General features: G+C 60.3%; 52 protein-coding genes and 2 pseudogenes (2 of these 54 cut by a window edge). 25 read left to right on the forward strand and 29 right to left on the reverse strand.

Annotation, left to right across the window (positions count from 1 at the left end):
- Positions 1-1,037 carry the 3' portion of a cyclic di-GMP phosphodiesterase gene (locus AC1RMF_RS03995; protein ID WP_342617376.1) on the forward strand. Its footprint begins 193 nt before the window's first position, so the window shows 1,037 of its 1,230 coding nt (coding positions 194-1,230); its start codon lies off the left edge, out of view; its stop codon occupies positions 1,035-1,037.
- Here the strand turns inward: AC1RMF_RS03995 and AC1RMF_RS04000 are convergent.
- Together AC1RMF_RS04000 and AC1RMF_RS04005 are read right to left on the reverse strand one after the other, a co-directional pair.
- Positions 1,034-2,116: a phosphotransferase gene (locus AC1RMF_RS04000; protein WP_493139712.1), complete on the reverse strand. Its 1,083-nt coding sequence runs from the start codon at positions 2,114-2,116 to the stop codon at positions 1,034-1,036. The genes AC1RMF_RS03995 and AC1RMF_RS04000 overlap by 4 nt on opposite strands.
- A gap of 17 nt (positions 2,117-2,133) precedes the next feature.
- A complete protein-coding gene (locus tag AC1RMF_RS04005; RefSeq protein WP_342617378.1) occupies positions 2,134-2,853 on the reverse strand; it encodes a Crp/Fnr family transcriptional regulator in 720 nt (239 codons plus the stop codon).
- A gap of 139 nt (positions 2,854-2,992) precedes the next feature.
- Between AC1RMF_RS04005 and AC1RMF_RS04010 the strand changes: the two genes are divergently transcribed.
- On the forward strand, positions 2,993-4,984 hold the full coding sequence (locus AC1RMF_RS04010) for a type IV pilus assembly protein FimV (protein WP_493139714.1): 1,992 nt from the start codon (positions 2,993-2,995) through the stop codon (positions 4,982-4,984).
- A gap of 6 nt (positions 4,985-4,990) precedes the next feature.
- Here the strand turns inward: AC1RMF_RS04010 and AC1RMF_RS04015 are convergent, their stop codons facing one another.
- A complete protein-coding gene (locus AC1RMF_RS04015) occupies positions 4,991-5,998 on the reverse strand; it encodes a D-2-hydroxyacid dehydrogenase family protein (RefSeq protein WP_342617380.1) in 1,008 nt (335 codons plus the stop codon).
- A gap of 114 nt (positions 5,999-6,112) precedes the next feature.
- Between AC1RMF_RS04015 and AC1RMF_RS04020 the strand changes: the two genes are divergently transcribed.
- A complete protein-coding gene (locus tag AC1RMF_RS04020) occupies positions 6,113-6,616 on the forward strand; it encodes a DUF1993 domain-containing protein (RefSeq protein WP_493139935.1) in 504 nt (167 codons plus the stop codon).
- Between the two features lie 27 nt (positions 6,617-6,643).
- On the opposite strand, the gene AC1RMF_RS04025 is transcribed toward AC1RMF_RS04020, so the two are convergent.
- On the reverse strand, positions 6,644-6,886 hold the full coding sequence (locus AC1RMF_RS04025) for a hypothetical protein (RefSeq protein WP_342617382.1): 243 nt from the start codon (positions 6,884-6,886) through the stop codon (positions 6,644-6,646).
- A 110-nt stretch (positions 6,887-6,996) separates the two neighbouring features.
- A complete protein-coding gene (lexA, locus tag AC1RMF_RS04030; protein ID WP_342617383.1) occupies positions 6,997-7,671 on the reverse strand; it encodes a transcriptional repressor LexA in 675 nt (224 codons plus the stop codon).
- Positions 7,672-7,784: 113 nt separating this feature from the next.
- On the opposite strand from lexA, the gene AC1RMF_RS04035 reads away from it, so the two are divergent.
- On the forward strand, positions 7,785-8,768 hold the full coding sequence (locus tag AC1RMF_RS04035) for an asparaginase (RefSeq protein WP_493139717.1): 984 nt from the start codon (positions 7,785-7,787) through the stop codon (positions 8,766-8,768).
- 61 nt (positions 8,769-8,829) lie between these two features.
- Here AC1RMF_RS04035 and adk read toward each other — a convergent pair whose 3' ends face one another.
- The 6 genes from adk to AC1RMF_RS04065 form a co-directional block, all read right to left on the reverse strand.
- Positions 8,830-9,483 (reverse strand): adenylate kinase, encoded by a 654-nt coding sequence (adk, locus tag AC1RMF_RS04040; RefSeq protein WP_342617385.1) that lies wholly within the window; start codon positions 9,481-9,483, stop codon positions 8,830-8,832.
- A gap of 102 nt (positions 9,484-9,585) precedes the next feature.
- Positions 9,586-10,374 carry a 3-deoxy-manno-octulosonate cytidylyltransferase gene (kdsB, locus tag AC1RMF_RS04045; protein WP_493139719.1) on the reverse strand — a complete coding sequence of 263 codons (789 nt, stop codon included), beginning with the start codon at positions 10,372-10,374 and terminating at the stop codon, positions 9,586-9,588.
- Between the two features lie 11 nt (positions 10,375-10,385).
- Complete coding sequence (locus tag AC1RMF_RS04050; RefSeq protein ID WP_342617387.1) at positions 10,386-10,568, reverse strand: Trm112 family protein; 183 nt, start codon at positions 10,566-10,568, stop codon at positions 10,386-10,388.
- Positions 10,549-11,616, reverse strand: coding sequence for a tetraacyldisaccharide 4'-kinase (lpxK, locus tag AC1RMF_RS04055; RefSeq protein ID WP_493139721.1), 1,068 nt, complete (start codon positions 11,614-11,616; stop codon positions 10,549-10,551). The genes AC1RMF_RS04050 and lpxK overlap by 20 nt, the downstream gene beginning before the upstream one ends.
- Positions 11,617-11,620: 4 nt before the next feature.
- Complete coding sequence (locus AC1RMF_RS04060; protein WP_342617389.1) at positions 11,621-12,049, reverse strand: ExbD/TolR family protein; 429 nt, start codon at positions 12,047-12,049, stop codon at positions 11,621-11,623.
- 28 nt (positions 12,050-12,077) lie between these two features.
- Positions 12,078-12,704, reverse strand: coding sequence for a MotA/TolQ/ExbB proton channel family protein (locus AC1RMF_RS04065; protein ID WP_342617390.1), 627 nt, complete (start codon positions 12,702-12,704; stop codon positions 12,078-12,080).
- A gap of 295 nt (positions 12,705-12,999) precedes the next feature.
- Between AC1RMF_RS04065 and xseA the strand changes: the two genes are divergently transcribed.
- The 3 genes from xseA to AC1RMF_RS04080 all read left to right on the forward strand — a co-directional run bounded on the left by xseA (position 13,000) and on the right by AC1RMF_RS04080 (position 15,342).
- Positions 13,000-14,313, forward strand: a complete 1,314-nt coding sequence (gene xseA / locus AC1RMF_RS04070; RefSeq protein ID WP_493139724.1) for an exodeoxyribonuclease VII large subunit — start codon at positions 13,000-13,002, stop codon at positions 14,311-14,313.
- A 48-nt stretch (positions 14,314-14,361) separates the two neighbouring features.
- Positions 14,362-14,943, forward strand: a complete 582-nt coding sequence (locus AC1RMF_RS04075; protein ID WP_342617392.1) for a superoxide dismutase — start codon at positions 14,362-14,364, stop codon at positions 14,941-14,943.
- 99 nt (positions 14,944-15,042) lie between these two features.
- A complete protein-coding gene (locus AC1RMF_RS04080; RefSeq protein WP_342617393.1) occupies positions 15,043-15,342 on the forward strand; it encodes a flagellar basal body rod protein in 300 nt (99 codons plus the stop codon).
- Between the two features lie 29 nt (positions 15,343-15,371).
- Here the strand turns inward: AC1RMF_RS04080 and AC1RMF_RS04085 are convergent, their stop codons facing one another.
- Together AC1RMF_RS04085 and AC1RMF_RS04090 are read right to left on the reverse strand one after the other, a co-directional pair.
- Positions 15,372-16,043, reverse strand: coding sequence for a PilZ domain-containing protein (locus AC1RMF_RS04085; RefSeq protein WP_342617394.1), 672 nt, complete (start codon positions 16,041-16,043; stop codon positions 15,372-15,374).
- Positions 16,044-16,046: 3 nt separating this feature from the next.
- Positions 16,047-17,087, reverse strand: coding sequence for an alpha/beta hydrolase (locus tag AC1RMF_RS04090; RefSeq protein ID WP_493139729.1), 1,041 nt, complete (start codon positions 17,085-17,087; stop codon positions 16,047-16,049).
- Positions 17,088-17,170: 83 nt separating this feature from the next.
- On the opposite strand from AC1RMF_RS04090, the gene AC1RMF_RS04095 reads away from it, so the two are divergent.
- Positions 17,171-17,383: a hypothetical protein gene (locus AC1RMF_RS04095; protein WP_493139731.1), complete on the forward strand. Its 213-nt coding sequence runs from the start codon at positions 17,171-17,173 to the stop codon at positions 17,381-17,383.
- A complete protein-coding gene (locus AC1RMF_RS04100; RefSeq protein ID WP_493139734.1) occupies positions 17,380-18,498 on the forward strand; it encodes an NAD(P)/FAD-dependent oxidoreductase in 1,119 nt (372 codons plus the stop codon). Before AC1RMF_RS04095 ends, AC1RMF_RS04100 begins: the two co-directional genes overlap by 4 nt.
- Here the strand turns inward: AC1RMF_RS04100 and AC1RMF_RS04105 are convergent.
- Positions 18,476-19,555: a quinone-dependent dihydroorotate dehydrogenase gene (locus tag AC1RMF_RS04105; protein WP_493139737.1), complete on the reverse strand. Its 1,080-nt coding sequence runs from the start codon at positions 19,553-19,555 to the stop codon at positions 18,476-18,478. The genes AC1RMF_RS04100 and AC1RMF_RS04105 overlap by 23 nt on opposite strands.
- Before the next feature lie 45 nt (positions 19,556-19,600).
- On the opposite strand from AC1RMF_RS04105, the gene rpiA reads away from it, so the two are divergent.
- Positions 19,601-20,320 carry a ribose-5-phosphate isomerase RpiA gene (gene rpiA, locus AC1RMF_RS04110; RefSeq protein WP_493139740.1) on the forward strand — a complete coding sequence of 240 codons (720 nt, stop codon included), beginning with the start codon at positions 19,601-19,603 and terminating at the stop codon, positions 20,318-20,320.
- On the opposite strand, the gene AC1RMF_RS04115 is transcribed toward rpiA, so the two are convergent.
- From AC1RMF_RS04115 to AC1RMF_RS04135, 5 genes are all read right to left on the reverse strand, one after another.
- Positions 20,317-20,946: a glutaredoxin family protein gene (locus AC1RMF_RS04115; RefSeq protein WP_342617400.1), complete on the reverse strand. Its 630-nt coding sequence runs from the start codon at positions 20,944-20,946 to the stop codon at positions 20,317-20,319. The two genes, rpiA and AC1RMF_RS04115, sit on opposite strands and share 4 nt — an antisense overlap.
- A 27-nt stretch (positions 20,947-20,973) precedes the next feature.
- Positions 20,974-23,004 carry a M3 family metallopeptidase gene (locus tag AC1RMF_RS04120; protein ID WP_493139743.1) on the reverse strand — a complete coding sequence of 677 codons (2,031 nt, stop codon included), beginning with the start codon at positions 23,002-23,004 and terminating at the stop codon, positions 20,974-20,976.
- A gap of 53 nt (positions 23,005-23,057) precedes the next feature.
- On the reverse strand, positions 23,058-23,930 hold the full coding sequence (gene folD / locus AC1RMF_RS04125; protein ID WP_342617402.1) for a bifunctional methylenetetrahydrofolate dehydrogenase/methenyltetrahydrofolate cyclohydrolase FolD: 873 nt from the start codon (positions 23,928-23,930) through the stop codon (positions 23,058-23,060).
- Between the two features lie 81 nt (positions 23,931-24,011).
- Positions 24,012-24,638 carry a response regulator transcription factor gene (locus AC1RMF_RS04130; RefSeq protein WP_342617403.1) on the reverse strand — a complete coding sequence of 209 codons (627 nt, stop codon included), beginning with the start codon at positions 24,636-24,638 and terminating at the stop codon, positions 24,012-24,014.
- A 16-nt stretch (positions 24,639-24,654) separates the two neighbouring features.
- Positions 24,655-27,189: a PAS domain-containing sensor histidine kinase gene (locus tag AC1RMF_RS04135; RefSeq protein ID WP_342617404.1), complete on the reverse strand. Its 2,535-nt coding sequence runs from the start codon at positions 27,187-27,189 to the stop codon at positions 24,655-24,657.
- A 156-nt stretch (positions 27,190-27,345) separates the two neighbouring features.
- On the opposite strand from AC1RMF_RS04135, the gene aceE reads away from it, so the two are divergent.
- Genes aceE through lpdA form a run of 3 tightly spaced genes read left to right on the forward strand, consistent with a single transcriptional unit; the run spans position 27,346 to position 33,568 of the window.
- The gene (gene aceE / locus AC1RMF_RS04140; RefSeq protein WP_493139748.1) at positions 27,346-30,045 is read left to right on the forward strand and encodes a pyruvate dehydrogenase (acetyl-transferring), homodimeric type; all 2,700 of its coding nucleotides are present in this window, start codon (positions 27,346-27,348) and stop codon (positions 30,043-30,045) included.
- 20 nt (positions 30,046-30,065) lie between these two features.
- Positions 30,066-31,721: a dihydrolipoyllysine-residue acetyltransferase gene (gene aceF / locus AC1RMF_RS04145; RefSeq protein WP_493139750.1), complete on the forward strand. Its 1,656-nt coding sequence runs from the start codon at positions 30,066-30,068 to the stop codon at positions 31,719-31,721.
- A gap of 14 nt (positions 31,722-31,735) precedes the next feature.
- Positions 31,736-33,568 (forward strand): dihydrolipoyl dehydrogenase, encoded by a 1,833-nt coding sequence (gene lpdA / locus AC1RMF_RS04150; RefSeq protein ID WP_493139753.1) that lies wholly within the window; start codon positions 31,736-31,738, stop codon positions 33,566-33,568.
- 97 nt (positions 33,569-33,665) lie between these two features.
- Here the strand turns inward: lpdA and AC1RMF_RS04155 are convergent, their stop codons facing one another.
- From AC1RMF_RS04155 to AC1RMF_RS04165, 3 genes are all read right to left on the reverse strand, one after another.
- Positions 33,666-34,145 carry a hypothetical protein gene (locus AC1RMF_RS04155; RefSeq protein ID WP_493139755.1) on the reverse strand — a complete coding sequence of 160 codons (480 nt, stop codon included), beginning with the start codon at positions 34,143-34,145 and terminating at the stop codon, positions 33,666-33,668.
- The gene (locus tag AC1RMF_RS04160) at positions 34,142-34,465 is read right to left on the reverse strand and encodes a (2Fe-2S) ferredoxin domain-containing protein (protein ID WP_493139758.1); all 324 of its coding nucleotides are present in this window, start codon (positions 34,463-34,465) and stop codon (positions 34,142-34,144) included. Before AC1RMF_RS04160 ends, AC1RMF_RS04155 begins: the two co-directional genes overlap by 4 nt.
- A gap of 184 nt (positions 34,466-34,649) precedes the next feature.
- Positions 34,650-35,237 carry a DUF1439 domain-containing protein gene (locus AC1RMF_RS04165; RefSeq protein WP_493139760.1) on the reverse strand — a complete coding sequence of 196 codons (588 nt, stop codon included), beginning with the start codon at positions 35,235-35,237 and terminating at the stop codon, positions 34,650-34,652.
- 208 nt (positions 35,238-35,445) lie between these two features.
- On the opposite strand from AC1RMF_RS04165, the gene AC1RMF_RS04170 reads away from it, so the two are divergent.
- Positions 35,446-35,913 carry a CreA family protein gene (locus AC1RMF_RS04170; protein WP_493139762.1) on the forward strand — a complete coding sequence of 156 codons (468 nt, stop codon included), beginning with the start codon at positions 35,446-35,448 and terminating at the stop codon, positions 35,911-35,913.
- 6 nt (positions 35,914-35,919) lie between these two features.
- Here the strand turns inward: AC1RMF_RS04170 and AC1RMF_RS04175 are convergent, their stop codons facing one another.
- Positions 35,920-37,323 (reverse strand): Fic family protein, encoded by a 1,404-nt coding sequence (locus AC1RMF_RS04175; protein WP_493139764.1) that lies wholly within the window; start codon positions 37,321-37,323, stop codon positions 35,920-35,922.
- Positions 37,324-37,510: 187 nt separating this feature from the next.
- On the opposite strand from AC1RMF_RS04175, the gene AC1RMF_RS04180 reads away from it, so the two are divergent.
- On the forward strand, positions 37,511-37,972 hold the full coding sequence (locus tag AC1RMF_RS04180; RefSeq protein WP_493139766.1) for a hypothetical protein: 462 nt from the start codon (positions 37,511-37,513) through the stop codon (positions 37,970-37,972).
- 32 nt (positions 37,973-38,004) lie between these two features.
- Here the strand turns inward: AC1RMF_RS04180 and AC1RMF_RS04185 are convergent.
- The 4 genes and pseudogenes from AC1RMF_RS04185 to AC1RMF_RS04200 all read right to left on the reverse strand — a co-directional run.
- Positions 38,005-38,928, reverse strand: a pseudogene (locus AC1RMF_RS04185) (DUF2130 domain-containing protein); the annotation flags it as partial.
- Positions 38,929-38,944: 16 nt separating this feature from the next.
- Positions 38,945-39,643, reverse strand: a pseudogene (locus tag AC1RMF_RS04190) (AAA family ATPase); the annotation flags it as partial.
- 70 nt (positions 39,644-39,713) lie between these two features.
- On the reverse strand, positions 39,714-41,525 hold the full coding sequence (locus tag AC1RMF_RS04195) for a DEAD/DEAH box helicase (protein ID WP_493139769.1): 1,812 nt from the start codon (positions 41,523-41,525) through the stop codon (positions 39,714-39,716).
- A 120-nt stretch (positions 41,526-41,645) separates the two neighbouring features.
- Entirely contained in the window at positions 41,646-42,515 is an 870-nt protein-coding gene (locus AC1RMF_RS04200) for a LysR family transcriptional regulator (protein WP_493139771.1), read from the reverse strand.
- A 115-nt stretch (positions 42,516-42,630) separates the two neighbouring features.
- On the opposite strand from AC1RMF_RS04200, the gene AC1RMF_RS04205 reads away from it, so the two are divergent.
- From AC1RMF_RS04205 to AC1RMF_RS04230, 6 genes are all read left to right on the forward strand, one after another.
- A complete protein-coding gene (locus AC1RMF_RS04205; RefSeq protein WP_493139773.1) occupies positions 42,631-43,941 on the forward strand; it encodes an aspartate aminotransferase family protein in 1,311 nt (436 codons plus the stop codon).
- 87 nt (positions 43,942-44,028) lie between these two features.
- A complete protein-coding gene (locus AC1RMF_RS04210; RefSeq protein ID WP_493139776.1) occupies positions 44,029-44,376 on the forward strand; it encodes an NIPSNAP family protein in 348 nt (115 codons plus the stop codon).
- A complete protein-coding gene (locus AC1RMF_RS04215) occupies positions 44,373-44,726 on the forward strand; it encodes an antibiotic biosynthesis monooxygenase family protein (RefSeq protein ID WP_493139778.1) in 354 nt (117 codons plus the stop codon). The genes AC1RMF_RS04210 and AC1RMF_RS04215 overlap by 4 nt, the downstream gene beginning before the upstream one ends.
- Before the next feature lie 5 nt (positions 44,727-44,731).
- On the forward strand, positions 44,732-45,454 hold the full coding sequence (locus AC1RMF_RS04220; protein ID WP_493139781.1) for an ArsR/SmtB family transcription factor: 723 nt from the start codon (positions 44,732-44,734) through the stop codon (positions 45,452-45,454).
- A 104-nt stretch (positions 45,455-45,558) separates the two neighbouring features.
- On the forward strand, positions 45,559-46,593 hold the full coding sequence (locus tag AC1RMF_RS04225; protein WP_493139783.1) for a MerR family transcriptional regulator: 1,035 nt from the start codon (positions 45,559-45,561) through the stop codon (positions 46,591-46,593).
- A gap of 61 nt (positions 46,594-46,654) precedes the next feature.
- Positions 46,655-47,974, forward strand: coding sequence for an MFS transporter (locus tag AC1RMF_RS04230; protein WP_493139786.1), 1,320 nt, complete (start codon positions 46,655-46,657; stop codon positions 47,972-47,974).
- Positions 47,975-48,022: 48 nt separating this feature from the next.
- Here AC1RMF_RS04230 and AC1RMF_RS04235 read toward each other — a convergent pair whose 3' ends face one another.
- Positions 48,023-49,282: a DEAD/DEAH box helicase gene (locus AC1RMF_RS04235; protein ID WP_493139788.1), complete on the reverse strand. Its 1,260-nt coding sequence runs from the start codon at positions 49,280-49,282 to the stop codon at positions 48,023-48,025.
- A 10-nt stretch (positions 49,283-49,292) separates the two neighbouring features.
- Complete coding sequence (locus tag AC1RMF_RS04240) at positions 49,293-49,850, reverse strand: C40 family peptidase (protein ID WP_342617425.1); 558 nt, start codon at positions 49,848-49,850, stop codon at positions 49,293-49,295.
- A 228-nt stretch (positions 49,851-50,078) separates the two neighbouring features.
- Here AC1RMF_RS04240 and AC1RMF_RS04245 point away from each other — a divergent pair, with 228 nt between their 5' ends.
- From AC1RMF_RS04245 to AC1RMF_RS04260, 4 genes are all read left to right on the forward strand, one after another.
- Positions 50,079-50,687 (forward strand): isochorismatase family protein, encoded by a 609-nt coding sequence (locus tag AC1RMF_RS04245; protein ID WP_342617426.1) that lies wholly within the window; start codon positions 50,079-50,081, stop codon positions 50,685-50,687.
- An 11-nt stretch (positions 50,688-50,698) separates the two neighbouring features.
- A complete protein-coding gene (locus AC1RMF_RS04250) occupies positions 50,699-52,396 on the forward strand; it encodes an ABC1 kinase family protein (RefSeq protein WP_493139792.1) in 1,698 nt (565 codons plus the stop codon).
- A gap of 58 nt (positions 52,397-52,454) precedes the next feature.
- Entirely contained in the window at positions 52,455-54,392 is a 1,938-nt protein-coding gene (locus AC1RMF_RS04255; protein WP_493139938.1) for a propionate--CoA ligase, read from the forward strand.
- A 192-nt stretch (positions 54,393-54,584) separates the two neighbouring features.
- A protein-coding gene (locus tag AC1RMF_RS04260) for a 2-oxoglutarate dehydrogenase E1 component (protein ID WP_342617429.1) crosses the window boundary here: on the forward strand, positions 54,585-56,508 show its 5' portion. It continues 947 nt past the right edge of the window; only the first 1,924 of its 2,871 coding nucleotides appear in the window; it begins with the start codon at positions 54,585-54,587; its stop codon lies off the right edge, out of view.

Here is a 56,508-nt window from a genome sequence, read left to right on the forward strand (position 1 = left end):
GAGAGCCCTCCATATCCGAGGCGGAGTCCGAAGCAGAAGTCAATGCAACTCTGGCAAAGGTGGTCCAAGAGCGTCGCAATGTCTCTCCGACATCTTCTGCGCAAGAAATTGAAACTGCCGCAAGAATTTGTCAGCAGTCCAAGCGTGCAGTTATTTCCATGTTTGAAGAAGCCCGCATGGGCAAGGCCGTGGACACCGGTGATGCGCGAAAACTGGTGGAAGAAATCAACGATTCAGTAGCGCGCAATCCTGGAGCGTTGATCAGTCTGGCACGATTGAAGACGGCGGACGATTACACCTACATGCATTCGGTTGCGGTCTGCGCGATGATGATTGCACTGGCAAAGCAGCTCAAGTTGGACGAGGCGCAAACACGGGTTGCCGGTTTGGCGGGTCTCATGCACGACCTGGGCAAGGCCATGATTCCAATGGATGTTCTGAACAAGCCGGGAAAGCTCAGCACGGCAGAGTTCAACATCGTGAAGCGGCATCCGGAGGAGGGGCATCGCCTGTTGCTTACCGGTACGGATGTGCATCCATTGGTACTGGACGTTTGTTTGCATCACCACGAGAAAACGGATGGCTCTGGTTATCCCAAGGGGCTCAAAGATGCCGAGATCAGTCTCTTTGCCAAAATGGGCGCAGTTTGTGACGTGTACGACGCTATCACTTCCAATCGCCCGTACAAGCCCGGCTGGGATCCTGCCGAATCACTCCGACGTATGGCGGAATGGGCTAAGGGCCATTTCGACATGCAAGTGTTTCAGGCGTTCGTAAAGAGTTTGGGTATCTATCCCATTGGCAGCCTTGTGCAGCTGAGTTCCGGGCGACTGGGCGTGGTGGTAGAGCAAACTGGCAAGTCACTGACCATGCCGTGCGTGAAAGTGTTTTTCTCCACCAAGTCCAACATGCGCATCATGCCGGAAGTGATTGATTTGTCAGGCGCAGGTGTGAAGGAAAAGATCGTCAGCCGGGAAGACCCCGCAAAGTGGCAGTTCCACGATCTGAATGAGCTCTGGTCGGGGTTGCCCGACTAACGCTGAGCAAAGGACCAAGCCAGTTCCGCCAAGGGACGCGCCCCAGCGCCTGAGCGCTCGGCTTCCTCGCTGGAGGCGATGCCCTCTTGGGCGCGTTTGGCAATGCCTTGCAGGATGGCTGCGATGCGGAACATGTTGTACGCCATGTAAAAGTTCCAATCCTCCAGCAACTGATCAGGTCTGGCCAGACCTGTGCGTTCGCAGTATCTTTGTATGTAGTCCTGCTCTGCAGGTATGCCCAACGCCGGTAGATTGAGCCCGCCAATTCCGCGGAACATCCCATAGGGGATATGCCATGCCATGCAGTGGTAACTGAAGTCCGCCAGTGGATGGCCCAGCGTGGACAGTTCCCAGTCCAGAACGGCAATCACCTTGGGTGCCTGCGTGTCGAACATCAGATTGTCCAGGCGAAAGTCGCCATGGACGATTGCCATCATCCGGTCATCCCGAGCCATGTCTGGAATATTGCGGGGCAACCATTCCATCAAATAGTCCATTTCAGAAATTGGCTTGGTGACGGATGCCACGTATTGCCGGCTCCACCGGCCAATTTGCCGCTCGAAGTAGTTGCCGGGCTTGCCATAACCGCTCAAACCACGCTGAGCAAAATCGACCGTGTGCAGGGCGGAAACGACCCTGTTCATCTCGTCATAGATGGAGCCTCGCTGCTCAGGTGTCATGTCGGGCAGAGATGGATCCCACAGCACGCGCCCCTCCATGTATTCCATCAAGTAGAACGCTCTCCCGATGATGGACTCGTCTTCACATAGGCAGAGCATGTTCGGCACGGGCACCGCAGTACCTGCCAATCCCCGCATGACCGCATATTCCCGCTCAATCGCATGAGCCGAAGGCAGCAACTGTGCAACCGGTCCCGGCTTGGACCGCATGACGTAGCTGCCTTTCGGGGTACTGATCTTGTAGGTGGGGTTGGACTGCCCACCCTTGAACATCTCTACGTGGATGAGGCCCTGAAATCCTGGCAGATTGGCTTCAAGCCAGGCAGTCAGCGCCTGGGTATCGATCGCATGTTTGCCTGTTGCCTGGCGTGTGCCTGTAAATGAATCAGATTCGCTCACGGTATATTGCCTCGACGTCAATGCTCTAATTCAATGATGCGCATTAGGGCTTGCCGGTCACGCACCACCAGGCCGCCGGATTCAATGCGGATCGCCTCTTCACGCTCCATGGACTTGAGCTCTTGGTTGACGCGTTGCCTCGAAGCACCCAAAAGCTGCGCCAGCTCTTCTTGCGCCAAGTGCAGACCAATACGCACTTCGTTGCCATTGCTGAGTGAAGGCACCCCGTAACTGCGCACCAGATGCAGCAGCTGTTTGGCAAGCCTGGCCCGCAAGGGCAGGGTGTTGAGATCCTCCACCAAGCCGTAGAGCTGCCTGATCCGCCGTGCGTGCAGGCGCAACAGGGCTTCGTAGAGTTCCACATGGCTGGCCAGGATCTTCTTGAAGTCTGCCTTGGCAACGCACATGGTGGTGCACTCACCGTGGGCATAGGCGTCGTGGGTCCGGCGGTCTCCATCGAAAATGGAAACATCCCCGAACCAGATGCCGGGCTCCACGTAAGTCAACGTAATTTGCTTGCCGGATATGGATGTCGAGCTAACCCGTATAGCTCCTTTGGCGCACGCAAACCATTCTTCAGGCGGCTCTCCCCGTGCAGTTATCAAATCGCCATCCTGAAATCGGCGTACATATGCGCATCGCAATATGTCGTGCCGCAGGCTTGGGGATAGTGATGAAAACCAACGCCCGCTGTTTATGGCTGTGCGTTCTTCTACCGTCAATATGGGTTCATCCATGCGCATCCAAATTCGGGTTGTTTGCTAATTCCGTCCAACTTCTATTGTCGACTGGCGTGGCGCCATTTGCACAGTGTTGTGTCACGCGGGTGTCAGGTGGTTAATAAACCGCATACCTGTGCCAAAATGTGAAATAACTATGAAGCTCAATCGCAAAACCGTTTTCGGAGTCTTATTGGCCGCGCTGTTCGTGGCTTCGACAAACGTCTCTGCCCTGACTCTGGGAAAAATGCGCGGTTCTGCACTTTTGGGTAAGGAACTCGATCTGGCGGTATCCGTAGAGTACGCTGCAGATGAGGATATTGCGCCCAATTGCTTCAATGCCGATGTGCGCTTTGGGGATATTGCGGTTGAAGGCAGTCGTTTGTCGGTGAACGTCGTTTCGGGGCCGCAACCCCAAACCAAGACCGTTCACATCACAACCAGCTCCCGTGTGGGAGATGCAGTCGTAACAGTCAACCTTCGCACATCCTGCGGGCCCAAGGCCTCGCGGCGTTATGTTTTGCTGGCCGATGTTCTCAGTGAGTCTGATGCCGCTCCGCCTAGTGGGGCGTTGGCCTCTGCCAACGTACAACCGACCCGAAAGTCTGACTCTGCCTCGCCAGCAGTCAAACCAACGGGAGACATCGCTGCAGCGCCCGTTGTCGCCAAAACAACGGGCGTAACTTCTTCTCCTGCTGCCAAGAAGGCACCGGCTAGCAGTCCCGTCAAGAAGACAGCAACTGCCAGCCCTGTTGCTGAACATGCGGCTGCGGCGAAAGCGGCCAACCAAGCCAATGCGCTGATTCTGGAAGATCTCCAGCACCGTGTGGATGGAATTGAAAAGTGGCAGGCTCAGAGCACGGCAGCAGAGGATTTGCTCAAGAGTCAGGACCGCAATCAGGTACTGGAGGCGGGGCTGACTGGCCTGAAAGTGGTGACAGCCAAGAATCAACAAAACCTCCAACAGGTTGCTGCTGCCTTGGAAGGGATGGAGTCCGAGAACTATGGACGCCCACTGGTCTACGCGTTGGGCGCTTTGCTCGCCGTATGTGCGGTGGCGGTGGCATACGTCCTGAAACGCTCGCGTTCAAGTGGATCCGACGCTTCGCCCTGGTGGCTGGGCGGAGAAGGGCGCGCCGAGGCAAGGCCACCGAAGGCTGGCACTTCTGAGTCCACTGCTACCTCTGCATCGCAGTCGATAGCGGGATCGTCGCAATTGCCTGAGGCTGTCCAGACCATTGCGGTTGCGGCCACCGAAAGCAAACCTGCTGCCCCAGCCGTTGATGTGGATTTCGATATTGACTTTGCTGCAGCCCCCGCTGGCGATGCGAGTCCCATGACGCCTGTTGCACCCGCGTCCGCATTGAAGGAGGAAAGTCCGGACAAGGCCACGGCGACTCCGGTCAACGCAGTCCAGAATCGTGTCATCAATACGAAGGAAATGCTCGATGTTCGGCAGCAAGCCGAATTCTTCATGGCGTTAGGTCAGCATGATGACGCCGTGCGCTTGTTGGAAGAGAGTATTCAAAACAGTTCCGAAGCCAATCCTCTGGTGTATCTGGACTTGCTAAAGATCTTCCACACCTTGAGTCGACGCGAGGATTTCGAGCGTTATCGCGCTGAATTCAACCAGTACTTCACAGGTCGCGTGCCCCCATATGCCGACTTTTTGTCGGAAGGCAATGGTCTGGACGCCTACGATGAAATCTGTCAGCAGATCGTCGTGTTGTGGCCAACCGAATACACGGTGGACTTCATCGAACAGTGCTTGGTGAGAACTCCTGAGGATGATCCGGAACAGGGCATTGACCTGGAGGCGTTCAAAGACTTGTTGCTTCTCTACGGCATCCTCAAGCGGTTGAGTCAACCGGCAGATTCGTCTATGGTGCCCTTCAGTACGTCGCGGCTGTCCAGCTCTCAGGTCGCGGTTCTGGAGCCGAAGCATCCTGATATAGAGCATATAGATATCGAGGCCGCCGCTGTGCCTCTGCCGACGATTTCAGGCACGGTGGATGAGCCAGTTGTGGACCTGGATCTGGACATCGGTGGCGAAGGCGTGCCGGACAAAGAGCCGGAGCCCGGGAACCTCATCGATTTCGATATGTCCGGTTTTGTCAAACCCGAGCCGAACAAGCCGGAACAGAAATAAGCCAGGTTAGCGGCGCACCTGCAGTGCGCCAGGGTTGACGATATTGGTTGGCGTGCCTTTGATGAAGTTCACCACATTGTCAAACGCTGCACCAAAATATTCCTCGTAGGTGCTTTGCTCCACGTAGCCAATATGGGGAGTGCAGATGCAGTTCTCCAGGCGTAACAAAGCGTGGCCCTGAAGAATGGGTTCCGTCTCAAACACATCCACCGCCGCCAGACCGGGGCGCCCCCGGTTCAAGGCACTGATCAGTGCATCAGGTTCAATCAAGTCGGCCCTGGATGTATTGACCAGAATCGAGGTGGGTTTCATCAAGGCAAGGTCACTGGCTCGCACAATGTGTTGCGTTGCCTCATTCAGTCGCAGATGCAAGGAAATCACGTCGGAGTGTGTAAAGAACAGTTCCTTGCTGGGCGCCGCAATGTGGCCATCGTGCACTGCCGCCTCGCGGGAAGACTCACTTCCCCAGATGATGGTCTGCATTCCAAATGCTTTGCCATATCCGGCGACCAGTTTGCCTATTCTTCCGTATCCCCATATGCCCAGCTTCTTGCCGGTCAGTGTGGTGCCAATTCCAAAATTTGGGGGCATGGAGCTCGCCTTCAGTCCGGACTGCTGCCAGGCCCCGTGCTTCAAATTGCCAATGTAGTGGGGTAACCTGCGCATGGCCGCCATCAGCAACGCCCAGGTTAGTTCAGCCGGCGCCACCGGTGAGCCGGCGCCTTCGGATACAGCAATGCCACGTTCAGTACAGGCTTGCAGGTCGATATGGCTGCCAGCACGCCCGGTCTGGGAAATCAATTTCAGCTTGGGCAGCTTGTCAATGAGCTGGCGATTGATTGCGGTGCGTTCACGTATGAGCACCAGAATGTCGGCATCCTTGAGTCGCACCGAAAGCTGCCCAAGACCCTTGACCGTGTTGGTGTACACCTTGGCTTGATAGGGTTGCAGCTTGCTGGCGCATTCGAGCTTGCGCACCGCATCTTGGTAATCGTCCAGAATCACTATGTTCATGCCCCCATTGTGCCTTGATGGAGACAGAAAAACTCAGGCAGAACGGCGGCGGATAGGCGCTAACATGCGCTTCCCTTTGGTTTACTCGTTTGAAAGATATCCATGTCCATTTCCATGTCATCGGCCAGCCTTCCGGTATTTGCAGGCATGCTCAGCAACCTGAGTCATTTATTGGATAAGGCGCAAGCCTTTGTGGATACCAAGAAGTGTGATCCTGTTGCCATCACGCAGTACCGTCTGGCGCCGGACATGCTGCCATTCACCAAGCAGATTCAGATTGCATGTGACGCCGCAAAAAACGGAATTGCCAGGCTGTCTGGGATGGAGGCGCCCCGATTTCCGGATGACGAGCAAACACTGGCTGAACTAAAAGAACGCATTGCAAAAACATTGGCCTATTTGCAGACCGTGCCAGCGCACGCAGTGGACGGAACCGAGTCCAAGGAAATCACCTTCCCAGTAGGAAGGGACACCATGCGCACAATGCAAGGTGAGGCATACCTGAAACAGTGGGTGCTGCCGAATCTGTTTTTCCACATCACCACAGCCTATGCAATCCTGCGTCACAACGGCGTGGATGTGGGAAAAAAGGACTATCTGCTGGGTGCAGCCGCCTGACCGGGTGCACACCCAGAAGGGCCGCTCTTAGTGCAACGCCGCCTCGCTGGCGGCCAAGCGGTCCAACTCGGCACAAACGTCAGCCATACGCCCCGAAATGACCAGCCTGCCTACGCCGGCAGGCGTTTGGCCTCTGTCCACCACACGCAAGACCCGCAAAGGCCTGGAAGAAGCCATGGCGGGCGACAGATTGATCGCATCAGTCCCACGGCTGACGCCAGCCAGACAGGCTGTCATGCCGCCTCGAGGGAACGCATTTTGAACGGCCATGGGTGTCGGCCTGGCACTATGTGGCAGGCCGCCCATAAGGCGGTGCAAACCCTGGACCAGTTTATCTTGCATAAGCATTGCGATATTCATAGATTTCTCCCGGTTGCGGCTCACATGAGCATGGTGTTGCGGATAAGGCCAACTGCGAGTCCTTCGATTTCGAAGGGGTCTCCAGGTTCCACCACGATGGTTTGATAATCCGGGTTTTCCGGATGCAGTTCGATCAGGTGTTTGTTGCGGCGGAAGCGCTTGACAGTCACCTCGTCGCCGAGCCGGGCCACAATAATCTGGCCATTCTTGGCATCTTTGGTAGCTTGCACGGCGAGCAAGTCGCCGTCCATGATTCCCGCATCACGCATGGACATGCCTCGTACCTTGAGCAGGTAATCCGGTTGCCGCTGGAACAGGCTGTTTTCCACGTAGTAGGTTTGGTCCACATGCTCTTGGGCGAGAATGGGAGAGCCTGCTGCAACGCGGCCCACCAGAGGCAACGCCAGTTGGGCCAAACCGGGGAGAGGCAGGGAGAATTGTTTGACTCTGGACTCGTTGATGGAGCGCAAAGTCTCACTCTTGAGTCGGATGCCACGAGAAGTGCCGCTGACCAATTCGATGACACCTTTGCGGGCCAGGGCCTGCAGATGCTCTTCAGCCGCATTGGCGGACTTGAAACCGAGTTCGTTGGCGATTTCTGCACGGGTAGGAGGAGCCCCGGTACGTGCAATAGCGCTTTGGATCAAATCCAGAATCTGCTGTTGTCGGGCAGTGAGTTTGGGGCTTTCGAGCATGCTGACTCCTTTGGTGTGCACTGGATGGATCACTGGGATTGCAGACACTGTTTTCTTATCCAGTGACTGTATTTTTAACCAGTTTTATGCTTTTGACAAGAGGGTGACGTGATATGGCGAAAAAAGTGGTTTTTCTAGGTATGGGTGGGACGATTGCCGGCAAGGCGCAGAACGCTGGAGACAACGTGGGATACACGGCCGGCCAAGTGGGCGTTCAACAGTTGCTTCAGTCGGTGCCTGGTCTTGGCAAGGCAATGGGCGACGATCTGCCTGTGTCTGAACAGGTTTGTCAGATCGACAGCAAGGATCTTGAGCACGGTGATTGGTTCACGTTGACTGCCAGGGTTCTCCACCATCTGCAGATGCCGGATGTGCGTGCAGTCGTCATCACGCACGGGACGGATACGCTGGAAGAAACCGCCTACTGGTTGTCGCGAGCGTTGCCAGGGAAGATGCTCAACCAGAAGCCAGTGGTATTGACCTGCGCCATGCGGCCGGCCAGTTCACTTGCGCCGGACGGGCCCACGAATATGGCGGATGCGGCCACGGTGGCATGTTTTCAAGGTGCGCGGGGCCTGTTGGTGGTGTGCGCGGGCAAGATATTCGAAGCGGCGCATGTGCAGAAGGTGCATCCCTATCGCGTCGACGCATTTGATGCGGGCGAGGCCGGCCCCCTCGGCGTGGTGGAGGAAGGGAGCGTTCGCCTGTTGTTCAATTGGCCGAATGCGGATGCCCTGCGGCCTGGACTGGACTGCGCACAGTTGCAGGCGCGCGGTTTGCCGCGTGTGGAAGTCTTGCTGAATCACGCAGGTGCCAGTGGTGCCATCGTGCGCAGCCTGCTCAACCCTGTGGAGGGTGACGCACCGGTACGCGGCATTGTCGTTGCCGGAACCGGCAACGGCACTATTCACAAGGATCTTGAGGCCGCGTTGCAGCTTGCACAACGTCAGGGCGTACGGGTCGTGCGCGTTAGCCGATGCGCCTACGGCTGTGTAGTGGGTTCTGCCGCCGCCGCTGATGGTGGCTTTGCTCATTACGGTTTGTCGGCCGTAAAGGCTCGCATCGCGCTCATGCTGGACCTGGTTGAGGCGACTTAGGCGCGATCACCACATATGCAAAGGGCCGCACTTGCGGCCCTTTGGGGTTGTACGAAGTTGATTACTGAAGTGCTTCAAACACCCGCGCCGTGATGGAGTCCACATCGCCCATGCCGCTGATGGCGCGGTACTTGGGTGCCTTGGTTGGCTCCTTTTGGGCCCACTCGGAGTAGTACTGCACCAGTGGGCGCGTTTGCGCGCTGTACACATCCAGACGCTTGCGAACGGTCTCTTCCTTGTCGTCTTCGCGCTGGATCAGCGGCTCGCCGGTAATGTCGTCCAGGCCTTCCACCTTGGGTGGATTGAATTTCACATGGTAAGTGCGGCCCGATGCTGCGTGCGAACGGCGTCCGCTCATGCGCTCAATGATGGCTTCAAAGGGAACGTCGATTTCCAGCACATAGTCCAGCGTCACACCAGCGGCCTTCATGGCATCAGCTTGGGGGATGGTGCGAGGGAATCCGTCGAACAGGAAGCCGTTGGCACAGTCCGGCTGCGTGAGACGCTCCTTGACCAGATTGATGATCAGTTCGTCGCTGACCAGACCACCCGCCGCCATCACCGCCTTGGCTTCCAGGCCCAGGGGAGTACCGGCCTTGACCGCTGCGCGCAACATGTCACCCGTGGAAATCTGCGGGATGCCGAATTTTTGACAAATGAATGTGGCTTGTGTGCCTTTCCCGGCGCCGGGTGCGCCCAACAGAATCAGTCTCATGGAACCCCTCTTTTTACTTAAATGATGTGCTCATCACGGAGCTTTCGCCCGCAGCTACAGAATGCAAATTAACGCGCGAGAATAGCATGGCGTGCCTATAGGCTAACTTACAGATGATGCAGGTGGGGCGCCGGCAGCAAACACGCGTCGAACACGTTCCAAGTCTTCCGGTGTATCGACCCCTGCGCCCGGCGCGGCATCGGTCGTATGTACAGCAATCTGATGGCCGTGCCACAGGGCGCGCAGCTGCTCCAGTGCTTCGGTTATTTCCATAGGCGCCTGTGCCAGAGAGGGAAAGCTGCGCAAGAACCCCACACGGTAGGAGTAGATACCGATGTGGCGAAGTGGCGCAGGCTTTGGCAGCGTCTGAATGCCTTCGGCAAAGCCGTCACGCCACCAGGAGATAGGTGCCCGGCTGAAATACAAAGCCATTCCCGAAGCGTTCAGGACAACCTTGACCACATTCGGATTCTTGAAGTCTTGCACACTGTCAATGCTGTGCGCTGCCGTGCCCATGCTCGCGCCCTGGTTTTGTTCCAGCAATCGAGCAACTGCATGTACCAAGGCGGGGTCTATCAAGGGCTCGTCCCCTTGCACGTTCACGACGATGTCATCGTCGGCCAAACCCAGCAGCACGCAGGCTTCGGCCAGGCGGTCGCTGCCCGAGGGGTGGTCTTCACGGGTCAGCACGGCCTCCACGCCAAACTGTTGGCATGCCAATAGGATGCTAGGGTGATCCGCCGCCACCACAACCCGCACCGTGGGTGGCATCCCCCGAGTCACACGTTGCGCCACGCGGACTACCATGGGAATGCCAGCAATGTCTGCCAGCGGTTTGTTGGGAAGCCGGGTCGACGCCAACCGCGCCGGTATCAATACGGTAAACGCCATCTCCGGGACGCTTACAGGCCAAGTTCGGCGTCGCTGAGTGTCCGTGCTTCGTTCTCCAGTAGCACGGGTATGCCGTCTCGCACCGGATAAGCCAAGCGGGCAGAGCGGGAGATCAGCTCCTGTTTCTCACGGTCGTACTCAAGTGGCCCTTTGGTGACGGGGCAGACAATCAGTTCAAGCAGTTTGGTGTCCATGTGTGGATGATAGCTTTGTACGGCGCACATCATCCACCAGACCATCCAGTGCAACCCAAAAGGCGGATTCCTGCGTCTGGATCAACGGTACGGCCAACGCATCGGGCCAGATTTCCCAAAGCTTGGCGGCATCCTTTTCGGTGCAGAGAACCTGGTAACCCTGCAACAGGTCGGCGTTCAGTGACTGGAAGTCGAAGTGGTCGGGCAGCGGTAGCGATTTGTCCAGCGCAATACCCATCGCGGTAAGAGACGAAAAGAACGCTTCGGGTCTGGCAATACCAGCCAGCGCCAACAACGGCTGCCTCAGCGTGGCGATTTCGATCTTTGCGCCATGGCGGTCAACAGCATGGCGGTCCAGAGAGCGCTCTGCGGAGAATCCAGGCAAGCGTTTGTGCAAGCCGGTATGCAATACCAGCAAGCGCGCATCATCCTGTCCCGCCGCCTGCAAGGCCTTTCGCGGCCACGGCTCACGCAGGGGGCCGGCGGGTAGCATCCAGCCGTTGCCCACGCCGCGATCATCAAATACACAAACCTCTATGTCTCTGTACAAGGCGTAATGCTGCAGCCCGTCATCGCACACCAGCAGCTGTGTATCCGGGTGTTGCATAAGCAAGGCGCTGGCTGCGGCGTGGCGGTCACGCCCCACGTAAACCGGCACATCCGTAGCGCGTGCAATCAGCAAAGGCTCGTCACCCACGGATGCAACGTTGTCCTTGGCGGAAACTGCGCGAACGTCGTCACTTTGGCGCCCATAACCGCGTGACACAACGCCCACCTTCCATCCACGCGAGCGCAAGTGCAAAACAATGGACACCGTGGTTGGCGTCTTGCCGGCTCCGCCCGCAATGGCATTGCCGACCACGATGACAGGGCGGTCTAATACCTTTGCCTTGCGCAGTCCTGATTGATAGGTCCAGCGGCGCAGAAATACCAAGGCGGCGTAGACAAGACTGATGGGGAGCAGAAGGGTGGCAATGACTCCGCGACGCTGCCAGGCGCTGACCAAGGTCATGCCCAGCTTCTGGGGCAGATCATGACCAACGCCCATGCCTTTACTGAATACCAGCCTGAGCGGACGTCTGTGTCGCGAACGTGATGTGGTTCAGGCCTGCGCGCCGTGCAGCTTCCATGACCGTGATCACGGACTGGTGTTTGGCGCTGGCGTCCGCGCTGATCACCACAACGGCATCCTTTCCACCTTTGGCCGCATCTGTCAGTGCCGCCGCGATGCTGTCCAGTGTGCGACTTACCAGGGGCATCTTGTTCACGCTGAGATTGCCGTCCGCGGCGATGGCCACGATCAATTCCTTGGGGTAGTCCTTCTGGGCTTCCGTATCCGCTGCGGGCAGGACAATCTGCATTTCCGTGAACTTGCTGTAGGTGGTGGAAAGCATCAGAAAGATCAGCACCACCAACAGCACGTCGATGAACGGAATCAGATTGATTTCCGGCTCTTCATTGGTTCTTTTGCGAAAGTTCATGGAACGATTGCCTATGCGGTCCTGCGGCTTACTTGCGCAACGCTTTGAGATGGCGCGCCAGCCGATCAGCAGACAACTCCAATGTCAGCAGGTACTCGTCCACACGACCACGGAAGTAGCGCCAGAAGATGAGCGAAGGGATGGCCACGATCAGACCGAAAGCGGTGTTGTAGAGCGCAATGGAAATACCGTGCGCCAACTGCGCCGGATTGCCACCGCTTGATCCCCCTGGCGCCTGCGAGCCAAAAATTTCGATCATGCCCACCACCGTGCCAAACAGTCCCATCAGGGGTGCGGCAGAAGCAATCGTGCCCAGTGCGCTGAGGTAATGCTCCAGTCGATGGGCGACCTGGCGGCCCACACTCTCCATGCTAGCCCGCAAGTCTTCTTCGCTGAGCAGCGGCTCGGTATTCACTGCGCGCAGTCCGCTGGCCAGCACCTTTCCCAAGGCGGAGTTCTTCTCCAGTTGGTTGATGACTTCGCTTCCAGGAATTCCTTTGCGCGTCACGCCAATGACTTCGTCCAAAAGGCGGGCGGGCGCCACCTTCTTGGTTTGCAGACTGATGAAGCGTTCAATGATGATTGCCAGGGCGAGAACCGAGCATGCGACAAGAGGCCAGATTGGCCAGCCAGCGGCTTGTATGATGGAAAGCAAGTGTCCCCTCCGTGCGATTGGTGTGCGTCGGGATTATGACCCACATGGCCGCCCCGGCAACGCACAGTTTCTGTGGATAACTTTGTGTAGAAGTCTGTGCAATCAGGCTCGCGAACCACGCTGGCATGGGGCTTTGACACTTTGATGACATTTGCAGCAGAAAAAAACGTAATGAAATCAAGCTACTTGGACGGAGGCTTGCGGCTGTCGGCCGCATTGCTGACAGCGTCCTTCCGAACGCCTGAACTGGGGATGACAGTTATGCATCCGCTTACAACATTTTTGGAAATCCAGCATGGTTGATGCCTTCGATGCAGAGCCAAGGCAGCGTGTGTGGCCGGTTGGCGCCCTTTGCCGCGCCATCGCTGATGCGCTGGAATCGCGCTTCAATCCGGTAGCGGTAGCCGGGGAGATATCCGGTTTTTCCCGCGCTGCCAGCGGGCATTGTTATTTCTCGTTGAAGGATGCAAGCGGTCAATTGCGCTGCGCCATGTTTCGCCGGGCTGCCAGCATGCTGGACTTTGTTCCGCGCGACGGCGACAAGGTGGAGGTGCGTGGGCGTCTGGGTGTATACGAGCCCCGAGGCGAATTGCAGCTAATTGTGGAAAGTCTGGCGCGGGCAGGACAGGGCAGTCTGTTCGAGCAGTTTCTGCAGTTGAAAGCCAAGCTGGAGGCGCAGGGGCTGTTTGACCCCGCCCGAAAGCGCCCATTGCCAGCTATGCCTAGGGGCATAGGCCTGGTGACTTCGCTGGGCGCGGCGGCCCTGCACGATGTGGTAAGTGCGCTGCAAAGGCGTGTACCGCACATCCCCGTAACCCTGGCGCCCGCTTCTGTGCAAGGGGAAAACGCACCGCGAGAGCTGGTGCAGGCCCTGCAATCGCTGTATGCACAAGCGCAGGACGGGCCGGCAGTAGGCAACGACGTTCCAGTCGACGTGATTCTGCTGGTGCGTGGTGGCGGCGCGCTGGAAGACCTGTGGGCCTTCAACGACGAACAACTGGCGCGTACCGTGGCGGCAAGCCCGGTACCCGTCATCAGCGGGGTAGGGCATGAAACCGATTTCACCATAGCCGACTTCGTTGCCGACCTGCGCGCTCCCACGCCAACGGCTGCGGCGGAAATGGTCAGTGCCGACCGTGATTCGTATTTGCGGGAGCTCAGCGACCTGGAGCAACACCTGCGCAAAGCCTTGGTGCGTTTCATGGAGCGCGAGGCACAGCAGGTGGATCATCTGGCTGCGCGGATCGGACGTCCGTCGGGCGCCTTGACCCGCCATGCCGCTGGTCTGGCCACATTGCAGCAGGGCATGCAATACGCCCTGCGTGCGGGAGTGCAGCGACGCTGCAATGCAGTGGATCGACTAGGGCAAAGCCTGCCCCGTGCTGCCCAGCTTGCCGTGCAGCGGTTGCATGACTCCTGCGACCGGGCAGAGCTGCGGCTGCGTGCGCTGGATCCGGCTTTGGTTCTGCAGCGCGGATATGCGTGGCTCACCACGCACAGTGGTGCGCCCATCACTTCTGTGAGCCAGGTCGCAAAGGGCGAGGAGTTGATGGCAACTTTGGCCGACGGTACGGTTGATCTGTTGGTGCAAAACGCGAAAAGCAATTAGTTCCTACAATGTGCGATTGTCAAAAACCAACCAACTGAAGAGGAATCCATGGAACACACCTTGCCCGCCTTGCCCTACGCGATTGACGCACTGGCACCTGCCTATTCCAAAGAGACTTTGGAGTTCCACCACGGCAAGCACCACAACGCCTATGTGGTGAACCTGAACAACCTGCAAAAGGGCACCGAATTCGAGAGCATGACCCTCGAAGAAATCATCAAGAAGTCCAGCGGCGGCATCTACAACAATGCAGCACAGATCTGGAACCACACCTTCTTCTGGAACGGCATGAAGCCCGCAGGCGGCGGTGAACCCACAGGTGCACTGGCTACCGCCATTTCCGCCAAGTGGGGCAGCTACGCAGCCTTCAAGGAAGCCTTCGTGAAGTCTGCGGTCGGCAATTTCGGCTCCGGCTGGACCTGGCTGGTCAAGAAACCCGATGGCTCGGTTGATATCGTCAATACCGGCGCTGCCGGCACTCCCTTGACCACCGCTGACAAGGCACTGCTGACGGTTGACGTATGGGAACATGCGTACTACATTGACTACCGCAATCTGCGCCAGAAATATGTGGAAACCTTCTTTGACAAGCTGGTCAACTGGGGCTTTGCGGAAGGCAACTTCGCCTGATCCAGGTGGCCAACTCAGGGGATTGCGGTCTCCTGATAGTCTCCCAGGCCTGAAGCTGTCTTCAGGCCTTTTTTTCGCCAACTCTCGGGAGAGCCGTTCATGTCCTCCATCAGCTCCATAGCCCAGTCTGGGATGAATGCCGCGCAGCGCCAGCTGGATGCGGTGGCCACCAATGTCGCCAAATTCGCCACCGAAGGACTTCAGAACCGCGATGTGCTGCAAACGGCACTGGCTGTGGGTGGCGTGGTAGCGAATGTCGCGAGTTCAGGGTCCTCTGGGTCATCCCTGGCAACCGATCTGGTAACGCAATTGCAAGCCAAGAATTCGTTCCTCGCCAATTTGGCAGTTTTCAAGGCGGGCGACGCCATCGCCGGCGCTCTGCTGGATCAGAAGGCGTAGCCCCGTTAGCAGCCCAATGCCCCAGCCTCTCAGGAAGTCTGGGTCAGGTAGCTCAGCACCAGTTTGTCCTGCTGCTTCAAATCCTTGAACGAAACACCCACGAAGTAGGCGTCTTCGTAGCTGGCGCGGTTGTTGTGGCAGACGATTGCCTGCAGCACCAGTTCTTGCGGCGTTTCATCAACCTGAACCGACATGGTCATGCGCAGGTTGGCGCCTACCGGGGCCAGACTGCTGTCGGCCTTGATCATGGCGCCGCGTACGCTGATGTCGATCAGCGTGACCGCCACATTGCTGGTCTGGTCTCCGGGTTGCGGCAAAGCGACGCGAGTTGGCCAGGAGCGCTTGACGCGCATGCTCTGGCGTACCAGCTTGGCGTCAACCTGGGCCGGATAGGCCAGCAGCGCGTAGGTGAAAGGCTGCACAAAGGTTTGCAGCACCTTGGATGGAAACGAGTATTCGTATTGCCCGGTAAAGCCACGTACCAGGCATATGTCGCCCGCCTTCAGGTCGCTGGGCTCGGTATCGGTTCCCAATGCCCCTACCATCACACCTTTGCCCTCAATGGCGCCGAAAAACTGGGACTCCCGCTTGCTGGCACCTGCAACCAGGCGTCGGGTCTGCAGTGCCATGCCGGGTTTTAGCCCCAGGGCACGCAATGGCAACCGGTTGACTGCGTCGGGAGTGTTCTCGTTATCGGACATCGCTCAGCGCAGCTCCTTGGGAAGGGATTGAACCCATTGGACAATGGTCTGAGCCATGGGCGCAACGGCTGCCGGGTCCTTGATGGCGCCGACCAGCACGTGCTGTCCCAGGGCTTTGCTATAGGTTACTGGCTCAATGGACTTATGGGCCGCACCCAGCCGGGTAAATGCAGAGCGGGTCTGTGCCACATCCACGGTCTGATCAGCTTCGCTGAACAGCACCAGCACAGGCGTCTGAAACCGCGACAGGTCGCTGTTGCGCACGCTTTTGACCAAGGCCATCATGGGGAAAAGTGCCTTTGTGGGATAGCTTTCGGTCCAGGCCTGCGCCTCCGCGGCACTTTCGGGCGTTGAACTGCGGGTGGGGCCTTGCACCCACAGCGCGATGCGTTGGCCCCAAGGACCGTTGATCAGTTCCGAGCGTTTGTCCTTGGGACCGAAGTTGGGCGACACAAACACATGGGCGGCAACCCGTGATGCGTCCGGCGATGTGCCCAGCCAGGTCGCGAGCGTGGAGCCAGTCGAACAACTGATCAGCAGCACCTTGTCCCCCAGCGTCTGTCCTATGCGCACGGCCTCCAGCGTATCTGCCATCCAGTCCTGTGCGCTGGCTTCTCCCATGGCTGCGCCATCGGTACGCCCATGGCCTGTCAGTCGGGTGTAGAACACATTGGCGCCCAACTGCGCCGCCACCGTCTCGGCCAGCGGCGCGGTTTCCATGCGGCTGGCCGAAAAGCCGTGGATGTACACCACGGACCAGTGCGTGCGCACGCCAGGTGCATTGGCCCAGACAATGCCTTTGGCATTGCCGGGTTTGATGTCGGGAAACGCCTTTTCGCTGGCGTCGACCCAATCGGCCAACGCTGCAATATCCTGCGGGGGCAGAGACCTAACGGTCGCCACAGGCTCTCCCATCGGGTTGCGTGGCCCCAGCCAGAAGCCCAGCGCTCCCAGCAGTACCAACAGCAAAATCAGGGCGCCTGCACGACGCAGCCATGGGGTGGTCTTGCCGCTTGCAAAGGGTGTGGTGGGGGGAGGTGACATGGGCTAGCATCGGGACTTGATTGACTGTGATGGTACACCGGCACTGCGTGAACCCTTGGGTCCAGACACGGGGAGATTTACCCATGAAACAGATTCTTTTATTGCGTACGTTGGCTCGGTTCATGGTCTTGGGAGGTGTGCTCCTCCTGGGGGCCTGTGCCAAGGTGAATGACGCCGGCATGTGGCTGGTCAGCGTTGCCTACGGCGTGTCGGAAAGTGATGCCCAGGCCTTTCTCAAGGCCCCGCCTGGCAAGAAACTGGTGGTGGGCGCAGACGGAGCGCTCGCCCTGCAGTGAACCCATCCGCTGAACATCTGGATTGCCTGGTGATCGGTGCCGGGGTGGTCGGATTGGCGATTGCCCGTGCCTTGGCGCAGCAAGGGCGCGATGTGGTGGTCGTGGAAGCACAAAGCGCCATCGGCACCCAGACCAGCGCTCGCAACAGCGAAGTCATCCATGCGGGCATCTACTACCCCGAAGGTTCACTGAAAGCCCGCTTGTGCGTGCGGGGACGGCAGCTGCTTTACGCCTATTGCGCCGAGCGCACCATTGCACACAGGCGTTGCGGCAAACTCATAGTCGCCACCGATGAGGACCAACTAAAGGCTCTGGTGCAGTTGCAATTGCGGGCACAGGCCAATGGCGTTTCGGACCTTGTCTGGCTTGATGGGACCCAGGCACACACTCTGGAGCCTGCACTGCGTTGCGTGGCGGCTTTGCATTCGCCTTCTACCGGCATCGTGGACAGCCAGTCCTTCATGCGTGCGCTGCATTCCGATCTGGAAGACGCGGGTGGTGTCGTCGTGTTCAATACGCGAGTGGAGCGCCGGGATGATCAAGGCGAACGTGGTGCGCAATGGGTGCTGCAGGATGGCACCCGTGTTGTTGCGATGTCCGTCATCAATGCAGCCGGTCTACAGGCGCCTGACCTGGCCTGTCAGATTGAGGGCCTGGACTCTGCCCATATCCCTACGCCGCACTTTGCCAAGGGCAATTACTTTGCACTGACAGGCCGCGCACCTTTTTCGCGGCTGATATACCCTGCGCCCGAGGCGGCTGGTCTGGGCGTTCACCTCACATTGGATCTGGGCGGGCAGGCCCGTTTCGGGCCTGATGTGGAGTGGGTCGATGATCCAGAGGACTTGCAAGTCCGACCGCAACGCGGGGATGTGTTCTATGCCGAAGTGCGCAAGTACTGGCCCGAGCTCCCGCATGGCGCGCTGGTTCCGGCATTTGCGGGCATGCGGCCCAAGATCAGTGGTCCCGGTGAGGCTGCTGCCGATTTCTGCATACAAGGTCCGCAGGATCACGGCGTACCGGGGCTGGTCAATCTGTTTGGCATTGAGTCGCCAGGATTGACCAGTGCGCTGGCGATCGGCGAGATGGTGGCTAGGCTCGCAGCGAACGGATAGCCTGGGCGGCCTGGCTGACCAGCGCAGGGCCCTTGTAGATCAGGCCGGTGTAGATCTGTACCAGGTCTGCACCGGCCTGGATCTTGGTCACTGCATCCTGTGCGCTGAGGATGCCGCCCACGCCGATGATGGGAAATTCCCTGCCCAGCGCAGCGCGAAGTTGCGCAATCACTTGGTTGCTCATCGCCAGTACTGGCGCACCAGAGAGACCGCCGGTTTCTTTTGCGTGCGGCAAGCCTTTGACTGCATCGCGGCTGAGTGTGGTGTTGGTGGCAATCACACCCCAGGCATTATTGACTTTGCCATTACCGTCTGTGCCGTAGCGCTGGAGTGTGGCGGCAATGACAGCAATCTGGTCAGCATCCAGATCGGGGGCGATCTTGAGGAATACCGGTTTGCGCTGGCCATGGCGTTGGGCCAGCAACTCCCGGCGTTCGGCAATGGCGCCCAGCAGGGCGTCGAGCGCCGCATCGCTTTGCAGACTGCGCAGGTTCTTGGTGTTGGGGCTGCTGATGTTGACCGTGACGTAGTCCGCATGGGGGTACACGCCGTCCAGGCAGCGCAGATAGTCGCTGGTGGCGTCTTCAATGGGCGTTGCTGCATTCTTGCCAATGTTCAACCCCAGCAACAGAGACGGATGTGCCTGCTGACGCAGTGCGGACCTCTGCACGTTGCGTACAAAGGCGTCCAGCCCCTGGTTGTTGAACCCGAGGCGGTTGATGAGTGCCCGGGCTTTTGGCAGACGGAACATGCGCGGTTTGGGGTTGCCGTCCTGCGGCAAAGGGGTGACAGTGCCCACCTCGACGAAACCAAAGCCCATGGCGCCCAGGCCGTCGATGCAGCGTGCGTTCTTGTCGAGCCCGGCAGCCATGCCGACCCGGTTGGGAAAGCGCAGTCCGGCGACTTCGATGGGGTCTTCCACCCGCGCAGTGCGATAGGCCCATGACAGTGCATTGCCCTGGGTTCCGGCCAAAGCCGACAGGGTGAGGTCATGCGTGGTTTCGGCATCCATGGCGAACAAAAAGGGGCGCACCAGGCCGTAGGGGACGAGAGCCATCGGATAATTCCTGATCTATTGTGTAACTTCCCTGATTTTCCCCCAATGAACCCACCTACCTCGCCAACGCCTTCTGCCACCCCTGCCTTGACCCAGGACGAACTCAAAACCCTGGTGGGGCAGGCTGCCCTCCAGTACGTCGTGCCGGGCGAAATCGTCGGCGTGGGTACCGGCTCCACGGTCAACAAGTTCATTGACGCGTTGGCCAGCATGAAGGACCAGATCAAGGGCGCCGTGTCCAGCTCCGTGGCCAGCACGCAGCGCCTGCAGGCCCTGGGCATCCCGGTATTCGAGTCCAATGAGGTCGAGCGACTGTCGGTCTACATCGATGGTGCCGACGAGATCGACGGCAACGGCAATATGGTCAAGGGCGGGGGCGCGGCGCTCACCCGCGAAAAGATTGTGGCGGCGCAGTCAGCGCGCTTTATCTGCATCGCAGACGAATCCAAGCTGGTCGAAACGCTGGGCAAATTTCCTCTGCCCGTGGAAGTGATTCCCATGGCTACCAGCCAGTTGATCCGGCGCTTTGCGGCCAAGGGCGGCGTTGGAACCATTCGCCTGAAGGATGGCAAACCTCTGGTCACCGACAACGGGCAACACATTCTGGACGTGACAGGCCTGCAGATCAGCGATCCGCTGGCGTTTGAGGCGGAAGTCAGCCAGTGGCCGGGCGTGGTGACCGTTGGTGTATTTGCATTCCAGCGCGCCAGCGTGTGCCTGCTAGGTACGGCCAGCGGCGTCAAGACGCTGGATTTCCAGGGCTAGAACTGGATACCTGCCGGATTGGACGGACCGGGGGCCGAGGGTGATGCCGGCACCGCTGGCGCTTCCGGTTTTTCTTCCGCCTTGGCCGGCGCAGGCTTCTGCACTGTCACCAGAGGGCTGGCAGGTGCATTGCGGTAGCCGGCAGGCAGCATGGAGGTCCGGGGGTAGCCGGCGGCATCCAGATACTGGGTCCACTCGGCGTCCGAAAAGCCCTTGATACGCTGGCTGCCAATCGTCAGAACGGGCAACGAAGTCTCACCGCTGATGCGTTGCAGCGAGGCAATGTCCTCCTGTGAGGTGACCGTGCGCTCGGAGAAGGGAACACCGCGTGCGCTGAGCAGCGAGCGGCCATTGCCGCAAGGGGCGCAATCAGGTGCACTGTAGAGTGTGACCGGGTACTTGCTCACCACCTGGCGCAACTCGAATGGCAGTGATGCATTGGAGGCAGCTGCGGCAGCCCCCACACCGGTTGTGGCAACCTTGCCTTGATCGGCTGTGATCGGTGGCTTGTCCGAGAATGTGACCTTGCCGTCCGGGCCCACGATCCGATAAACGGTCTGTGCCTGCGCTGCAGCGCACAGGGTCAGCGCAACGGCCACGCATTTCAGCAGGTGTGATGGTTTCATATTCCGGTTCCCCCAATTGGTCACAGTTTAAGCCGACATGCCCTGGTGGCGAAGCAAAGCGTCCAGACTGGGCTCGCGGCCACGAAAGGCCTTGAAGGATTCCATGGCCGGACGGCTGCCGCCCGCTTCCAGAATGGCTTGGCGGTATTTTGTGCCGGTTTCCACGCTGGGCGTGCCATCGGGTGCCGCGGTTTCTTCAAATGCCGCATAGGCATCGGCGCTGAGCACTTCGGCCCACTTGTAGCTGTAGTAGCCCGCCGCGTATCCGCCGGCAAAGATGTGGCTGAAGGTATGCGGTGTGCGGCTCCAAGGTGGGGATGGCACCACAGCCACTTCGTCACGCACCTTTTGCAATAGCGCCATGAAGTCGTCCTCCGGTTTGTGCGAGCTGTGTAGCAGCATGTCGAACAGGGAGAACTCGATCTGGCGCAGGGTCTGCAGGCCGCTCTGGAAATTCTTGGCGGCGAGCATCTTGTCGAACAGTTCGCGTGGCAGGGCGGCACCGGTGTCCACATGCGAAGTCATGTGCTGCAGCACGCTCCACTCCCAGCAGAAGTTTTCCATGAACTGGCTGGGCAGCTCGACGGCGTCCCATTCGACGCCGCTGATGCCGGATACGTCATGCTCGCTCACCTGAGTCAGCATGTGGTGCAGGCCATGGCCGAATTCGTGGAACAGGGTGGTGACGTCGTCGTGTGTGAGCAAGGCGGGTTTGCCGTCCACGCCGTCGGCAAAATTGCACACCAGATGGGCCACCGGCGTCTGCATCACGCCATTGTCTGGGCGCAGCCAGCGCCCGCGCACATCGTCCATCCAGGCGCCGCCGCGCTTGCCGGTGCGTGCGCTGGGGTCCAGGTAGAACTGGCCAACCAGTTGGCCCTTGCGGATGATGCGATAGAACTGCACGCCCGGGTTCCATACCGGAGCCTGGTCGGTCTCTATGGCTACGTCGAACAGGGTCTCCACAATCTTGAACAGCCCGGCCAGCACCTTGGGCGCCGTGAAGTACTGCTTGACCTCCTGCTCGCTGAAGGCGTAGCGCTCTTCCTTGAGCTTTTCGCTGATATAGGGCAGGTCCCAGGGCTGTGGGTCGTTCAGGGCCAGGACCTCGCGGGCGAAGGCGCGCAGGTCGGTCAGGTCCTTCTGCGCAAAGGGCTTGGCCTTGGCGGCCAGATTGCGCAAGAAGGCGACCACCGCCTCGGGCGACTCGGCCATCTTGGGTACCAGCGATACCTGGGCGAAGTTGTCGTATCCCAGCAGTTGCGCCTCTTCCTTGCGCAGGGCCAGGATCTCGCGAATGATGGCGCTGTTGTCGAACTTGCGCGCGTCTTCGGGCGCCTGATCCGAACTGCGTGTCACGTAGGCACGGTACATCTTTTCGCGCAGCGCGCTGCTCTTGGCGAATTGCATCACCGGCAGGTAGCAAGGCATCTTGAGGGTGAGCTTGTAGCCCGTCTTGCCATCGGCCTGGGCGCCCGCCAGGGCGGTTTGCATCACGTCTGCCGGTATGCCTTCAACCTCATCCGCGCTGGCGTAGTAGGCAAAGGAGTCGGTGGCGTCCAGCGTGTTTTCGCTGAACTTCTGGCTGAGCTCGGCCTGCTTTTCCTGGATTTCGGCAAAGCGTGTGCGGGCGCTGCCCGTCAGGTCGGCCCCACCTAGCACGAAGTTGCGCATGGCATTCCTGTGGGCCTGGCGCTGTTCGGAATTGAGTGACTGCACGTCCATCGCCTTGTACTTGGCAAACAGCCGTTCGTCGGCGCCCAGGCGTGTCCAGAACTCGGTGACTCGGGGCAGGGCGGCATTGTAGGCAGCGCGCAGATCAGCCGAGTCGGCCACGCTGTTGAGGTGGTTCACAGCGCCCCAGGCCATGCCCAGCCGCTCGGTGGCCACGTCCAGCACCCGCGCCACTTCCGTCCACTGCGCGGGGAAGTCCGTTGCCGTGACAGTCTCCAGCGCCTTGTTCGCCTGCTCCAGCAACGCGTCGATCGCCTCCGCCACGTGCTCGGGGCGGATCTGGTCAAACAAGGGAAGGGAGTCAAAGCGAAGCAATGGATTCATGGAGGCAGTTCAGGTAATGGAAGGAATGGGTAACAGGTGGCGCCTGAACGTGTTTATGCAAGACCCTTGGCGGCGGCCGCGCGTTCGGCGGCTTCCAGGGTATTGACCAGCAGCATGGCAATGGTCATGGGGCCCACGCCGCCGGGCACTGGCGTGATGTAGCCTGCAACTTGGCTCACGCCAGCGTAGTCCACGTCGCCACAGAGCTTGCCTTCGTCATTGCGGTTCATGCCCACGTCCAGCACCACGGCACCGGGTTTGACCATGTCCGCGGTCAGCACATTGCGTTTGCCCACTGCGGCCACGATGACGTCGGCCTGCAGGGTCATTTCCTTGAGGTTGGCAGTGGCGCTGTGGCAGATGGTGACGGTGGCGTTCTGCGCCAGCAGCATCATGGCCATGGGCTTGCCAACGATGTTGCTGCGGCCGATCACCACCGCATGTTTGCCGCGCAGCTTGTAGCCAATGCTCTCCAGCATCTTCATGCAGCCGTAGGGGGTGCAGGGCCAGAAGCCGGGCTGGCCCACCATGAGGGCACCCGCGCTGGAGACGTGGAAACCGTCCACGTCCTTGGCCGGGGAAATGGCTTCGATCACCTTGTGGGCATCCATGTGTGCGGGCAAGGGCAACTGGACCAAGATGCCGTGGATGCTGTCGTCGTTGTTCAATGAGTCGATGCGGGCCAGCAACTCGGCTTCGGTCATGGTGTCGGGGTAGCGCTCCAGTACCGAGTGCAGACCGGCGTCGCCACAGGCCTTGACCTTGTTGCGCACATAGACCTGGGACGCGGGGTTTTCGCCCACCAGCACAACGGCCAAGCCGGGTGTCAGGCCGCGTTGGGTCAGCACGGCAGTACGGCGTGCCACATCGGCACGGGTGGATGCGGCCAAGGCGTTGCCGTCAATGATGGTTGCGGTAGTGGTCATGCGTGTCTCTGGGGTCGTTCTGGAATAAAAAAGCCCGCAGCTTTGCAGTTGCGGGCCGGTTGGGCCGGTGGTCAGGTCAGTTCAAACTTTGGGAGCATTTTGTCCAAGGGCAATCTTGAGCAGGTCGGCAACCGTATTGGCGCTGAGCTTTTCCATGATGTTGGCGCGGTGCGCTTCTACCGTCTTGATGCTGATGCCCAGGTCGTCGGCAATCTGCTTGTTGAGCCGTCCCGCCACAATGCGCTCCAGCACCTGTGACTCGCGCAGTGTCAGCTTGGACAGCAGGGCATCGCGGTTGACGGCAAGCTGGTAGTCGGCAAACGAGTCCTTGGCGTGGTCCAGCATGCGCTCCACCAAGCTGACCAACTGGTCTTCCTTGAAAGGCTTTTGGATGAAGTCCATGGCGCCTTTTTTCATGGTGTCCACAGCCATGGGCACGTCGCCGTGGCCGGTGATGAACACGATGGGCAGAGGAGAGCGGCCTTCGATCAGGCGGTTCTGCAACTCCAGTCCGGTCATGCCATCCATGCGGATGTCGGCAATCAGGCAGGCGACTTCGCGGGCGTCGTAGCGGCTGAGAAAGGACTCTGCGGAATCGAAGCACCGTACCCGGTAGCCCTTTCCTTCAAGTAACCATTGCAAGGAGTCTCTTACAGCCTCGTCGTCATCAACGACGTAGACCGTACCTTTTTTTGGAATCAGGCTCATTCAAATGTCCAGACGTTTATGTGCTTAGGGTTGGTGCAACAGGCGTTTGGTAGCCAATATCTGCCACGGGTATCCAGAAGGAGAAACGGCATCCTGCCACTTCGGTGCCATTGTAGATGTTCTCCGCACTCATTCTGCCCAAGTGCGATTCGACGATGGAGCGGCACAGCGACAGGCCGATGCCCATGCCATCAGCCTTGGTGGAAAAGAATGCTTCATACAGTCGGGCCATGACCTCGGGTGCCAGTCCCTTGCCCGAGTCGCGCACGGAAAAATCGATGGCGGACTGCCCGTCCACCTTGGTCGGCACTACGCGCAATTCCACCAGACGCTGCGCCGTGGGGCGTTGCGCCATGTCGATGGACTCGGCGGCGTTGCGCAGCAGATTGACCAGCACCTGCTCGATCAGGATGGGGTCCACCAGCATTACAGGGAGCCGCGCGGCAACGTAGTGGTTGAGCCGCACGTTGCGCCGGCGCAGTTCAATCTCGGCCAGCTCAATGGCTTCACTCACCATGACGCCCACGTCCGACGGCGTGCGGTTGGGCTCGCTACGCTTCACGAACGAGCGTATGCGCTGGATGATCTGCCCGGCGCGCTGGGCCTGGCGCGCGGTCTTGTCCAGCGCGCCCAGCAGGTCTTCCTCGGTGATCTGGTGCTCCTTGATGCGCGAGATCATGCCGTTGCAGTAGTTGTTGATGGCAGTCAGCGGTTGGTTGAGTTCATGCGCCACGCTGGAGGCCATTTCACCCATGGTGATCAGCCGGCTGGAGTTCTGCGCGCGCTCGGCCTGCGTGGCGGCCTGCTGCTCGGCCAAGCGGCGGCTGGTGATGTCGGTGGCAATCACCATCTGCGCCAGGCGGCCATCAACCCAGCTCAGGTAGCGGGTGCGCACCTCCAGCCACTTGCCCAGGGCGCTGTCGTAGATTTCACCGCTCTCGGTTTCGGTGTCGGCAATAGTTTCGGTGGGCAGACCGGCCAGGGCGTCCACGCTGTCGTCGGAGTCGCTGCTGGTGGGGCTGCTGGGCACACCGGCTTCTGCCACCAACTGCAGATGGCCGTTGGCATGGGTGCCAAACCATTGGCGGTAGAGCTTGTTGGCAAACAGCAGTTCGTCACTGCCCAGGGGGGCGACCGATATCGAGGCGTCCAGCGCTTCCAGCACGGTGGTGAAGCGCTGGTGCGATGCCGACAACTGTTCGCGCACCCGGTTGGGCTCGGTGATGTCGGTCATGGAGGTGACCCAGCCGGTCTGCGTGCCCATGGCGTCAATCAGCGGCGCCACGTAGAGCCGTGCATCGAACATGGTGCCGTCGCGCCGCTTGACGCGCACCTGGAATCCGCCCGGCGTGAATTTGCCAGACAGTTCTTCTTCGAGCTTGGACGCCAGCAGTTCGCGGTCGGACTCGGGCCAGTAGGGAAAGGGCGCAGTGTGGCCCACCAGATCGGACTCCTGCCAACCTGTCATCTGACAGAAGGCCGCATTGACATAGGTGATGCGGCCCTGCAGGTCCATGGCGCGCATGCCGGTGAGCATGGAGTTTTCCATGGCGCGGCGGAAGTTGGTCTCGGACATCAAGGCCTGTTGCGCCTGCAGACGGCGGCGGGTGTGGCGCCAGTTGGCGATCAGCATCCACGCCGTCATCACACTGAGTGTGCCCACCAGCCAGAAAAATCCACTGCCGATCACGCCCAGGGACGCCCGATAAGCCTGGCCACGTACCACCAAACCACTGCCCACGGGTGATACCGCCATGGAGAAGGCGTTGTTGCGGGTGCTCCAGGGCAGCCAGTTGCTGCCGGCCTTGCGCGCTGGAATCACGGTGCCGGCCAGAAGTCCACCGTTAGCGTCCAGCAGCGAGATGGCGTAGCGCGCAGTCACCTCATCCGGCACGCCGTAACGGTACAAGCCATCGACCGAAAGCTCCGCCAGCAGCACACCCGAGAAGCGGTTGCGCTCATTCAGGGGAATGTAGATCTGCATCAGCGGTGCGAAATCGGCTGAGCGCAGACGTTGCAGAAACACGGGTTGGCCGTTTTGCTTGACCGAGTTGAAGGCCTGCTCGTTGTCCAAGCGCGTGGCCGGGTCGTTCAGATTGTGGGTTGGGGCAGGTGGGCGCACGGCGGTGCCGGTCCCCACGCGCACCCGGCGGCGTTCGTCAATCCACGCCAGTCCCTGGATTTCAGGGTATTGGTTGAGCATGGAAATGGCGCGACTGCGAAAGTCCTCCACATCCAGCTCACGGTTGGAGACTTCGCGCGCCACCCGGGTGAGCTGCTCCTGACGTTCCAGCAGGCGCAGGCGCAGCCTCTGCTGCGTGTATTCCACATCGCGTTGCACAGCCTCCTGCTCGCGATCGAATTCTTCCGCGCGCAAATAGGCAAATGCCGTGACGATGGCGGCAAAGAATAACAACACAGCCACCAGGGGCGCGAGCATGGCCAGCCGGTCCTGCCGCTGCGGATGCTGGCGCGTCCACCAGTGTTTGGCCTGCTGCACGGCAGGCAAATCCAGGGCGCTGGGAATGGAAATGAGATCGGGCAAAGCCATGCGTCAAGTGTAGGCGATGGCTGTAAGAATTGATCCTCAAAATTTCATAATGTGAATGTAATAAGCATAACTTGAAATTTTAAAAAAGATGTGAGAAACTTCAGGCGTCGTACTAAATTACGTCGGCGAACCCTCATAAGTAACCAGGAGACAAGAATGTCAGCAGTTCCCCAAAGCCCGGCTAGCAGCATTGACGCAGATAGCCAGGAGACCCGCGAATGGTTGGACGCCCTGTCCGCCGTGATTCAGCAAGAGGGCCCTGACCGCGCTCACTACCTGCTGGAGCAACTGTTGTCACACGCCCGGCAAAGCAGCCTGGACATGCCGTTCTCGGCCAATACGGCCTACGTGAACACTATTGACAAAGATCAAGAAGAAATTTGCCCCGGCAACATCGAGATTGAAGAGCGCCTGCGCGCCTATATGCGCTGGAACGCCATGGCCATGGTGGTCAAGGCCAACCGCCACCACCCCATCGACGGTGGTGACCTGGGGGGCCACATTGGCTCCTTTGCTTCGCTGGCCCATATGTTTGGTGCAGGCTTCAACCACTTCTGGCATGCCGAGAGTGAAAACCACGGTGGCGACTGCCTCTACATCCAAGGCCACGTGTCACCCGGTGTGTATGCACGCGCCTATCTGGAAGGCCGTCTGACCGAAGAGCAACTGCTGAATTTCCGTCAGGAAACCGGCGGCAAGGGGCTGTCGAGCTACCCGCACCCCAAGCTGATGCCCGAGTTCTGGCAGTTCCCTACGGTGTCCATGGGGCTGGGCCCACTGATGGCCATCTACCAGGCCCGCTTCCTCAAATACCTGCATGCCCGCGGTATTGCCAACACCGAAAACCGCAAGGTCTGGGTGTTCTGCGGCGACGGCGAAATGGACGAAGTGGAGTCCTTGGGCGCCATCGGCCTGGCTGCCCGTGAGAAGCTCGACAACCTGGTGTTTGTGATCAACTGCAACCTGCAACGCCTGGACGGCCCGGTGCGCGGCAACGGCAAGATCGTGCAAGAACTCGAAGGCGAGTTCCGCGGCTCTGGCTGGAATGTGATCAAGCTGCTGTGGGGCAGTGAATGGGATCCGCTGCTGGCGCGCGACACCGACGGTGCCCTGCGCAAGATCATGATGGACACGCTGGATGGCGACTACCAGGCGTTCAAGGCCAACGACGGCGCGTTCGTGCGCAAGAACTTCTTCGGCCGCGATCCGCGCACGCTGGAAATGGTTTCCAAGATGAGCGACGACGCCATCTGGAACCTGCGCCGCGGCGGTCACGATCCCCAAAAGGTGTATGCCGCCTACGCAGCTGCGGTCAAGCACAAGGACCAACCCACCGTGCTGCTGATCAAGACCGTCAAGGGTTTTGGCATGGGCAAGGCCGGGGAAGGCAAGAACAATGTGCACCAGACCAAGAAGCTGACGGACGAGGACATCAAGGCCTTCCGCGACCGCTTCAACATCCCGGTGCCCGACAGCCAGATTGCCGACATCCCGTTCTACAAGCCGGCCGACGACACCCCGGAAATGCAGTACCTGCACGAGCGCCGCAAGGCCCTGGGCGGTTACCTGCCGCACCGCCGCACCAAGGCCGATGAGAGCTTTACCGTGCCCTCGCTGGAAACCTTCAAGTCGGTGATGGAGCCCACGGCCGAAGGCCGCGAAATCTCCACCACGCAAGCGTATGTGCGTTTCCTCACGCAACTGTTGCGTGACCAGGCCCTGGGCCCGCGCGTGGTGCCCATTCTGGTGGACGAAGCCCGTACCTTCGGTATGGAAGGTCTGTTCCGCCAGGTCGGTATCTACAACCCCGCAGGTCAGCAGTACACCCCGGTCGACAAGGACCAGGTGATGTACTACCGCGAAGACAAGGCCGGCCAGATCCTGCAAGAAGGCATCAACGAAGCCGGCGGCATGGCCAGCTGGATTGCAGCAGCCACCAGCTACTCCACCAGCAACCGCATCATGGTGCCGTTCTACGTGTACTACTCCATGTTCGGCTTCCAGCGCATTGGCGATCTGGCCTGGGCTGCTGGCGACATGCAAGCGCGCGGCTTCCTGCTGGGCGGCACATCCGGACGCACCACGCTCAATGGCGAAGGTCTGCAGCACGAAGACGGCCACAGCCACATCATGGCTGGCACCATCCCCAACTGCGTCAGCTACGACCCCACCTTCGCGCACGAAGTGGGTGTGATCCTGCACCATGGCTTGAAGCGCATGGTGGAAAAGCAGGACAACGTTTTCTACTACCTCACGCTGCTCAATGAAAACTACGCCATGCCCGGCCTCATCCCTGGCACGGAAGAGCAGATCATCAAGGGCATGTACCTGTGCAAGCCCGGCGCCAAGCTGACGCCGCGCGTGCAACTGCTGGGCTCCGGCACCATCCTGCGCGAGAGCATTGCTGCGCAAGAGCTGCTGGAGAAAGACTGGGGCGTGGCTGCCGACGTTTGGAGCTGCCCGAGCTTCAACGAACTGACCCGCGACGGTCAGGACGCCGAGCGCTGGAACCTGCTGCACCCGCTGGAAACCCCGCGCGTGCCCTTCGTGTCGCAACAGCTCGAAGCCAACAAGGGCCCGGTGGTTGCCTCCACCGATTACATGAAGGCCTATGCCGAGCAGATCCGCCCCTTCATCCCCAAGGGCCGCACCTACAAGGTCCTGGGTACCGACGGCTTTGGCCGCAGCGACTTCCGCAGCAAGCTGCGCGAGCACTTCGAGGTGAACCGCCATTACATCGTCGTGGCCGCACTCAAGGCCCTGAGCGAAGAAGGCACGGTGCCGGTTGCCAAGGTGGCTGAAGCCATCACCAAGTACGGCATCAATGCCGACAAGATCAACCCCCTGTACGCCTAATAAGACCGGAGACAAACCATATGGCACTCGTAGAAGTAAAAGTCCCGGACATTGGCGACTTCGATGAAGTCTCCGTCATCGAAGTGATGGTCAAGGTGGGCGACTCAGTTAAGGCTGAGCAAAGCCTGATCACTGTGGAGTCCGACAAGGCATCCATGGAAATCCCCTCCAGCCACGCTGGCGTGGTCAAGGAAATCAAGGTCGCCCTGGGTGGCAAGGTCAAGGAAGGCACTGTGGTGCTAGTGTTGGAAGCGGCGGGCGAAGCAGCTGCATCTGCTGCCGCGCCCGCGGCCAGTGCTCCGGCTCCCGCTGCTGCACCCGTAGCAGCGCCTGCGCCCGTCGCGGCAGCACCCGCGGCTGCTGCCGGTCCGGTGGAAGTGCGTGTTCCCGACATCGGCGACTTCAAGGACGTGGCCGTCATCGAACTGCTGGCCAAGGTGGGCGAGACGGTCAAGCTCGAACAAGGGCTGATCACTGTGGAGTCTGACAAGGCCTCCATGGAAATCCCCTCCAGCGCCGCCGGCGTGGTCAAGGAACTCAAGGTCAAGCTGGGTGACAAGGTCAATGTGGGCGATCTGGTGGCCATTCTGGAAGGCGTGGGTGCTCCCGCAGCCGCCGCTCCAGCAGCTGCAGCGCCCGCACCTGCGGCCGCGGCGCCTGCCGCAGCACCAGCACAAACTGCAGCAGTTCCTGTGGCAGCAGCAGCGGTACCAGCCCATGTGCCGGGCGCCGCGCCCATCGGTCTGCCGCATGCGTCGCCTTCGGTACGCAAGTTCGCCCGCGAGCTGGGTGTGCCGCTTAATGAAGTCAAGGGCACCGGTCTCAAGGGCCGCATCACCGAATCCGACGTCCAGAGCTTTACCCGCTCGGTGATGAGCGGTGCGGTGCAGACCCTGGCTGCTGCGGCACAGAACAAGTCCAGTGGCGGTGGCGACGGCGCTGCGTTGGGCCTGATCCCTTGGCCCAAGGTGGACTTTGCCAAGTTCGGCCCGATCGAGCGCAAGGAGATGAGCCGCATCAAGAAGATCAGCGGCGCCAACCTGCTGCGCAACGCGATCATGATTCCGGCCGTCACCAACCACGACGACGCCGACATCACCGATCTGGAAGCCTTCCGCGTCTCCACCAACAAGGAAAACGAGAAGAGCGGCGTCAAGGTCACCATGCTGGCCTTCCTGATCAAGGCCTGCGTGGCCGCGCTCAAGAAGTACCCCGAGTTCAACAGCTCGCTGGACGGCGACGCGCTGATCTACAAGAACTACTGGCACATCGGCTTTGCCGCCGACACGCCCAATGGCTTGATGGTCCCGGTGATCAAGGATGCCGACAAGAAGGGCATCTTCCAGATCAGCCAGGAAATGTCCGAGCTGGCCAAGAAGGCCCGCGATGGCAAGCTCAGCCCCGCTGAAATGTCGGGTGCGACCTTCACCATCTCGTCCCTGGGCGGCATTGGCGGTCGTTATTTCACGCCCATCATCAATGCGCCGGAAGTGGCCATCCTGGGCGTGTGCCGCTCCACCACCGAACCGGTGTGGGACGGTAAGGCCTTCCAGCCGCGCCTGATGCTGCCGCTGTCGCTCACCTGGGACCACCGCGTCATCGACGGTGCCGCAGCCGCACGCTTCAACGTGTACTTGGCCCAGATCCTCGGCGACTTCCGCCGCGTATTGCTCTAAGCGAAGGAATCGGAATGGCAAACATAGACATCCAGGTTCCCGATATTGGTGACTTCGACGAAGTCACCGTGATTGAGCTGATGGTCAAGGTGGGCGATACCGTCAAGCCGGACCAGAGCCTGATCACTGTGGAGAGCGACAAGGCCTCCATGGAAATTCCCTCCAGCCACGGCGGCGTGGTCAAGGAACTCAAAGTCAAGCTCGGCGACAAGGTCAAGCAAGGCACGCTGGTACTGGTGTTGGAAGGCGAGGGTGCTGCTGCTGCCCCGGCTCCTGCCGCCGCACCCGCTGCAGCGCCTGCTGCTGCTTCCGCACCTGCAGCCCCCGCGGCTCCCGCGCCCACGGCTTCCAGTTTCGGCGGTAGCGCCGATCTGGAGTGCGACGTGCTGGTTCTGGGCGGCGGCCCTGGTGGTTACAGCGCGGCATTCCGCGCGGCCGACCTGGGCCTCAAGGTCGTCATCGTGGAGCGCTACGCCACACTGGGTGGCGTGTGCCTGAACGTGGGGTGCATCCCGTCCAAGGCGCTGTTGCACGTGGCGGCTGTCATGGACGAAGTCAGCCACATGTCCGACCTGGGCGTGGATTTCGGCAAACCCGTGGTTAACATCGAAAAGCTGCGCGGTCACAAGGAAAAAGTCATTGGCAAGCTCACCGGCGGTCTGGCTGCCATGGCCAAGATGCGCAAGGTCACCACCGTACGCGGCTACGGCGCATTCGTGGATGCCAACCACCTGGAAGTGGAAGAGACCACCGGCAACGGACAGGAAAAAACCGGAACCAAGAAAGTGGTGGCGTTCAAGAAGGCCATCATTGCCGCAGGCTCGCAAGCCGTGCGTCTGCCCTTCATGCCCAACGACCCGCGCGTGGTCGACTCCACCGGCGCACTTGCGCTTAAGGATGTGCCCAAGCGCATGCTGATCCTGGGAGGCGGCATCATCGGCCTGGAAATGGGTACGGTGTACAGCACGCTGGGCGCACGCCTGGACGTGGTGGAAATGCTCGACGGCCTGATGCAAGGCGCCGACCGCGACCTGGTCAAGATCTGGCAGAAGATGAACGCCAAGCGCTTCGACAACATCATGCTCAAGACCAAGACCGTGTCCGCACGGGCCTTGCCCGAAGGCATTGAAGTTACTTTTGCGTCGGCGGAAGAGGGCGGCACTGCTCCGGCACCGCAGGTGTACGACCTGGTGCTGCAGGCCGTGGGCCGCACGCCCAACGGCAAGAAGATTGCCGCCGACAAGGCCGGTGTGGCGGTGACGGACCGCGGCTTCATCAACGTCGACATCCAGATGCGTACCAACGTGCCGCACATCTTCGCCATCGGCGACATCGTGGGCCAGCCCATGCTGGCGCACAAGGCGGTGCACGAGGCACACGTGGCAGCAGAAGTCATCGCCGGTGAACTGCAGGGCAACAAGGAGCTGGCATCTGCCGCCTTCAATGCCCGCGTGATTCCTAGCGTGGCCTACACCGACCCCGAAGTCGCCTGGGTCGGCCTCACCGAAGACCAGGCCAAGGCCCAAGGCATCAAGGTCAAGAAGGGCCTGTTCCCCTGGACCGCATCCGGCCGCGCCATTGCCAATGGCCGCGACGAAGGCGTCACCAAGCTGCTGTTTGATGACTCCCCTGAAGCCCACGGCCACGGCAAGATCCTGGGTGGCGGCATGGTCGGCACCCATGCGGGCGACATGATCGGAGAGATTGCATTGGCGATCGAGATGGGTGCTGACGCCGTGGACATCGGCAAGACCATCCACCCGCACCCCACGCTGGGCGAAAGCATTGGCATGGCGGCGGAGATTGCGCACGGCAGCTGCACGGACGTGCCGCCGCAACGCAAGTAAGCCAAAGCCCGAAGCTACAAACCCAGTAGCCAGCCGCGCAGGACCCGAAAGGGCAGCGCGGCTTTTTTATTGCAACGCCAATAGCGCCGCCGCAGGTTCAACTGCCTTGAATCAGGGATTCAATTACCCCCGCACCTGTGCCACCTTCAGGGTCCAGGAGCTTGACCGTAGCCAGGTAGGCTGCGGCCGATGTCGAATCATCTTGACGCAATCGGATAAAGGCCAGCGCCTTGAGCGTGAACAGCCAAAAGCGTGCAGGCCCAGGAGATGTGAAATCGGCCATGTCGGGTGTCACGGTGCGCCAATCGTCAGGCAAGTGCGCCTGTTTGGCGGCCACAGCCAGGCCTTTGAGCGCGACCCGTTCCGCCTGCTCGAAGTCCGCTTGTCTGGCGTAGAACTTGTAAAGCAAGTAGTACAAAGACGCCGAGTCCGGTGCGCTGACCTGGGCTGTCAACAAGAGCGCCAAGACTTCTTCTGGTGACTCAGCAGCGCGTGCCTGGTCAAGCAGCGGCTTGACCGACTCAGGAACTTCGCCACCGAACAGTTCGGTTGACGGTTCACCCGTGAGGATGTTCACCAGGTGCCCGCAGACGCCGCCAGGCGTGCCACGACCTCGCCGTCCAAGAGGTGCTTTTGAAAAATTTCCGGCACGTCCTCGACCGTGACCCGGCTGTAGAGCACGCTGTCGGGGAAGACCACCACGTTCACTCCACCTTCGCACGGGCCCAAACAGCCAGAATAGGTGATGCCGACTTTTTCAAAGGCATTGCGGGTTTGCAATTCTTTCCAGAAAGCTTGCAAGACAGCCTGACTGCCTTGCGCTGAGCAGGAGCCGCGGGGATGACCAGGCGGGCGCTGTTGTGAGCAAACAAAAACACTGCGTTCGGGGCGAGACATGGCAAGACTCCAGTGTGACCAGCTTGTTGGTCAAGGGTTGGGTGGATGTCAGGACTACGCATTTTTGGTGCCATACCGAAATGCGCTCAAACCATGTATTTCGGGTGTATTTCCCTGCGAGTCAGTCGTCTTTTTGGCGGGTTTGAAGGGGTTGCGACAAAGGGCTTGTCAGCGGGGCAATTGCTTAGCTCAACGCCTTGGGAACAAAAAGAATAGTCAACCCTTCGTTCGTCACCGTGATGCTGCCGGGCTGCAAGCCCATTGAATCAGGCAGCGCCAGGTCTTGCGGGCGAAGCCGGTGCAGCACCACTTCCAGAAGCGTCTGCTCAGCCAACGCCTGGCCGTAAGTGTTGATTAACTCCACGACGCCGGGCTGCAAGCTAGGGAACTGCAAACGCACCAGGCGCAGCTGGTGCGCTCGCACCGTGCGGTCGGTGGCCTCATAGCGCAGTGCAAATTCCACTTCCAGCGTGCCCTGGTGGCTGCGCTGCAGGGCAGGGCCGGCGGCGTTCACCACCATCTCGGCGCTCAGGCGGTTCAGCGCGGGCAGCAGGCGCAGCTGCGGCACCTGCACGTCCAGATTCATCAACCCGGCCAAGGGATAGCGCAACGGGAAGCGCTGCGCCACGGCGGACTGCAGCTGCGCGGCAGACACCTTGTAATTGGGTGGCACCTGTGGCGCGTCTTCGGCGCCGGGTTGGGCCGGTTGTGCCGAGGCTTGTTGGGCCAGGGGAAGCAAAGCGGGAATCAGCAGAAAGAACCGGCGTCGCATGGATGGACTCCTTTTGGGGGATTGTGCGCTGTCGGGGGCGGCGCGCAAGCAGCGCTACGTGCTGCCGCTTCCGACGTGCGCATCTCCACCGACTTCAGGCAGATTGCGGAAGAATATTCAAACCAACTGAGCCCCTAGCCGCTGGAGGGTTGCGTGTGCATGGGCACACAATGAAGCACCAGCCCCTATTCAACCCAGAGATATTGCAATGAAAACACTAATTGCCTCACTGTTGCTCAGCAGCGTTGCGTTGGCCGCCAGCGCCGAGACCGTTGGCGCTGTCAGCACCACCTTCAAACTGCTCAGCCCCAACGACAAGGTGGTGGTCGATGTGTTTGACGACCCGGCAGTGGACGGCGTGGCTTGCTATCTGTCGCACGCCAAAACCGGCGGCTACTCCGGAGCGCTGGGCTTGGCAGAAGACACTTCAGACGCCGCCGTGGCCTGCCGCCAGGTTGGCCCCATCCGCTTCAAAGAAAAGATCGACAAGCAAGACGAGGTGTTCAAGGCCAGCGCCTCCTTCCTCTTCAAGCGCGTGCGCGTGGTGCGCATGGTGGATGTGAAGCGCAACACCTTGGTCTATCTGGTGTACTCCGACAAGATCATCGACGGCAGCCCCAAGAACAACGTAACGGCGGTGGCCGTGCCGGCTGAGCAGCCGATTCCGGTGAAGTAACAAGCATCAACCCGCACCGCCATGCCGGTCTTTCCAAGCAGCAAGTTCCAAGGGTCTGATTCCAAAACGCACCGCGTTCCCAGGGTGCAAGGCGGCGAACTCTTCCAGCACCAGTTGTGTGAAATGGGCCTTGTCCGCCACTGCGACTGTGGCGGGCACCCTGGCATTTACAGCGGCAGCAGTTGGGGCCTCGTTGTGTTTGACAATGTTGGCCACTACTTCGCTCAAGGCCTGACGGTAGCGCAGACGAAAGATGTCGGGCGAAACCAAGTTTTGCTTGACCGCCACGTATTGCTGGCATGACCGCTCGTATGCCCACACAAACACGTCACGCAGCAGCTCCATGCGGTTGAGCTCATACACGCCGATCATGGCGTCCACGTAGGCCGACTGCGGCACGTCGATGAACGATAGAGGGCACAGGTTATGGCGAATCAGCGGTATGTTGGCCGCAAGCCTGGAGGTGCGTTTATTCACATCCTCAAACGGCTGCAGGTAGGGCAAGTGCACCATCAGAAAAAATGCCTGCTCGAATGGATCGCCAATTTGCGCCGCCATCTGCATGACGAAGCCAAACAGTTCTTCTATCCGCTGCGGCAGGGCGACAGGTAAATACACACTGCCACCTATCTCTACCGCCCGGCGGCGCAGACGCCCGACGGCTGTGGAGTCGGCCATCAAACCATCCGACAAAAAGGCATGCAAGGCAATGATGCAGTCGGGGGTCAGCTGGGCATGCGCAGGGTCAAGCACAAGGTATTCAATGGCCTGCTTGTGGTTCAGAATCATCTGAGTTTCCAGCGCGTTCTTGCCCTCGGCGGCCTGGCCAAACTCGATGAGCCGCTCAGTGTCGAGCCTGCTGTAGGTATTGCCTTCTAGCTGTGACGACGCCCAGGACAGATCAATCAGCAAGCGGTTGAGAATGTCGCGCGCAAAGGTGCCAGCGGGTGTGAGCTCGGTGCTTGCGCTGCCCATGGTGTGCAACTGGTCTCGCAAATTTTGTGGCAAGTAGGCCGTGTGGTTGGGGTGATATTGCTCCAGAAACGACTGCTTGTAGCCCACCGGGGGGCGCATGGTGCGCGGCTGGCGCACGAATGCTTTGATTGCTTCGCCCTCTGGCGATGTCGGCACGTAGACCTCGGCAACAGCCTGCACCGTGTCCGCTGGCTCATGTGCCGAAAGGGATCCGGTAACGGCCCGCGGGTTGCGCACATAACGCGCTGCTCGCGCCTCGCCCTGCATCAGAACCTGCCCCTGCGCCACCAAAGTTGCCAGCCGACGCTGCAAGGTGCGCCGTTTCAAGCTGTCGCCCAGGGCTAGGGCAATGGCTTCTATCCCCAAGCCATCGGGTTGTGCAGCAATCAGCGCGAGCAGTTGGTCTAGCTCGGTTTGGGGCGTAAGGCGTGGCATGCGTTTGGGTTTTAGTGGAATCGCGCCAGTATCGCGCCACTTAAATTGACGTGCAAGATGTATTGCGTCATTTAAAGTGGCGTGCTGCAGCGAATAAGTGCAATATTCACTGCACTTGGCTCCAAGCAGTTGAAATTCCTAGCCTAATCCTTCGAAACCAGCGCCTAAAAACCCACCGGAACCCACCATGCTCCATTACGTGCTGCACGCTGGCTCAGTCCCCTGGCAAGACCAGTTGCTGTATGCCGGCCTCATCATCGCCCTTTTTGCCGCAGTCTTTTTCGGCCTGTGGTGGCGCAAGCGGGCCCGTCGCCCGCAGCAGGGTGACTTTGCTGCGCTGGTCCAACAAGGCAACGTCGCAGAAGCACTGGAGGCCCAGGCACAAAGCCCGTTGGCAGACGCGGCCGATGCCTGGCAGGAAACGCGCAAGACCATGCAGAACGCCAAGACCGGCGTAGAGCGTTTTCTGGCACTGATCTGGGCGCTGCTTTCCGGCGTACTGTGTTTGATCAGCGCATTGGCCGTGGCCGGCGATATCTGGCACTTTCCAACGGTAGATTGGGCTTTGTTTGCTTTCTATGCGGCGCTCGGCGTTGTCACTGGCTGGTTCACCCGAGACCAGTGGCGCGTCTTTCGCGGCCGGGTATAGACATACGATCCAGTGCGGCCACACCTATGGCCTCATTCACCGCCAAGGGGAGGGCCACCCGACAACTCCGCAAACTTGGCTGCCATCGTCGGATTGCCGCGTGTGAGCTTCTTGATCGTCAGATCGTCGGCCTTGTCGTTGGCCAGGCGCAAGTTGTTGGCGGACTTGTGCAACGCTTCCTTGGTTTTCTCCAGGTCCTTGATCGCTTCGTCGATGCGCTTGATGGCTTCTTCAAAACCTTCGGAGGCCAGGCGCCAATTGCGCCCAAACGCCGTCTTGAATTCGTCCAGCTGGGTCTCGAACTTGGTGATGTCCACGTTCTGCGAGCGCACCAGCGCCAGCTCGGACTTGTACTTCATCGAGCTCAAAGCTGCATTGCGTAAGAGCGTGATCAGGGGAATAAAGAACTGCGGCCGCACCACGTACATCTTCGGGTAGCGGTGCGAAACATCGACGATGCCGCTGTTGTACAACTCGCTCTCTGGCTCCAGCATGGACACCAGCACCGCGTACTCGCAAGCCTTCTCGGTGCGGTCCTTGTCCAGCTCTTTCAGAAAATCTTCGTTCCTCTTCTTGGTGGCCGTTTCATCGCTCTCGTTCTTCATCTCGAACATGATGGAGACGATCTCGGTGCCCGACTCGTCCGCCTCACGAAAAATGTAGTCGCCCTTGCTGCCGGTGCGGGCGTCGTTGTCCTTCTCAAAATGCGCGCGCTGGAACGCCGCCGCACGGATGCGGTTGAACTCAATCTCGCAGTGCTGCTCCAGCGTCTCGCCCACCATCTTGGTGGATAGCCGCGCCTTCATGTCGCGCAGGCGCTCAATCTCGCCTTCACGGTCGCGCAGCTGCAGGGCGAATTGCTCCTTGATGGCTTTCTCTTCCAACTGGTTTTTGACGGTGATGACGTTGAGCTCGCTCTTCAAGGCATCGCGCTCCTGGGCAACCACGCCCACGGCTGCCCGTTATGTCGGGGAGAGCTTCTTGTTTTAGTAAGGTGAGCTTGCCTGCCTGTTCTTCAGGAGTTAGCGCAACGAAGTCAGGTTTTTTCGTAGCAATAATGTCGCGTTTGATGTGCTCGATGTTGTAGACGGCACTGCCGTACTGACGGTTCTTCTTGATCTTTTCTGCGGCATGGGTTCGCAACTTTTCATCCAAACCGTTCGATGCCGCAGTGTGAGCAGACTTGGTGCGATCGCGCTCTATGCGTTTCGCTTCGAGATCAAATCGGAGCCCCACCTTTTCTTCAATGCTGCCGAGTTTTGCTTCAATGGCAGTAATTGCATCGTCAATTTCTTTGTTCTGCTCACCGACGATGGCAAAAGTCTTGATCACGCCTCCGATGTCCTGATTGACTAGGAAGCCCAGGTTGTCTTTCACGAAGTCGCGGTTGTATACCCGCACGTCGTAGTTATGTGTCAACAAGCCTGCAGAGGTAACCGCGCCCTTATCGCCTGATACCGTAAAGGAGGAACCTACATAGTTCAGCGGGAGCTTACGAGTTTCGAGCGCACGGAATATTCTGGAAAGGGTTGTTTTGCCCGAATAGTTGCGGCCATAGAGGATGTTCAAGCGTTGAAACGCTTTGACATTTTTCCCGCTGTCGCGAACCGTCTTCTTCCAGTCTAAGTCTTGGAAACTGCCAAAACTCGCTATATCGATTTGATTGATCACCGGGCTCGTCCTCCTCTAAGTTGCCTTTCGTTTTGGGCCGCTCTTGAATGCACACAGCACTACAGAATTGCTACTCCTGTAAACGTCTCCCAAACCCACCGTTCCCACCCACCCCCACCACTAACCTTTGCGTCGCCCTAGTCGCCGCCACATAAAACACCCGCGCCGCTTCCTTCTCATCCTCCCCCGGCGCAGGCATATGCCCCACACCGGGTAGCGCCACCACCGGGAACTCCAAGCCCTTGCTCACCTTCATGGTCATTACCTGAATGGCGTCGGCTCCGGGTCTGAAGTCGCCTGACTTCTTGCGTACGTTGAAGGGCAGCTTGCGTTGCCCCAGTGCGTTGGCGCACAGGTCCATGGTGAAGTAGTCGTGGCACAGGATGGCCATGTCACCCCAGGCGTGGCCCTCTTGGTGGGCGTTGCCCAATTCGTCTGCAATGGCAAATGCTTCTTCCCGCAGGCTGGGCAGGCGGATGATGAGTGGGGCAGGGCCTTCGCGCCCGCAGCTGATGGGTTTGACCAGTGGTATGCCGTCGTCGTCTTTGTCTTCCGCTGTCAGCAGGTCGGCGGCAACCAGGCTGGCGGTTTGCAGTATCTGTTTGGTGTTGCGGTAGTTGATCTTCAGCATGGTGGTGCGGCCCTGCGCCTGTATGCCCACGCTCTTGAAGCTGAACTGTTTGGAGCGTGAGCGCTCGTAAATGCTTTGCGCGTCGTCGTACAGCACCAGCAGGCTGTTGGTGGTGGGGTCCACCATTTGCGTGACCAGCTTGAGCCACTCGGGTGCGAAGTCGTGGCCCTCGTCAATCATCACCGCTTGGTATTGGCCGCTGGGTATCTGGCTGCGGTCCACTGCGCGGATGACGCGCTCCACCAGCTCTTCAGAAAACCTAGGGCCTTGCGGCGGCATGGCTTGGCCGGAGTATTTGAGCTGGTCGTAGCACCATTTGTGAAAGTGCCGCACATGCACTTTGCCTCCCAAGCCCTTGGCCTGCATCACGCTGTGAAGCTTGACGCCCAGAGGCTCGTTGAAGCAGAGTATGAGGATGGGTTTGCTGGTGGGCGTGCTGGCCTGGGCCAAGTATTCGGCTCGATAGCCCAGGATCATGGTTTTGCCCGAACCCGCCACGCCGTGGATGACGCGGTGGCCTTCGCCCAAAGAGCGGGCCAGTTGCTCTTGCTGCAGGTCCATCACCCGCATGATGCTGGGCAGTTCGGCCTCTTCGTCGTTGTCGTCAAACAGCGTGTCTTGTGCCTGCACCCGCACTTGGGGAAACATGATCCAGCGCACGCGGTCCATCTGCGGCAGGCTCATCACGCCGCGCATCATGAAAGGGAACATGTCCCACAGCCTGCTTTGCAGCACTTCGGCTTCCACGCTTTCCAGCATTTCGTCTTGGCACACGACGCGGTGGGGTTCTATGGCGCGGTTCAGTTCTGCCGCAGCAAACTGCTTGCGCGTGATGTTGGTAAACACCACGCCGTAGCTCCAGGGGAAAGCCAGCTTGCCTGCGTGCGGGCCTTCGGGGTGAACCAATTGCTTGTCACGCTCCAGTGATCTGACCACCTGGTGCGCATATTGGCGCGCTTGCTCCAGCGGGTTGATGACGGTCTTGGGGCCGTTGTCGCCCATGATTTCCCAGGTTTGCTTGTCGGCTTGCAGGATGGTGCTGGGCTTCCAGTCTTTCACCTCCAGCACCAGAATGCCGCGGCGCGGGTGCATGATGCAAAAGTCGGGGTGGGTGTTGCGCGGCCCCATGGGCACGTCGTACCAGAGCAGGTAATCGTCATCGAGCTTGCTTTCCAGCCGCTCAGCCAGCCTGCGCTCGCCGCTGGTCATGCGCGCGATGCACGAGCCCAATGAAGGTATGAGAGTTGCCATCCCAGAGTCGCTTCCCTTGTTATGGGTGTTTTTATGCGCCCATCATGCTGGCAAAGGCGCGCCATGGCTATAGAAAATCGACGGATGTTGGGTTTTGTGAACGAGAGTTTTGATTTGCCTCTAAAGCGTCGGCAACACATCCCGCACATGCTCCGCAAACGCCCCGGCCAGCGGCGTTGGCTTCCCGCCCACAAACGCAATGCCGATGCTGAGCATGGGTAGCTCGGGCAGGCCCGCTTCGGGCGTGAGGATCTGCAGGTCCGGCGGCACGGCGCAGCGGGTGAGGACGGCGATGGCCGAGCCGGAGCGCACCACGGCGGTGAGGCCGGTGAGGCTGCCGCTGGCATAGGCCACGCGGTAGCGGCGGCCTTGCGCCTCCAGGCCTTCGCGGGCGGCGCGGTTGTCGATGACGTCGGGGTCTGACAGGGCCAAGGGCAGCGGGTCCCAGTCGCGTGGGTCCACGCCCGGGCTGGCTACCCACACCAGGGGTTCGCGCCGCAGGGCGGGCAGCATGCCGGGCTCGGGCGCATCACCCCAGCGGGCCGATACCAGTGCCAAGTCCAGCGCGCGGGTGGCCAGCCGTTCACGCAGGCGGGGCGTGCTGGCACACACCACGTCCACCCGCGCCAGCGGATGCAGCCGCGCAAAGCCGCTCAGCAAATGCGGCAGAAAGGCGGCGGCATAGTCGTCGGGGCAGCCCACGGCCAGCGCGCCGGCCAGGCCTGTGCCGGCCAGGTCGGCCAGCGCCTCGTCGTGCTGGTGGAGGATGCGCCGGGCGTGCACCAGCAGGCGCTCGCCCTGGCTGGTCAGCCGCACGCCGCGGCCCGTGCGGTGCAGCAGGGTTTGGCCGCAGGTGGATTCGAGGCGCTGCATCTGCATGCTCAGGGCAGATTGGGTGCGCCCCACGCGCGCAGCGGCACCGCCCAGCGTGCCGCCTTGGGCCACGGCGGCAAAACTGCGCAGCAGGTCAATGTCCAGGGAGGTGCTCACGGTATCAGCCTAATTGATTGCAGGCATTAAAACTATTCGATTTACTGAAACCATGCAAGTGCCTACAGTGCTTCTCAACCTGTCTTTCCCAACCTTTTGCCAAGGAGCTCCGAACATGTCACGCAACGAAGACCCCGCTTTCTGGAACCGCGCACGCCAACATCTGGTGCGCTATGGCGGCAGCTTTGCCCCGGTGATCATCGAGCGCGCTGCCGGCAGCTATGTGTATGACGCGGACGACCGGCCCATCCTGGACTTCACCTCTGGCCAGATGAGCGCGGTGCTAGGGCACTGCCACCCCGAGATCAGCGCGGTGATTGCGGACTATGCGCACCGCCTGGAGCATCTGTTCAGCGGCATGCTGTCGCGCCCGGTGGTGGACCTGGCCACCCGCTTGTCTGAAGTGGCGCCGGGCAATCTGGAGCGCAGCCTGCTGTTGACCACGGGTGCCGAGTCCAACGAGGCCGCCATCCGCGTGGCCAAGCTGGTCACGGGCAAGTTCGAGGTGGTGGGCTTTGCCCAGTCCTGGCACGGCATGACGGGCGGTGCAGCGGCGGCCACCTACAGCGCAGGGCGGCGAGGCGTGGGGCCGGCAGCGGTGGGATCGCTGGCCATCAACGCACCGTTTGCTTACCGGCCGCGCTTCTTTGATGCCAGTGGCGCCTACGACTGGAAGGGCGAGCTGGACTATGGCTTTGACCTGGTGGACCGCCAGTCGTGTGGCAGCCTGGCGGCTTTCATTGCCGAGCCCATCCTCAGCTCGGGCGGCATCATCGATCTGCCTGTGGGTTACATGGCGGCGCTCAAGAAGAAGTGCGAAGAGCGCGGCATGTTGCTGATCCTGGACGAAGCGCAGACCGGCGTGGGCCGCACCGGCACCATGTTCGCCTGCGAGCGCGACGGCGTGGTGCCCGACATCCTGACACTGTCCAAGACCCTGGGCGCGGGCCTGCCGCTGGCGGCCATCGTGACCACTGCCGAGATAGAAGAGAAGGCGTACGAGCGCGGCTACCTGTTCTACACCACACACGTCTCCGACCCGCTGCCTGCGGCCATCGGCCTGAAAGTTTTGGAGATCGTGCAGCGCGAACAACTCGCCGAGCGCGCCAAGGTCGCCGGCGCACGTCTGGCCAATGGCCTGCGCGCGCTGCAGGAGCGCTACGACTGCATCGGCGACGTGCGTGGGCGCGGGCTGCTGCTGGGCATGGAGATCGTCAAGGACCGCGCCAGCAAGGAACCCGCCGACGGCCTGGGAGCCACCATCACCCGTGAGTGCATGTTGCTGGGCCTGTCGATGAACGTGGTGCAGTTGCCCGGCATGGGCGGCGTCTTCCGCATTGCGCCGCCGCTGACGGTGAGCGATGCGGAAATCGACCAGGGGCTGGATCTGCTGGGGCGGGCGATTGCGAAGTGTGTAGCGCGGTAGGTACAAGCAATCCTTCGCTACGGGGCGAAGCATTTCTGATTTGGGGAGCCGACACTTGTGTGTGTTCACCCATTCAGAAAGTTTGCAATGACCATCACCTGCTTCATCCGCTACGAGATAGACCCGTCCAAGAAAGCGCTGTTCAAGACCTATGCCGACAACTGGGCGCGGATCATCCCGCGCTGCGGCGGCCACCTCATTGGCTATTTCTTGCCCAACGAGGGGACCGATTACGAGGCATGGGGCCTGATTTCCTTTGCCAGTTTGAGTGCCTATGAAGCCTACCGGGCGCGTTTGAGGAGCGATGAGGAGGGCAAGGCGAATTTTGAATTTGCGCAGCGCGAGCGGTTCATCCTGAAAGAAGAGAGAACCTTTCCGCTGGTGGTGGATTCGAGCTACCTGCGCGCCCCCACGGGGTTTGTGGAGGCCGTGTGATTGCAGTCATTTTTGAAGTCACCCCGCTGCAGGGCATGGAGCAGCGGTACTTTGACATTGCCGTGGAGCTGCGGGAGAGCCTGCAGGACATCGACGGCTTTGTATCGGTGGAGCGCTTTCAAAGCCTGACCCGGCCCGGCACCTATTTGTCCTTGAGCTACTGGCGCGATGAGGAGGCAGTGCGTACTTGGCGCAGCCAAACCAACCACCGGGTCGGGCAGGCCGAGGGCAGGGCGCGGGTGTTTGCCGACTATCGCATCCGGGTGGCGCAGGTGGTGCGGGACTACACTCAAACCGTGCGCGATCAAGCGCCGCACGATTCCAATATGGCACTGCATGTGAAGGAGTAAGCCGGGTGCAACAACGAAGTGCGGGAGCGCCCCATGAGCCCAAGCTGGCCAGTGTCGCGGCGGTGATTGCCGATGCAACGCGGGCACGCATGCTGTGCTACCTGCTCGCCGGGGAATACGCCAGCGCTGGCGAGTTGGCGCGTGCAGCATCTGTTACTGCAGCCACCGCGAGCGCACATCTGGCCAAACTCATGGATGCGGAGTTGCTGGTGTGCGAGCGGCGCGGGCGCCATCGCTATTACAAGCTGGCAGACGACGAAGTGGCCCATGCGCTGGAAGCGGTGGCCCTGATCGCGGAGCGGCGCACCCATCTGGCCGCGTGGGCGAGTCCGACGCGGGCCCGGCTGCAATGGGCTCGCTGCTGCTATGGGCACCTCGCCGGGCGGCTGGGCGTAGAGCTGTTTTCTCAGTTGTTGGTAAAAGATTGGCTGGTTGCGGCGCAAGAGGGTTATCTGCTCACCGACCAGGGAAGAGCCGGCTTGCATGTTCTGGGCATGGATGGGGATGCCCTGGACATGAGGCCCGTTGGACAGCGCGGTGTTGCGTACCGTTGCCTGGACTGGTCTGAACGCAGAGACCACATCGCCGGCAAATTGCCCAGAAAAATGCTGGAGCATTTCTTGCACAGGGGATGGTTGCGTCGTTACGACGGAGAACGGGCGCTGCAGGTCACGCCATTGGGTCACAAGCACCTCGCCGGCCTGCTTCCCTCCTTGGGTCATCTCTAGAAGAAATGGGTTGCACGATGGGGTTGACCCTGACGTAACGTAAGGGTTGATACTCCGCGCTCAGCGGGCCTGGGTCACAGGCCGGCACAACCAGGAGCCTTGCAGTGCTACTCAAAGTGGGAGAACTGGCCCGTCGCACGGGCCTGACGGTGCGCACCTTGCACCACTACGACGCCATCGACCTGTTGCGTCCGTCGGCCCGGTCCGAGGCCGACTACCGGCTTTACAACCAAACTGACGTGGCACGCCTGCACGCGATCCAGGCGCTACGGCATCTGGGGCTGTCGCTGGCCGACGTCAAGACCATGCTCAAGCGGGATGGTGAAGGGCTGAGCGAGACCATCGCCCGCCAGATCCGCGCCTTGGGCCATGAGATCGAACAGGCCAATGAGTTGCGCGAGCGGCTGCGGTTGCTGCAGGAACGGTTGGACGCTGGCGCGGCGCCGGACATGGGCGACTGGCTGTCCACGCTGGCGTTGATGAATACCTATTCCAAATACTTCAGCGCGGCGGAAATCAAACGCATCCTGGACAACCGCAAGGCCCAAAGCGCCGCGTGGGAGCCCTTGATTGCCGAGGTCCGGGTGGCCATGCGCAAGGGGCTGCGCGCCGATGACCCCGCCACCCAATCCCTGGCATTGCGCTGGATGAACCTGACGCTGTCGATGATGGATGACAACTTTTCGCTGATCGAGCGATGGGGGCAGATGGTCAGCACCGAGCCCAAGGCTCAGTTCAAGCACGGTCCCGGCCCGGAGGTGGTGGCGTTCATCACGGCCGCAATCGGCCTGCGCATGGCAGCCATGCGGCGTCACCTGACCCAGGAGGAGCTGCACACGCTGCGGACCGTACCGGACAGTGCCATCCGCGTGCTGGTGCAGCAGGCCCACGCGTTGCAAGACAGCCACGCTGACCTGCGTAGCCCGCAGGCAAGGGCATTTGTGGCACAGTGGGAGCAGGTGATGCTGGACCTGTGTGCGGGCAACGCGGTGGTGCTGCGCAAGTTCATGGCAGCGTATTACGCCGAGCCCATCCTGCGAGCTGCCACGGTGTTTGATGACACCACCATTGGCGTACTGCAGCGTGCGCTTTCGGCACAGAACCATGCATTTGCACAACCCTGTGCACAAAGTGCTTGACCCTTACGCAGCGTGAGGCCGGAGCATCCGGGGTTTCTGGACTTTGAACCACTGGATGCATATGAACACTTCTCCTCCGGTTGCGCCTGGCGCTTCGCTGTTTCGCGACCCCAACTTCCTCTGGCTGATGGCCGGATCTTTTGTCACGCTGCTTGGCGACCAGTTCACCCTGGTCGCCTTGCCTTGGTTGGTGTTGCGCATGACGCAGGACACCTTGGTGCTGGGCACCGTGCTGGGTTTGCTCAGTTTGCCGCGTGCGCTGTTCATTCTGATTGGCGGCGCCGTGGTGGACAGGTTTTCGCCCAAGCGGTTGCTGATGGTCACCAAATATGCCAATGCCTTGCTGCTCGGCACGCTGACGTTTCTGGTGCTGGGCGGTGGCCTGGCGTTATGGAAGGTCTACGCGCTGGCGTTTGCCATCGGACTGGCGACGGCCTTCAGCATTCCGTCGGGAACGTCCATGCTGCCGCATGTGATGCCGCGCTCCCAACTGGCCGCGGCCAACGGCGTCATGATGGGTTTGCGCCAAGTGTCGATGTTTGTGGGGCCGTTGGTGGCGGCCCTGCTGATTGCGCTGTTTGGCAATCATCTGGACGCCGTGCAGGCAGGTGCCATCGTGGACGCGCAGGGTCTGGGCCTGGCTTTTGGGCTGGACGCACTGAGCTTTTTGCTATCTGCCTGGACTTTGGCCAAGGTGCGGTTGCGCGTCGTGGATGGTGCGACGGGACAGCAGGGGAAGGGCGATGAGTCGGTTTGGGCGGCTGTGCTCTCCGGCCTGCGCCACTTGCGCGACGACAGCGCCTTGCGGCTGTGCTTTATCTACTGGAGCGTGGTGGCCGTGTTGATCACGGGGCCGGTGCAAATTGCCATGCCGGTTCTGGTCAGCACCCGCAACCTGGGTGCAGCGGCGCTGGGTATCCTGCTCGGCGCACATGGGGGTGGAACATTGGTCGGCATGGCCCTGTCCGGCGCGCGCCCCGGCTGGCGCCTGGGCACCCTGGGCATGACGCTGTTGGCGGTGGATGGCGTGGTGGGGTTGTTGTTCATGCCCATGGGGATGATCACCTCCGCCTGGCAAGGTGCGGCGCTGTTGGCGCTCATCGGCATGCTGGGCGGCTTCATCCAGGTTTCCATCTTTACCTGGATCCAGGGGCGCACGCCGCCTGTGCTGATGGGGCGCGTGATGAGTGTGTTCATGTTCATCTTTCTGGGGCTGGCGCCGCTGGCGGGCGCAGTCACCGGTTGGCTGATGCGCTATGTCTCACCGGGTGTGCTGTTCACAGCGTGCGGCGGTCTGCTGGCATTTGTGGCGCTGATCGCGCTGGTGGCGTCTCCCCTGCGCCATGTCGTGGACGGGCCGCTTCGACCCATCAAGGCGTAATGCAGCGCCGATTTGTGGCGGAACGCGGCAACCGGGAGTGCCGTTGCCTCAGGACTGATTTGCCGCCAGCGCCCGCAACTTGTCTTTCTTGCTGGGACGTTTGCCTTTGATGCCGCCATCGCTGGGAGGTGCCAAGGGGCTTTCTTTGTCGGCTTGATCTTGAGCGGGCGGTGCAGGCTCAAAGCCGGGCACGGTTTCCATGGGCACTTCCAGGCCGTGGCGCTTTTCAATCAGGCGGAAGTGGGCCTCGCTGGCATACGGCACAAAGCTCACGGCCAACCCGGTTTCACCGGCGCGGCCGGTGCGGCCAATGCGGTGTGTGTAATCGGTCGCCGAGCGTGGCAGGTCGTAGTTGACCACCACTGGCAGCTCGGCAATGTCCAGCCCGCGTGAAGCCATATCGGTCGCGACGACCACCTTCAGGCGTGAAGCCTTGAAGTCCGACAGCACCTGGCTGCGCTTGCCCTGGCTCAGTTCGCCATGAAAGGGTTCTGCGTTGATACGTGCCTTGCGGAGCTTGTCGGCAACGATTTCCGCGGCGTGCTTGGTGGCCACGAACACCAGCACCCGTTGCCATTTGTTCGCGGTAATCAGATGCCGCAGCAACTGGGTACGGCTACCGGTGTCAACCCGTATGGCTTGCTGGCGGATGTCGGGCTTGGTTTCTTCGGTGGCGACGATGTTGATCTGCACCGGATCGTGCAACATGGTCGACGCCAGGACCGCAACTGGTGGCGCGAAGGTGGCCGAGAAGAACAGGTTTTGGCGCTTGGCGGGCAACAAGGCCAGCAATCGATGCAATTCGGCCTCAAAGCCCAGGTCGAGCAGGCGATCAGCCTCATCCAGCACCAGCATCTGAGTGGCACCCAGGTCCAGCGCGTTGTGCTGAACCAAGTCGAGCAGGCGACCCGGCGTAGCGACCACCACATCGGTGCCGGAGCGTAGAGCCAGCATTTGCCGATTGATGGACACGCCGCCAAACACCACGCTGATGCGGATGTCCTTGGGCAACTGGTTGGCCAGTGCGCGCAGCGCGTCACCAACCTGTACTGCCAGTTCCCGCGTGGGCACCAACACCAGTGCGCGTGCCATCCGCGGGTTCGGCGTTGGTTGGCTTTCCAGAATGTGCAGCATGGGCAGGCCAAAGGCCAGCGTCTTGCCGGAGCCGGTTTGCGCCTGGGCCATGGTGTCCCGGCCAGACAGTGCGGCTGGAATGGACAGGGATTGGACTGGAGTGGGGGTGATCAGGCCTTGGCGTTCGAGCGCGCGCAAGAGGGCGGGCGACAAGCCCAGCGAGGAAAAAGCCATGCAGTACGGCTTATTGCTCGGTCGTGGCGTTCACGGACTCAGATGGAACCCGACGGGCACCATCGAAGCGCCGGGTCCAGTACGAAGCACCCATGTCGTCAACACGGACCTCACCGCCCGGCTTGGGGGAATGGATGAATTTGCCATTGCCCACATAAATGCCCACGTGACTGAAGGCGCGGCGCATGGTGTTGAAGAAGACCAGATCGCCTGGCTTCAGGTCAGCCTTGTCGATTTTTTCGGTGGCGGCAGCCTGCTCGGAGGCGCGGCGCGGTAGCAGTAGGCCTTCGGTCTGCTTATAGATGGCGCGTACAAAGCCGCTGCAATCAAAGCCGGTTTCGGCACTGTTGCCGCCACGGCGGTAGGGCACGCCCAAGAACCCGAGAGCGCCGACTACCAGTTGTGAAGCCTTGGCTTCCACGCGGTTACCCACCTCGCCGATACGATCGAGCAGACCGACGTCACTGCGCACACGATTGCCATCATCAGGGGTATCGACGGGGGCGGCATGAGAAAGCGATGCCAAAAGCAAGGTGCAAAGCACCACCAGCAGGGTTAAAAAACGCATGGGGCGGAGCATACCTTGCCAGGGGGCTTAAGTCAAATGATGTAATACATTAATAAAGCGATGTAACTATTTGATATATATAAACAAAGTAAGAATCAAAATGTGCTTATTGTAAAGTTTGGTTACCATTGCCAGCGGCCGGGAGCAAAAGCGCCGTTCGGGCGGGCAGCTGTCTTTTTGGCGGGAATGCTGGTTATGCTTGCACTATCCGAAGACTGAAAGTTCCCTATGTTGCTAGATCTCGAATCCTCCCAACTGGTACTGATTGATTACCAGGACCGGCTGATGCCCGCGGTGCTGGATTCACAAGCTGTTTTGCAGAACGCCGTGCGCTTGACGCAGATGGCGGCAACCTTGCAAGTGCCATCTTTCTATACGGAGCAGAACCCGTCCAAATTAGGGGGCACCGCAGTGGAATTGCTGGACGCGCTCAAGCAGGCCCGTGCGCGTGCACTGGTCAAGATGCAATTCAGCGCGGTGGAAGAAGGCCTGGGCGAGTTGCTCAGGCCGCCGGCCAAACCGGTGCAGGGAAATGCCCGCAGCCTGCCCAAGCATCTGCAAAAACCGTCTGCCGCCGAACGCGACACTATCGTGTTGGCCGGCTGTGAAGCCCATGTGTGCCTGCTGCAAACGGCGCTGGACCTGCTGGAAGACGAATTTGACGTGTGGGTGGTGACCGACGCCTGTAGCTCGCGCACCGAGCGCAACCGCGACGCTGCCTTCGACCGGCTGGCTGGCGCCGGCGTGGAGCTGGTGACGACCGAGATGGTGGCCTTTGAGTGGCTGCGTAGCGCCGAGCACCCGGCGTTCAACCAAGTGCAGGGATTAATCAAGTAGGGCTACAGGCCATGTTGATTGAAACACTGACTGCTGCGAAAGATGCCGGACGCCTGTACGAAATAGCCGGAGTGCTGATCCGCCACGGCTTCGGCGATTTGGTCAGGCGCATGGGATTGGCCGATTGGCTGGAGCGGGCAGGGCACGCCGTGCGCTGGGAGACTGCGGCCGATTTGGCGCGTATTCCGCCGCCAGTACAAGTCCGTCTGGCCTTGGAAGAGTTGGGGCCGACTTTTGTGAAGCTGGGCCAGATACTGGCGGGCCGGGTGGACTTGCTGGGCCCTGACTGGATTGCCGAACTTGGCAAACTGCATAGCCAGGTGCCAGCCCTGCCGCTGGAGACGCTGCGCCCCCAACTGCGTGAGGATCTGGGGGGCGAACCCGAAGCGGTCTTTGCCTGGTTTGACCCGCAGCCGCTGGCGGCTGCTTCCATTGCGCAGGTACACCGGGCTCGGTTGGCGGATGGGACTGAAGTCATCGTCAAGATCCGTCGGCCAGGCATTGCAGAAGTCATTGAGGCTGACTTACGCTTGTTGGGTCATCTGGCGGGAATGGCCGAAGCCGAATTGCCATGGCTCAAGCCCTACCGCCCCCAATTGCTGATGCGCGAATTCGGCAAGTCCTTGCGGCAGGAGCTGGATCTTGCGGCCGAATGCCGCAATTCCGAGCGGATTGCGAACAACATGAAGGCCTTGCCCCACATCGTGATTCCGCGCGTGCACTGGCAGCACACCAACGCCCGCGTCAATGTGCAGGACTATATGGGAGGCGTTTCGGGCAGCCACCTGGAGCAACTGATTGCGCAAGATGGCTTCGATCGGTCCCAGCTGGCGCAGCGCGGTGCGCAGGCGGTGCTGAAGATGATCGTGCAGGACGGCCTGTTCCATGCCGATCCCCACCCAGGCAATGTGTTCTACCTGAACGGTAACCGCGTGGCATTTATCGACTTCGGCATGGTCGGGCGCCTGTCCGCGCGCCGTCGATCCGAGTTGCTGCAGCTTCTGTTGGGGCTGGTGGAGCGCGAGCCGCAGGCAGTTGCCGAAGTATTGCTGGACTGGGCTGGCGACGAGCATCAGGCCAATCTGAGCCAGCTCGAAAACGAGATTGAAACCTTCGTGGACCAGTACCATGGTTTGCCGCTGGCGGATCTGAGTCTGAGCCAGATGCTGGGCGACATCACGGCCATCCTGCGTTACAACCACCTGAGCTTGCCGTCTGATCTGGCGCTGCTGATCAAGGCGTTTGTTTCGCTGGAAAGCATGGGCCGCGGCCTGGATCCGGACTTTCACATGGCTGAGCAGGCCACGCCGCTGTTGCGACAGGTGGTGCGTGCCGGCTATAGCCCCAAGGCGGTCGCTACGCGGGGCTGGAAGATGCTGCGTCGTACCTTGGCGCTTGCCGAGCAGCTTCCGCACGACCTTTCCCAATTGCTACGCAACGCCCGCCGCGGTCGCCTGCAGGTCGGCATCGAGTTGGCCCATTTGAAGCGGGTGGGGGATCAGATCGACCGAGCCGCCAACCGGATATCCATGGCACTCGTGATTGCGTCACTCATCATTGGCTCATCGATTGTCATGACGGTGAAAGGTGGACCTACCATCTTTGGGTTACCCATGTTTGGATTTTTCGGTTTTGCCGGCGCTGTGTTGGGCGCGATCTGGCTGGTGCGCGCCATCTCGCGCAGTTCCAAGGTGGGCGGCGACGACTGATCGGATGCTGGCGGTGGGGCAAGTCAGCTTGCAGCAAGTTGCTTGCCCATAATTAAGAATTCAGTTTTCCCCGCAATACAAGGCTCCGGAGACCCGCACAATGACCGCATACGCAGACTTTCATCGCCGTTCCATCGTCGATAGGGACGGATTCTGGACCGAGCAGGCCCAATTGATCGACTGGCACAAGCCGTTTGACAAGGTCTGCGATTACAGCAATCCGCCGTTTGCACGGTGGTTCGCCGGTGGCCAGACCAATCTTTGCTACAACGCAGTGGACCGTCATCTGGCCATGCGCCCGGACCAGAACGCACTGGTCTTTGTCTCCACCGAAACGGATATTGAAAAGGCCTACAGCTTCCGTGAGCTGCACGCCGAGGTGCAGCGCATGGCTGCCATTCTCAAGTCTCTTGGCGTGAGCAAGGGGGACCGTGTACTGATCTACATGCCCATGATCGCCGAGGCCTGCTTTGCAATGCTGGCCTGCGCGCGCATTGGCGCCATTCACTCGGTGGTGTTCGGTGGCTTTGCCAGCCACAGCCTGGCCAGCCGTATTGAAGATGCCAAGCCGGTTGCCATCGTCAGCGCCGATGCAGGCATGCGCGGCGGCAAGGTGGTTCCCTACAAACACCTGCTGGACGAAGCCATTTCGCTGAGCAGCCACAAGCCAGCCAAGGTGCTCATGGTCAACCGCGGCCTGGCCGATTTCCCCAAGGTTGCCGGACGCGACGAAGATTACGCCTCACTGCGCGAAGCCAATCTGAATGTACAAGTGCCCTGCGAGTGGGTCGATTCCGACCACCCGAGCTACATCCTCTACACCAGCGGCACCACCGGCAAGCCCAAGGGCGTGCAACGCGACACCGCGGGTTATGCAGTAGCACTGGCTGCTAGCATGAAGCACATCTATATGGGCAACCCGGGAGAGACCTATTTCTCCACGTCCGATATCGGCTGGGTGGTGGGGCACAGCTATATCATTTACGGCCCGCTGATTGCCGGCATGGCAACCATCATGTACGAAGGCCTGCCCATCCGTCCCGACGCTGGCATCTGGTGGAAGCTGGTGGAAAAGTACAAGGTCAGCGTGATGTTCAGCGCGCCCACGGCGGCGCGCGTGCTCAAGAAGCAGGACCCGTCCTTCCTCACCAAATACGATCTGTCCAGCCTCAAGGCACTGTTCCTGGCGGGCGAACCGCTGGATGAGCCGACTGCGACCTGGATTTCGGGCGCCATCAACAAGCCCATCATCGACAACTACTGGCAAACCGAAACCGGCTGGCCCATCATGGCCATCTGCAATGGCGTTGAAAAAGCCCCGACCAAGTTTGGCTCCCCAGGCAAGGCCGTTTATGGCTACGACGTGCGTCTGATCGACGAGACCACGGGCGAGGAAATCAACGAAGCCAACAAGAAGGGCGTCATCGCCGTGGAAGGCCCGCTGCCTCCGGGCTGCCTGCAAACCATCTGGGGTGACGACGAACGCTTTGTCAAAACCTACTGGTCCAGCATCCACAACCGGGTGATGTACAGCACCTTCGACTGGGGTGTGAAGGACGAAGACGGCTACTTCTTCATCCTGGGCCGTACCGATGACGTGATCAACGTGGCGGGTCATCGCCTGGGCACCCGCGAGATTGAGGAAAGCATCAGCAGTCACGCCAATGTGGCCGAGGTGGCGGTGGTCGGCGTGGCGGATCAGCTCAAGGGCCAGGTGGCAGTGGCCTTCGTCGTGCTCAAGGACCCCAGTGTGGCGTCCGCCAGCGCCGACGCACTGAAGCTGGAAGGCGCCATTATGAAAGTGGTGGATGACCAGCTTGGTGCGGTAGCCCGCCCGGCGCGCGTGCGGTTCGTGCATGTGCTGCCCAAAACCCGCAGTGGCAAGCTGTTGCGCCGCGCCATTCAGGCCGTTTGCGAGGGTCGCGACCCTGGCGATCTGACCACCATGGAAGACCCTGGTGCACTGCAGCAAATCAAGGACTTGGTAGTCAGCTGACCGTCAGTCGTCGAGTAAAAGGCCGGTGAAGTGCAGCTATTTATACGAATCAGTGGCACAATCCAGTCCGCAACGAAGGTCCTTCCAATGCCACAGTCGCATCCGCCAATCGGTTCAGCCGTGTCGCGGAAGGTTAATAAACCAGCTTTAACCAGCTAATGTTCCCTGAAGGGGAACGGAGGTCAGCGCAATATGAGTGATTCCGCGTCGTCTGTATACCAGGCGTACCAAAACAATACCTACCTGTTTGGTGGCAATGCCCCGTATGTCGAAGAGATGTACGAGAACTATTTGGCCAACCCCGGTAGCGTTCCCGATTCATGGCGTTCGTATTTCGACGCACTGCAGCACGTGCCCGCGGTGGATGGCACGAATGCCAAAGACGTGCCGCATCTGCCCGTCATCAACGCCTTTGCAGAGCGGGCCAAGTCCGGCGGCACCAAGGTGGTGCTGGCCAGCGCCGACGCCGAAATGGGGCGCAAGCGCACTGCGGCGCAACAGCTGATTGCCGCCTATCGCAATGTCGGCCAACGCTGGGCTGATCTCGACCCCCTCAAGCGTACCGAACGTCCGGCTATTCCCGACCTGGACCCTGCGTACTTTGGCTTTACCGATGCCGACCAGGAAACGGTGTTCGATACCAGCAACACGTTTTTCGGCAAGGACCGCATGTCCCTGCGCGAGCTGCTCAATGCGCTGCGTGAAACCTATTGCGGTACCTTGGGCGCTGAATACATGTACACCACCGAGCAGGCTGAAAAGCGTTGGTGGCAGCAAAAGCTCGAATCCATTCGCAGCAAACCCAATTTCAGTGCAGAAAAGAAAAAAGCCATTCTGGAGCGACTGACCGCAGCCGAAGGCCTTGAGCGCTTCCTGCACACCAAGTTCGTGGGCCAGAAGCGCTTCTCGCTGGAAGGTGGCGAGAGCTTTATCGCCGCCATGGATGAGCTGATTAACGCAGCCGGCATCAAGGGTGTGCAAGAAGTAGTAATCGGCATGGCCCACCGTGGCCGCCTGAATGTGCTTGTCAACACCATGGGCAAGATGCCCAAGGACCTGTTTGCCGAATTTGAGCATACCGCTCCTGAAGACCTGCCAGCCGGCGACGTGAAGTATCACCAGGGCTTCAGTTCCGATCTGGCGACCGATGGCGGACCGGTGCACCTCTCGCTGGCATTTAACCCTTCCCACCTGGAAATCGTGAACCCGGTGGTGGAGGGCTCGGTGCGGGCCCGTATGGACCGTCGTGGTGACGTGAAGGGTGCGCAAGTGCTGCCGGTACTGGTGCACGGTGACTCGGCCTTTGGTGGCCAAGGTGTCAACCAGGAAACCCTGGCGCTGGCACAGACACGCGGTTACACCACGGGCGGTACCGTCCACATCATCATCAACAACCAGATTGGTTTCACTACATCGGACCCGCGCGACATGCGCTCCTCGGTGTATTGCACCGATATCGTCAAGATGGTGGAAGCGCCTGTGCTCCACGTCAACGGCGACGATCCAGAAGCCGTGGTGCTGGCAACCCAGCTGGCGCTGGAATACCGCATGACCTTCCGCAAGGATGTGGTGCTGGACATCGTCTGCTACCGCAAACTGGGCCACAACGAGCAGGACACCCCCGCTCTGACCCAGCCGCTGATGTACAAGAAGATTGCACAGCACCCCGGTACCCGCAAGCTGTACGCGGACCGTTTGGCTGCACAAGGCCTGGGCGAAACTTTGGGCGACGACATGGTCAAGGCTTATCGTGCCGCCATGGACGCCGGCAAGCACACGGATGATCCGGTGCTGACCAACTTCAAGAGTAAATTTGCGGTGGACTGGGCACCGTTCCTGGGCAAGAAGTGGACCGATGCGGGTGACACCGCGGTACCCTTGGCCGAGTGGAAACGCCTGGCCGAGAAGGTCACAACCATCCCCGCCAGCATTACGGCCCACAAGCTGGTCAAGGACGTGTATGAGAACCGTGCCGCCATGGGCCGTGGCGAAGTCAATGTGGACTGGGGTATGGGCGAGCAGATGGCCTTCGCCACCCTGGTGGCAAGCGGTTATCCGGTGCGTCTATCCGGCGAAGACAGCGGACGCGGCACCTTCACCCATCGCCATGCCGTGA

Source organism: Rhodoferax sp. GW822-FHT04A08 (assembly GCF_058801025.1).

Bases quoted from the DNA above. Each gene is read 5' to 3' on its own strand.
- AC1RMF_RS04005 (WP_342617378.1), bottom strand. From the start codon at position 2,853: ATGGATGAACCCATATTGACGGTAGAAGAACGCACAGCCATAAACAGC.
- AC1RMF_RS04010 (WP_493139714.1), top strand. From the start codon at position 2,993: ATGAAGCTCAATCGCAAAACCGTTTTCGGAGTCTTATTGGCCGCGCTG.
- AC1RMF_RS04015 (WP_342617380.1), bottom strand. From the start codon at position 5,998: ATGAACATAGTGATTCTGGACGATTACCAAGATGCGGTGCGCAAGCTC.
- AC1RMF_RS04020 (WP_493139935.1), top strand. From the start codon at position 6,113: ATGTCATCGGCCAGCCTTCCGGTATTTGCAGGCATGCTCAGCAACCTG.
- AC1RMF_RS04025 (WP_342617382.1), bottom strand. From the start codon at position 6,886: ATGGCCGTTCAAAATGCGTTCCCTCGAGGCGGCATGACAGCCTGTCTG.
- lexA (WP_342617383.1), bottom strand. From the start codon at position 7,671: ATGCTCGAAAGCCCCAAACTCACTGCCCGACAACAGCAGATTCTGGAT.
- AC1RMF_RS04035 (WP_493139717.1), top strand. From the start codon at position 7,785: ATGGCGAAAAAAGTGGTTTTTCTAGGTATGGGTGGGACGATTGCCGGC.
- adk (WP_342617385.1), bottom strand. From the start codon at position 9,483: ATGAGACTGATTCTGTTGGGCGCACCCGGCGCCGGGAAAGGCACACAA.
- kdsB (WP_493139719.1), bottom strand. From the start codon at position 10,374: ATGGCGTTTACCGTATTGATACCGGCGCGGTTGGCGTCGACCCGGCTT.
- AC1RMF_RS04050 (WP_342617387.1), bottom strand. From the start codon at position 10,568: ATGGACACCAAACTGCTTGAACTGATTGTCTGCCCCGTCACCAAAGGG.
- lpxK (WP_493139721.1), bottom strand. From the start codon at position 11,616: ATGGGCGTTGGTCATGATCTGCCCCAGAAGCTGGGCATGACCTTGGTC.
- AC1RMF_RS04060 (WP_342617389.1), bottom strand. From the start codon at position 12,049: ATGAACTTTCGCAAAAGAACCAATGAAGAGCCGGAAATCAATCTGATT.
- xseA (WP_493139724.1), top strand. From the start codon at position 13,000: ATGGTTGATGCCTTCGATGCAGAGCCAAGGCAGCGTGTGTGGCCGGTT.
- AC1RMF_RS04075 (WP_342617392.1), top strand. From the start codon at position 14,362: ATGGAACACACCTTGCCCGCCTTGCCCTACGCGATTGACGCACTGGCA.
- AC1RMF_RS04080 (WP_342617393.1), top strand. From the start codon at position 15,043: ATGTCCTCCATCAGCTCCATAGCCCAGTCTGGGATGAATGCCGCGCAG.
- AC1RMF_RS04085 (WP_342617394.1), bottom strand. From the start codon at position 16,043: ATGTCCGATAACGAGAACACTCCCGACGCAGTCAACCGGTTGCCATTG.
- AC1RMF_RS04090 (WP_493139729.1), bottom strand. From the start codon at position 17,087: ATGTCACCTCCCCCCACCACACCCTTTGCAAGCGGCAAGACCACCCCA.
- AC1RMF_RS04095 (WP_493139731.1), top strand. From the start codon at position 17,171: ATGAAACAGATTCTTTTATTGCGTACGTTGGCTCGGTTCATGGTCTTG.
- AC1RMF_RS04105 (WP_493139737.1), bottom strand. From the start codon at position 19,555: ATGGCTCTCGTCCCCTACGGCCTGGTGCGCCCCTTTTTGTTCGCCATG.
- rpiA (WP_493139740.1), top strand. From the start codon at position 19,601: ATGAACCCACCTACCTCGCCAACGCCTTCTGCCACCCCTGCCTTGACC.
- AC1RMF_RS04115 (WP_342617400.1), bottom strand. From the start codon at position 20,946: ATGAAACCATCACACCTGCTGAAATGCGTGGCCGTTGCGCTGACCCTG.
- AC1RMF_RS04120 (WP_493139743.1), bottom strand. From the start codon at position 23,004: ATGAATCCATTGCTTCGCTTTGACTCCCTTCCCTTGTTTGACCAGATC.
- folD (WP_342617402.1), bottom strand. From the start codon at position 23,930: ATGACCACTACCGCAACCATCATTGACGGCAACGCCTTGGCCGCATCC.
- AC1RMF_RS04130 (WP_342617403.1), bottom strand. From the start codon at position 24,638: ATGAGCCTGATTCCAAAAAAAGGTACGGTCTACGTCGTTGATGACGAC.
- AC1RMF_RS04135 (WP_342617404.1), bottom strand. From the start codon at position 27,189: ATGGCTTTGCCCGATCTCATTTCCATTCCCAGCGCCCTGGATTTGCCT.
- aceE (WP_493139748.1), top strand. From the start codon at position 27,346: ATGTCAGCAGTTCCCCAAAGCCCGGCTAGCAGCATTGACGCAGATAGC.
- aceF (WP_493139750.1), top strand. From the start codon at position 30,066: ATGGCACTCGTAGAAGTAAAAGTCCCGGACATTGGCGACTTCGATGAA.
- lpdA (WP_493139753.1), top strand. From the start codon at position 31,736: ATGGCAAACATAGACATCCAGGTTCCCGATATTGGTGACTTCGACGAA.
- AC1RMF_RS04160 (WP_493139758.1), bottom strand. From the start codon at position 34,465: ATGTCTCGCCCCGAACGCAGTGTTTTTGTTTGCTCACAACAGCGCCCG.
- AC1RMF_RS04165 (WP_493139760.1), bottom strand. From the start codon at position 35,237: ATGCGACGCCGGTTCTTTCTGCTGATTCCCGCTTTGCTTCCCCTGGCC.
- AC1RMF_RS04170 (WP_493139762.1), top strand. From the start codon at position 35,446: ATGAAAACACTAATTGCCTCACTGTTGCTCAGCAGCGTTGCGTTGGCC.
- AC1RMF_RS04175 (WP_493139764.1), bottom strand. From the start codon at position 37,323: ATGCCACGCCTTACGCCCCAAACCGAGCTAGACCAACTGCTCGCGCTG.
- AC1RMF_RS04180 (WP_493139766.1), top strand. From the start codon at position 37,511: ATGCTCCATTACGTGCTGCACGCTGGCTCAGTCCCCTGGCAAGACCAG.
- AC1RMF_RS04195 (WP_493139769.1), bottom strand. From the start codon at position 41,525: ATGGCAACTCTCATACCTTCATTGGGCTCGTGCATCGCGCGCATGACC.
- AC1RMF_RS04205 (WP_493139773.1), top strand. From the start codon at position 42,631: ATGTCACGCAACGAAGACCCCGCTTTCTGGAACCGCGCACGCCAACAT.
- AC1RMF_RS04210 (WP_493139776.1), top strand. From the start codon at position 44,029: ATGACCATCACCTGCTTCATCCGCTACGAGATAGACCCGTCCAAGAAA.
- AC1RMF_RS04230 (WP_493139786.1), top strand. From the start codon at position 46,655: ATGAACACTTCTCCTCCGGTTGCGCCTGGCGCTTCGCTGTTTCGCGAC.
- AC1RMF_RS04235 (WP_493139788.1), bottom strand. From the start codon at position 49,282: ATGGCTTTTTCCTCGCTGGGCTTGTCGCCCGCCCTCTTGCGCGCGCTC.
- AC1RMF_RS04240 (WP_342617425.1), bottom strand. From the start codon at position 49,850: ATGCGTTTTTTAACCCTGCTGGTGGTGCTTTGCACCTTGCTTTTGGCA.
- AC1RMF_RS04245 (WP_342617426.1), top strand. From the start codon at position 50,079: ATGTTGCTAGATCTCGAATCCTCCCAACTGGTACTGATTGATTACCAG.
- AC1RMF_RS04250 (WP_493139792.1), top strand. From the start codon at position 50,699: ATGTTGATTGAAACACTGACTGCTGCGAAAGATGCCGGACGCCTGTAC.